At 60.9% G+C, this 57052-nt stretch carries 53 protein-coding genes and 1 pseudogene (1 of these 54 running past the window's edge); 30 read left to right on the forward strand and 24 right to left on the reverse strand.

Annotated features, from left to right (window positions below):
- The 3 genes in view from AC07OG_RS11110 to AC07OG_RS11120 are tightly spaced (at most 3 nt apart) and all read right to left on the reverse strand, a layout consistent with a single transcriptional unit that may run on beyond the window.
- Window positions 1–611, reverse strand: the 5' portion of a protein-coding gene (locus AC07OG_RS11110) for a response regulator transcription factor (RefSeq protein WP_060539862.1). 58 nt of this gene lie to the left of the window's left edge; the window shows 611 of its 669 coding nt (coding positions 1–611); its start codon is at window positions 609–611; its stop codon lies beyond the left edge, outside the window.
- A gap of 3 nt (window positions 612–614) precedes the next feature.
- Entirely contained in the window at window positions 615–935 is a 321-nt protein-coding gene (locus AC07OG_RS11115) for a PepSY domain-containing protein (protein WP_495067033.1), read from the reverse strand.
- Window positions 935–1243, reverse strand: a complete 309-nt coding sequence (locus AC07OG_RS11120) for a PepSY domain-containing protein (RefSeq protein ID WP_060539864.1) — start codon at window positions 1241–1243, stop codon at window positions 935–937. The genes AC07OG_RS11115 and AC07OG_RS11120 overlap by 1 nt, the downstream gene beginning before the upstream one ends.
- Before the next feature lie 254 nt (window positions 1244–1497).
- Here AC07OG_RS11120 and AC07OG_RS11125 point away from each other — a divergent pair, with 254 nt between their 5' ends.
- The 3 genes from AC07OG_RS11125 (at window position 1498) to codA (ending at window position 4374) form a co-directional block, all read left to right on the forward strand.
- Entirely contained in the window at window positions 1498–2577 is a 1080-nt protein-coding gene (locus AC07OG_RS11125; protein ID WP_495067034.1) for a patatin-like phospholipase family protein, read from the forward strand.
- Between the two features lie 76 nt (window positions 2578–2653).
- A complete protein-coding gene (queD, locus tag AC07OG_RS11130; RefSeq protein ID WP_047527439.1) occupies window positions 2654–3010 on the forward strand; it encodes a 6-carboxytetrahydropterin synthase QueD in 357 nt (118 codons plus the stop codon).
- Between the two features lie 119 nt (window positions 3011–3129).
- On the forward strand, window positions 3130–4374 hold the full coding sequence (codA, locus tag AC07OG_RS11135; RefSeq protein WP_495067035.1) for a cytosine deaminase: 1245 nt from the start codon (window positions 3130–3132) through the stop codon (window positions 4372–4374).
- Window positions 4375–4481: 107 nt separating this feature from the next.
- Here codA and AC07OG_RS11140 read toward each other — a convergent pair whose 3' ends face one another.
- Entirely contained in the window at window positions 4482–5474 is a 993-nt protein-coding gene (locus tag AC07OG_RS11140; RefSeq protein ID WP_495067036.1) for a diaminopimelate epimerase, read from the reverse strand.
- A 163-nt stretch (window positions 5475–5637) separates the two neighbouring features.
- Here AC07OG_RS11140 and AC07OG_RS11145 point away from each other — a divergent pair, with 163 nt between their 5' ends.
- On the forward strand, window positions 5638–6789 hold the full coding sequence (locus AC07OG_RS11145; protein WP_495067037.1) for an MFS transporter: 1152 nt from the start codon (window positions 5638–5640) through the stop codon (window positions 6787–6789).
- Between the two features lie 198 nt (window positions 6790–6987).
- Window positions 6988–9267 carry a primary-amine oxidase gene (gene tynA / locus AC07OG_RS11150; protein ID WP_495067038.1) on the forward strand — a complete coding sequence of 760 codons (2280 nt, stop codon included), beginning with the start codon at window positions 6988–6990 and terminating at the stop codon, window positions 9265–9267.
- Window positions 9268–9475: 208 nt separating this feature from the next.
- Here the strand turns inward: tynA and feaR are convergent, their stop codons facing one another.
- From feaR to paaY, 3 genes are all read right to left on the reverse strand, one after another.
- A complete protein-coding gene (gene feaR / locus AC07OG_RS11155) occupies window positions 9476–10390 on the reverse strand; it encodes a transcriptional regulator FeaR (RefSeq protein WP_495067039.1) in 915 nt (304 codons plus the stop codon).
- Window positions 10391–10492: 102 nt separating this feature from the next.
- A complete protein-coding gene (paaX, locus tag AC07OG_RS11160) occupies window positions 10493–11416 on the reverse strand; it encodes a phenylacetic acid degradation operon negative regulatory protein PaaX (RefSeq protein WP_060539871.1) in 924 nt (307 codons plus the stop codon).
- Window positions 11417–11562: 146 nt separating this feature from the next.
- The gene (gene paaY, locus AC07OG_RS11165) at window positions 11563–12159 is read right to left on the reverse strand and encodes a phenylacetic acid degradation protein PaaY (RefSeq protein WP_495067040.1); all 597 of its coding nucleotides are present in this window, start codon (window positions 12157–12159) and stop codon (window positions 11563–11565) included.
- A 348-nt stretch (window positions 12160–12507) separates the two neighbouring features.
- On the opposite strand from paaY, the gene paaF reads away from it, so the two are divergent.
- The 14 genes from paaF (at window position 12508) to paaZ (ending at window position 27557) form a co-directional block, all read left to right on the forward strand.
- Window positions 12508–13281 (forward strand): 2,3-dehydroadipyl-CoA hydratase PaaF, encoded by a 774-nt coding sequence (gene paaF, locus AC07OG_RS11170; protein ID WP_495067041.1) that lies wholly within the window; start codon window positions 12508–12510, stop codon window positions 13279–13281.
- A gap of 51 nt (window positions 13282–13332) precedes the next feature.
- A complete protein-coding gene (gene paaG, locus AC07OG_RS11175) occupies window positions 13333–14124 on the forward strand; it encodes a 2-(1,2-epoxy-1,2-dihydrophenyl)acetyl-CoA isomerase PaaG (RefSeq protein WP_495067042.1) in 792 nt (263 codons plus the stop codon).
- Between the two features lie 3 nt (window positions 14125–14127).
- Window positions 14128–15645 (forward strand): 3-hydroxyacyl-CoA dehydrogenase PaaH, encoded by a 1518-nt coding sequence (gene paaH, locus AC07OG_RS11180; protein WP_218424548.1) that lies wholly within the window; start codon window positions 14128–14130, stop codon window positions 15643–15645.
- Window positions 15638–16087: a hydroxyphenylacetyl-CoA thioesterase PaaI gene (gene paaI, locus AC07OG_RS11185; RefSeq protein ID WP_060539876.1), complete on the forward strand. Its 450-nt coding sequence runs from the start codon at window positions 15638–15640 to the stop codon at window positions 16085–16087. The genes paaH and paaI overlap by 8 nt, the downstream gene beginning before the upstream one ends.
- Entirely contained in the window at window positions 16080–17291 is a 1212-nt protein-coding gene (pcaF, locus tag AC07OG_RS11190) for a 3-oxoadipyl-CoA thiolase (protein ID WP_495067043.1), read from the forward strand. Before paaI ends, pcaF begins: the two co-directional genes overlap by 8 nt.
- 98 nt (window positions 17292–17389) lie before the next feature.
- Window positions 17390–18715 (forward strand): phenylacetate--CoA ligase PaaK, encoded by a 1326-nt coding sequence (gene paaK, locus AC07OG_RS11195; RefSeq protein ID WP_495067044.1) that lies wholly within the window; start codon window positions 17390–17392, stop codon window positions 18713–18715.
- Window positions 18716–19483: 768 nt separating this feature from the next.
- Window positions 19484–20473: a 1,2-phenylacetyl-CoA epoxidase subunit PaaA gene (gene paaA / locus AC07OG_RS11200; RefSeq protein ID WP_060539879.1), complete on the forward strand. Its 990-nt coding sequence runs from the start codon at window positions 19484–19486 to the stop codon at window positions 20471–20473.
- 28 nt (window positions 20474–20501) lie between these two features.
- Window positions 20502–20783: a 1,2-phenylacetyl-CoA epoxidase subunit PaaB gene (gene paaB / locus AC07OG_RS11205; RefSeq protein WP_007943393.1), complete on the forward strand. Its 282-nt coding sequence runs from the start codon at window positions 20502–20504 to the stop codon at window positions 20781–20783.
- Between the two features lie 8 nt (window positions 20784–20791).
- Window positions 20792–21553, forward strand: a complete 762-nt coding sequence (gene paaC / locus AC07OG_RS11210) for a 1,2-phenylacetyl-CoA epoxidase subunit PaaC (RefSeq protein ID WP_495067045.1) — start codon at window positions 20792–20794, stop codon at window positions 21551–21553.
- Window positions 21540–22073 (forward strand): 1,2-phenylacetyl-CoA epoxidase subunit PaaD, encoded by a 534-nt coding sequence (paaD, locus tag AC07OG_RS11215; protein WP_495067046.1) that lies wholly within the window; start codon window positions 21540–21542, stop codon window positions 22071–22073. The genes paaC and paaD overlap by 14 nt, the downstream gene beginning before the upstream one ends.
- A gap of 33 nt (window positions 22074–22106) precedes the next feature.
- Window positions 22107–23183 (forward strand): 1,2-phenylacetyl-CoA epoxidase subunit PaaE, encoded by a 1077-nt coding sequence (gene paaE / locus AC07OG_RS11220; RefSeq protein ID WP_060539882.1) that lies wholly within the window; start codon window positions 22107–22109, stop codon window positions 23181–23183.
- A 181-nt stretch (window positions 23184–23364) separates the two neighbouring features.
- Window positions 23365–23673, forward strand: a complete 309-nt coding sequence (locus tag AC07OG_RS11225) for a DUF485 domain-containing protein (RefSeq protein WP_060539883.1) — start codon at window positions 23365–23367, stop codon at window positions 23671–23673.
- Window positions 23670–25316 (forward strand): cation acetate symporter, encoded by a 1647-nt coding sequence (locus AC07OG_RS11230; RefSeq protein WP_495067047.1) that lies wholly within the window; start codon window positions 23670–23672, stop codon window positions 25314–25316. The genes AC07OG_RS11225 and AC07OG_RS11230 overlap by 4 nt, the downstream gene beginning before the upstream one ends.
- A gap of 171 nt (window positions 25317–25487) precedes the next feature.
- Entirely contained in the window at window positions 25488–27557 is a 2070-nt protein-coding gene (paaZ, locus tag AC07OG_RS11235) for a phenylacetic acid degradation bifunctional protein PaaZ (RefSeq protein ID WP_495067048.1), read from the forward strand.
- A 246-nt stretch (window positions 27558–27803) separates the two neighbouring features.
- Here the strand turns inward: paaZ and AC07OG_RS11240 are convergent.
- A pseudogene (locus AC07OG_RS11240) lies at window positions 27804–28046 on the reverse strand (helix-turn-helix domain-containing protein); the annotation flags it as partial.
- A gap of 286 nt (window positions 28047–28332) precedes the next feature.
- Here AC07OG_RS11240 and AC07OG_RS11245 point away from each other — a divergent pair.
- From AC07OG_RS11245 to AC07OG_RS11260, 4 genes are all read left to right on the forward strand, one after another.
- Window positions 28333–29115: an enoyl-CoA hydratase-related protein gene (locus AC07OG_RS11245; protein WP_218424552.1), complete on the forward strand. Its 783-nt coding sequence runs from the start codon at window positions 28333–28335 to the stop codon at window positions 29113–29115.
- Complete coding sequence (locus AC07OG_RS11250; RefSeq protein ID WP_495067049.1) at window positions 29112–30293, forward strand: acetyl-CoA C-acyltransferase family protein; 1182 nt, start codon at window positions 29112–29114, stop codon at window positions 30291–30293. Before AC07OG_RS11245 ends, AC07OG_RS11250 begins: the two co-directional genes overlap by 4 nt.
- 182 nt (window positions 30294–30475) lie before the next feature.
- Window positions 30476–31597, forward strand: coding sequence for an HlyD family secretion protein (locus AC07OG_RS11255; RefSeq protein WP_495067050.1), 1122 nt, complete (start codon window positions 30476–30478; stop codon window positions 31595–31597).
- A complete protein-coding gene (locus AC07OG_RS11260) occupies window positions 31594–33186 on the forward strand; it encodes a DHA2 family efflux MFS transporter permease subunit (protein WP_495067051.1) in 1593 nt (530 codons plus the stop codon). The genes AC07OG_RS11255 and AC07OG_RS11260 overlap by 4 nt, the downstream gene beginning before the upstream one ends.
- Before the next feature lie 179 nt (window positions 33187–33365).
- Here the strand turns inward: AC07OG_RS11260 and AC07OG_RS11265 are convergent, their stop codons facing one another.
- On the reverse strand, window positions 33366–34814 hold the full coding sequence (locus AC07OG_RS11265; RefSeq protein WP_495067052.1) for a mechanosensitive ion channel domain-containing protein: 1449 nt from the start codon (window positions 34812–34814) through the stop codon (window positions 33366–33368).
- A 227-nt stretch (window positions 34815–35041) separates the two neighbouring features.
- Here AC07OG_RS11265 and AC07OG_RS11270 point away from each other — a divergent pair, with 227 nt between their 5' ends.
- The gene (locus AC07OG_RS11270) at window positions 35042–35581 is read left to right on the forward strand and encodes a PaaI family thioesterase (RefSeq protein ID WP_060539917.1); all 540 of its coding nucleotides are present in this window, start codon (window positions 35042–35044) and stop codon (window positions 35579–35581) included.
- Between the two features lie 227 nt (window positions 35582–35808).
- Here AC07OG_RS11270 and AC07OG_RS11275 read toward each other — a convergent pair whose 3' ends face one another.
- From AC07OG_RS11275 to AC07OG_RS11300, 6 genes are all read right to left on the reverse strand, one after another.
- Window positions 35809–39039, reverse strand: a complete 3231-nt coding sequence (locus AC07OG_RS11275) for a transporter substrate-binding domain-containing protein (RefSeq protein WP_495067053.1) — start codon at window positions 39037–39039, stop codon at window positions 35809–35811.
- Window positions 39040–39675, reverse strand: a complete 636-nt coding sequence (locus AC07OG_RS11280; protein ID WP_060539893.1) for a response regulator transcription factor — start codon at window positions 39673–39675, stop codon at window positions 39040–39042.
- A gap of 108 nt (window positions 39676–39783) precedes the next feature.
- The gene (locus AC07OG_RS11285; protein WP_082457459.1) at window positions 39784–40197 is read right to left on the reverse strand and encodes an ANTAR domain-containing protein; all 414 of its coding nucleotides are present in this window, start codon (window positions 40195–40197) and stop codon (window positions 39784–39786) included.
- 172 nt (window positions 40198–40369) lie between these two features.
- On the reverse strand, window positions 40370–41086 hold the full coding sequence (locus AC07OG_RS11290) for an MgtC/SapB family protein (protein WP_060539895.1): 717 nt from the start codon (window positions 41084–41086) through the stop codon (window positions 40370–40372).
- A gap of 487 nt (window positions 41087–41573) precedes the next feature.
- Window positions 41574–41867, reverse strand: a complete 294-nt coding sequence (locus AC07OG_RS11295) for a hypothetical protein (RefSeq protein WP_082457457.1) — start codon at window positions 41865–41867, stop codon at window positions 41574–41576.
- Window positions 41868–41915: 48 nt separating this feature from the next.
- Window positions 41916–42410, reverse strand: a complete 495-nt coding sequence (locus tag AC07OG_RS11300; RefSeq protein ID WP_060539896.1) for a PaaI family thioesterase — start codon at window positions 42408–42410, stop codon at window positions 41916–41918.
- Window positions 42411–42557: 147 nt separating this feature from the next.
- Between AC07OG_RS11300 and AC07OG_RS11305 the strand changes: the two genes are divergently transcribed.
- Complete coding sequence (locus AC07OG_RS11305) at window positions 42558–42950, forward strand: GFA family protein (protein WP_495067054.1); 393 nt, start codon at window positions 42558–42560, stop codon at window positions 42948–42950.
- A gap of 11 nt (window positions 42951–42961) precedes the next feature.
- Here the strand turns inward: AC07OG_RS11305 and AC07OG_RS11310 are convergent, their stop codons facing one another.
- The 7 genes from AC07OG_RS11310 to AC07OG_RS11340 form a co-directional block, all read right to left on the reverse strand.
- Complete coding sequence (locus tag AC07OG_RS11310) at window positions 42962–44029, reverse strand: alpha/beta fold hydrolase (protein WP_495067055.1); 1068 nt, start codon at window positions 44027–44029, stop codon at window positions 42962–42964.
- Window positions 44030–44231: 202 nt separating this feature from the next.
- A complete protein-coding gene (locus AC07OG_RS11315) occupies window positions 44232–44669 on the reverse strand; it encodes a hypothetical protein (RefSeq protein WP_060539899.1) in 438 nt (145 codons plus the stop codon).
- 185 nt (window positions 44670–44854) lie between these two features.
- Window positions 44855–45073, reverse strand: a complete 219-nt coding sequence (locus tag AC07OG_RS11320; RefSeq protein ID WP_060539900.1) for a DUF4287 domain-containing protein — start codon at window positions 45071–45073, stop codon at window positions 44855–44857.
- A gap of 205 nt (window positions 45074–45278) precedes the next feature.
- The gene (locus tag AC07OG_RS11325) at window positions 45279–45827 is read right to left on the reverse strand and encodes an HIT family protein (protein WP_495067056.1); all 549 of its coding nucleotides are present in this window, start codon (window positions 45825–45827) and stop codon (window positions 45279–45281) included.
- Between the two features lie 179 nt (window positions 45828–46006).
- A complete protein-coding gene (locus tag AC07OG_RS11330) occupies window positions 46007–47665 on the reverse strand; it encodes a cation acetate symporter (protein WP_495067057.1) in 1659 nt (552 codons plus the stop codon).
- Window positions 47662–47973, reverse strand: coding sequence for a DUF485 domain-containing protein (locus AC07OG_RS11335; protein WP_060539902.1), 312 nt, complete (start codon window positions 47971–47973; stop codon window positions 47662–47664). Before AC07OG_RS11335 ends, AC07OG_RS11330 begins: the two co-directional genes overlap by 4 nt.
- A 250-nt stretch (window positions 47974–48223) precedes the next feature.
- On the reverse strand, window positions 48224–49075 hold the full coding sequence (locus tag AC07OG_RS11340) for a glycine betaine ABC transporter substrate-binding protein (protein ID WP_060539903.1): 852 nt from the start codon (window positions 49073–49075) through the stop codon (window positions 48224–48226).
- Window positions 49076–49362: 287 nt separating this feature from the next.
- Here AC07OG_RS11340 and AC07OG_RS11345 point away from each other — a divergent pair, with 287 nt between their 5' ends.
- The 3 genes from AC07OG_RS11345 to AC07OG_RS11355 all read left to right on the forward strand — a co-directional run bounded on the left by AC07OG_RS11345 (window position 49363) and on the right by AC07OG_RS11355 (window position 53560).
- Window positions 49363–50958 (forward strand): glycoside hydrolase family 17 protein, encoded by a 1596-nt coding sequence (locus tag AC07OG_RS11345; RefSeq protein ID WP_495067058.1) that lies wholly within the window; start codon window positions 49363–49365, stop codon window positions 50956–50958.
- A gap of 197 nt (window positions 50959–51155) precedes the next feature.
- The gene (locus tag AC07OG_RS11350; RefSeq protein WP_495067059.1) at window positions 51156–52982 is read left to right on the forward strand and encodes a glycoside hydrolase family 15 protein; all 1827 of its coding nucleotides are present in this window, start codon (window positions 51156–51158) and stop codon (window positions 52980–52982) included.
- A gap of 176 nt (window positions 52983–53158) precedes the next feature.
- Window positions 53159–53560 carry a hypothetical protein gene (locus AC07OG_RS11355; RefSeq protein WP_060539907.1) on the forward strand — a complete coding sequence of 134 codons (402 nt, stop codon included), beginning with the start codon at window positions 53159–53161 and terminating at the stop codon, window positions 53558–53560.
- 52 nt (window positions 53561–53612) lie between these two features.
- On the opposite strand, the gene AC07OG_RS11360 is transcribed toward AC07OG_RS11355, so the two are convergent.
- A complete protein-coding gene (locus AC07OG_RS11360) occupies window positions 53613–54596 on the reverse strand; it encodes a GlxA family transcriptional regulator (RefSeq protein ID WP_495067060.1) in 984 nt (327 codons plus the stop codon).
- 88 nt (window positions 54597–54684) lie between these two features.
- Here AC07OG_RS11360 and inhA point away from each other — a divergent pair, with 88 nt between their 5' ends.
- A complete protein-coding gene (gene inhA, locus AC07OG_RS11365; RefSeq protein ID WP_495067061.1) occupies window positions 54685–55371 on the forward strand; it encodes an isonitrile hydratase in 687 nt (228 codons plus the stop codon).
- A 354-nt stretch (window positions 55372–55725) separates the two neighbouring features.
- On the opposite strand, the gene AC07OG_RS11370 is transcribed toward inhA, so the two are convergent.
- Complete coding sequence (locus AC07OG_RS11370) at window positions 55726–56214, reverse strand: SRPBCC family protein (RefSeq protein ID WP_060539910.1); 489 nt, start codon at window positions 56212–56214, stop codon at window positions 55726–55728.
- Between the two features lie 211 nt (window positions 56215–56425).
- Between AC07OG_RS11370 and AC07OG_RS11375 the strand changes: the two genes are divergently transcribed.
- On the forward strand, window positions 56426–56833 hold the full coding sequence (locus AC07OG_RS11375) for a lysozyme inhibitor LprI family protein (RefSeq protein ID WP_495067062.1): 408 nt from the start codon (window positions 56426–56428) through the stop codon (window positions 56831–56833).
- The last annotated feature ends 219 nt before the right edge of the window (window positions 56834–57052 follow it).

A 57052-nucleotide genomic window follows, 5' to 3' on the forward strand; every position in this document is an offset into this window, starting at 1 on the left:
CGCCCCAATTTGCGTCGCAGGTGGTTGACGTGGACTTCCAGCACATTGGAATCGCGCTCGGTTTCACCGTCGTAGAGGTGCTCGGCCAGGTGGCTCTTGGAGAGGATCTGCTCGGGGTGCAGCATGAAATAGCGCAGCAGACGAAATTCCGCGGCGGTCAGCTGAATCTCGGCACCGTCACGGATCACGCACTGGCGACCTTCATCCAGATGCAGTCCGGCAGCCTGCAGGGTCGGCTGGTTGACCTGACCATGGGAGCGGCGCAGCAAGGCCTGAACGCGCAAATGCAGCTCTTCGGGATGAAAGGGTTTGCTCAGGTAATCGTCGGCGCCAGCCTTCAGGCCTTCGATGCGTTCAGCCCACGAATCCCGGGCGGTGAGGATCAGCACCGGCGTGGCCAGTCCACCCGAGCGCCATTGGGCCAATACGTCCAGCCCCGGCAATCCCGGCAAGCCGAGGTCGAGAATGATCAGGTCATAGGGTTCGGTGCTGCCCTGATGCACCGCATCGCGACCGTCTGCCAGCCAGTCGACGGCGTAGCCCTGGCGATTGAGGCCGGCCATCAGTTCATCAGCCAGCGGCACGTGGTCTTCCACCAGAAGCAGGCGCATCGGTCAATCTTCCTTGTCGTTGAGTAAACGGCCGGTCGTGGCGTCAATGTCCAGCTCGCGGACCACCCCTTCGGGGGTCAGCAGCTCGACTTCATAAATGTAGACGTCGTGTTTTTCTTCGAGCTCGGCTTCCAGCAGCTTCGCCCCGGGGTAACGACCCATTGCCTGCTGCAGCAATTGCTCCAGGGGCAGGATCACACCCTGCTGACGCAGGCGCAGGGCTTCATCCTGATCCAGGTCGCGGGCCATCACCACAGAGCAGAACGCCAGAAGCAGCAGCGCCACCCAGCCGGCGGTGCATCGTTTGAGTAAAAACACCTTCATTACCGATCCTGATGATCCTTGAGTACCTGCCCACTGACCGCGTCTAATTCCAGATCCCAGTCGACGCCTTGCCGATCACGCAGCTCCACCTGATAAAGATACTTGCCGTACTTCTCTTCCAGGCCGGTCTCGCTGACGGTAGAACCGGGATGCCGGGCCAGAGCAGTGGCATTGAGCTGCTCGAAAGACACAATGGTACCAGCGTCGCGCAGTTTCAGCGCTTCGTCAGGCCCCAGGTCGCGGGCGTGGGCGATGCTGGCACCCAGGCCGATGAGGCAGGCGGTGAACAGGGCAGTCAGGGTTTTCATGGGTGTCTCCAAAACTTTTTGCATGTTGCGTATGAAGCCACCTTAGCGGGATGAACTTAATTGAAACTGAATTGCCATCACTGACAACGCCGCCCTCCCCTGTAGAAGCGAGCAGGCTCGCGATGATCGTCAACGATGACGCGGGAAGCCTGACACCCCGCGATGCTCTCGGGTTCATCGCGAGCAGGCTCGCTCCTACAGGGATCGGTTACAACCCTTTATAATCCGTCCGCTTGCCAGACATAGAGACCGGTATGACCGCCATCCACATCAAGTTCCCTGCCCTCACCCTCAAGGCCGGCCCCCGGGCCATGGCGCACATTCGCGCCAATGGCCTGGATGCCGCCGATGTCGGCATCCTGCCAGGCGCTGCCGGCGGGCCCAAGGCGCTGGGGATTCAGGGTCTGGACCTGGCGCTGTTTGGCGAGTGGCTGCCGGCGGCACCACGGGAGCGCTCGCTGATCGGCGCATCGGTGGGTTCCTGGCGTTTCGCCAGCGCCTGCCTGCCGGATGCCGCCGAGGGCATCCGCCGTCTTGGCCAGTTGTACACCGAGCAGAACTTCGCCAAAGGCGTGACCATGGCGCAGATCAGCCAGAGCTCGCAGCGCATGCTCGATGACCTGCTCGACGGTCGCGACGGCTCGATCCTGAGCAACAGCGATTACCGGCTCAACATCATGGTGGTCAAGAGCCACGGCCTGCTGGCGGAAGATCATCGCGGCCGATTGGGTCTGGGACTGTCCTCAGTGATCGCCGACAACCTGCGCGGCCGCGCACGGCTGGCGCGGCACTTCGAGCGCCTGATCATCCACGACCCGCGCCTGGCGCCACCGGTCAACGCACTGAACGACTTTCCGTCGCGCTTCGTTGCCCTGAACGCCGGCAACCTGCGCCAGGCCTTGCTGGCCTCGGGCTCGATCCCGATGGTCATGGAAGGTGTGCGGGACCTGCCGGGGGCCGGCGCCGGAACCTTCCGCGATGGCGGCCTGCTGGACTACCACCTCGACCTGCCTTACAGCGGCGACGACATCGTGCTCTATCCGCACTTCACCGACCGGGTGATTCCCGGCTGGTTCGACAAAACTTTGCCGTGGCGCCGCGCCTGCCCGAAGCGCTTGCAGAACGTGCTGTTGCTGGCACCGTCGAAGCAATACCTGGCCCGCCTGCCCTACGGCAAACTGCCAGATCGAAGCGACTTCAAGCGTTTCATGGGCGACGCCCCGGCCCGGCGGAAATACTGGCGCGCGACCATCGATGAAAGCCGGCGCCTGGGTGACGAGTTCCTCGAGCTGGCCGCCAACGGTCGACTTGCCGAGCGCTTGCTGACCCTTTAGTCAGGACAAACTGCTAAACTCGCCGCCTGCCCACATCGCTGCGGCGATCGCCACCTGAACAGAGCTGAAACCAACCGTGGAAATCTTCAAAGAGTTTACCTTCGAATCCGCCCACCGCCTGCCCCACGTACCGGACGGCCACAAGTGCGGGCGCCTGCACGGTCACTCGTTCAAAGTGGCGATCCACCTGAGCGGCGACATCGATCCGCACACCGGCTGGATTCGCGACTTTTCCGAGATCAAGGCGATCTTCAAGCCGCTCTATGAGCGCCTGGACCACAACTACCTCAATGACATTCCTGGCCTTGAGAATCCGACCAGCGAAGTGCTGGCCAAATTCATCTGGGCTGAACTCAAGCCTTTGCTGCCGGAACTCAGTGCAATCCGCATCCACGAGACCTGCACCAGCGGCTGCATCTATCGCGGCGAGTAGTCCAACTCCCATATTGGCTCCCACAGTGCGCTACGGTGATCAATGCCACTGGCGGGGATTGTCACCAGCGAGCTAACGTAGGGATATCCTCTCCAGGAATCTCTATAAGGACTCTGCTCATGCACATCATCAACGCCCGTCTGCGCAACCAGGAAGGTCTGCATGAGTTGCACCTGAAAGACGGCCTGATCAGCAGCATCGCCCGCCAGACTGAAGCCCCGACCCTGGGTCCGGACGATCTGGATGCCGGCGGCAATCTGGTGGTGCCGCCCTTTGTCGAGCCGCACATCCACCTCGATGCGACCCTGACCGCGGGCGAGCCGCGCTGGAACATGAGCGGCACGCTGTTCGAAGGCATCGAGTGCTGGGGCGAGCGCAAGGCGACCATCACCCTGGAAGACACCAAGACCCGGGCGAAAAAAACCATCCAGAGCCTGGCCGCCCACGGCATCCAGCATGTGCGCACCCACGTTGACGTCACCGACCCGCAGCTGACCGCACTCAAGGCCATGCTCGAAGTGCGTGAGGAAAGCCGGCATCTGGTCGACATGCAAATCGTCGCGTTCCCCCAGGAAGGCATCGAGTCTTACCGTAATGGTCGCGAGCTCATGGAAGAAGCCATTCGCATGGGCGCGGACGTGATCGGCGGCATTCCGCATTTCGAGTACACCCGCGATCAGGGCGTCAGTTCGGTGAAGTTCCTCATGGACCTGGCCGAACGCAGCGGTTGCCTGGTGGATGTGCACTGTGACGAAACCGACGACCCGCACTCACGGTTCCTCGAAGTGCTGGCCGAGGAAGCCCGCAGCCGCGACATGGGTTCTCGGGTCACGGCCAGCCACACCACCGCCATGGGCTCCTACGACAATGCCTACTGCGCCAAGCTGTTTCGCCTGCTCGGGCATTCGGGGATCAGTTTTGTCTCCTGCCCCACCGAGAGCATCCACCTGCAGGGACGCTTCGATAACTTCCCGAAACGCCGGGGCGTGACCCGGGTCAACGAGTTGCTCGAAGCCGGCATGAACGTGTGCTTCGGCCAGGACTCGATCGTCGACCCATGGTATCCGCTGGGCAATGGCAACATCCTGCGGGTGCTCGAAGCTGGCCTGCACATTTGCCACATGCTCGGTTTTCGCAACCTGCAAAGTGCGCTGGACCTGGTCACTGACAACAGCGCCAGAGCCATGGCCCTGGGCGAGCGTTACGGGCTGGAACGGGGGCGGCCGGCGAATCTGTTGATTCTGTCGGCGGACAGTGATTATGAGGTGATTCGCAGTCAGGGGTTGCCGTTGTATTCGATCCGCGATGGCAAGGTGCTGATGAAGCGCACGATGCCGGTGGTGGAGTTTGCTGGACTGAGCTGAAGTATGCGTTGACAGGATTGGTACCATCGCGAGCAGGCTCGCTCCTACAGTGGTTTAACGTCGTTCATAAAACCTGTGGGAGCCTGCTCGCGATGGCTGTTTCAGAATCAATCGATCATTCGAGCCCTGCCAAACAGGCTGACCCGACTCAACTCCCCCAACTCTTGCTCCAGCAAGATCGGCGCCGTACCGCCCGGCATCGTCACTTTGACCTCACCGGCACTGACCCAACCGACCCGCCACGCCGCACACGCCACCGCGCTGGCGCTGGTGCCCGAGGACGCCGTGGGCCCCTCGCCGCGCTCGAACACACGCGCGGTAATGTGCCCTTCAGACTCCAGCATCGCCCATTGCAGGTTGATCCCCGCCGGGCAGGGTTTACCTGCGCCGGTCGGCATGGCATAGGCAATGCGCGTCAGCTCTTCGCCCAGCGCTGGCTCGCGCATTTGCTCATTGCTCGGCAAGGCATCGGCGCTGTCCACCAGCGTCACGCAATGCGGATTGCCGACCCGCGCGAACTGACTGCGCGACCATGCACTATTGAGTGCCGACAATTGTTTAACGTGGCTGAGTTCGCGGTCATTGAACATGACCACTTCAACCCCGTGGGCACTGACCGCCGAAGGTCCGAATCCCGGCTGGCCCAGATCGAGCCAGAAACCTTGTACCCCCTCGACCTGCGCAGCTTTCACTGAAGTCTGCCCCGGCGAAGGCGTATCAGCCTTATCGTGGTGAACCCTGAGCAGACTGGCTTCGCTCTGCGGCAACAGCCCTTGATCACTGAGGGCCTGGGAAAAAATCGTCAGCCCGTTGCCGCTGCGCTCGGCCAGGGTGCCATCGGTGTTGACGATCAACAGATCAAAGGGCGATGACGATTGAAACGGGCCCACCAGCAAACCATCGCTGCGATGCTCCTTGCTGCCGACCGGTTGTGTGCCGGGAGCCCAGCCGCAACAGGCTTCTATGGCCGCCTGCGCCCAGGCCTCACGGCTTTGCGCCGCGCGGCTGGCCTGCTCGGGCACCGCTATACCCTGCTCCCGCAACTCCTCGGGTGCCACCACTATGTAGATATTGCCCCGTGCATCGTACCGCTGCGCCATGACACCCTCCCCCAGCTGTATTGGATTGCCTCAACATATCGCGAAACAGCCCGGGGCTGTGCAACGATGTCACCCTGATTGACCGGCAAAGCATCCGGACTCTGATCGAACCCCATAGGTATTTTCCTGTCCTTTGGGAACGTGCTTTTTACCAAGGATTGAAATGACCAGCCTGAATTCCCAACGCACATTCGTGCCCGGGCGCATGGAGCAAATTTCCACTCGCATCGCCTTCTTCATCGCCGGGGTCGGTATCGCTGCCTGGGCGCCGCTGGTGCCGTATGCCAAAGCCCGGGCCGGGCTGGATGAAGGCACCCTGGGCTTGTTGCTGTTGAGCCTGGGCGTAGGTTCGATTATGGCGATGCCCGTGGCGGGGATGCTGGCGTCACGCTTTGGTTGTCGGCGGGTGGCCAGCGGCGGCACCTTGCTGATCTGCGCGGCCCTGCCACTGCTGGCAACGGTGTCGTCGATTCCCGCGTTGATCGCGGCTCTGTTCATGTTCGGCGCCGGTCTCGGCACAGTGGATTCGACAGTGAACCTGCAAGCGGTGATCGTCGAGCGCGCCAGCGGCAAAAACATGATGTCGGGCTTCCATGGCCTGTTCAGCCTCGGCGGGATTGTCGGCGCGGCGGGGGTCAGCGGTCTGCTCGGCCTGGGCGTTTCTCCGCTGGGCGCGATGCTGGTGGTGGTCGTGCTGCTGTTGATCGCACTGGCCAGGGCCGTGCCGCATATGTTGCCCTATGGCAGCGAAAGCTCGGGGCCGGCGTTTGCCGTTCCCCACGGCATCGTCCTGTTCATCGGCGGCATGTGTTTTATCGTGTTCCTGGCTGAAGGCGCGGCGCTGGACTGGAGCGCGGTATTTCTGACCCAAGAGCGCGGCATCGACACTGCTTACGCGGGGCTGGGTTATGCGGCGTTTGCCTTGACCATGACCGTGGGGCGTTTAACCGGTGACGCAATCGTGCGTCGCCTGGGCCCGACGCGAGTGATTGTATTCGGTGGGCTGACAGCGGCCGCCGGGCTGTTTCTGGCGACCTTCGCACCCAGCTGGGAGGCGGCGCTGGTGGGTTATACGTTACTGGGCGCCGGTTGCTCGAACATCGTACCGGTGCTGTACACCGCGGTGGGCAAGCAGACCGTCATGCCGCAAAGCATCGCCGTGCCGGCCATTACCACGCTGGGCTATGCGGGGATTCTCGCGGGGCCTGCGCTGATCGGCTTCATCGCCCATGCCAGCAGCCTGAGCTTTGCCTTTGCCTTGATGGCGGTGTTGCTGGTGGCGGTGGCGATTGGCGGTCGGGGGTTGAAGGTCTGAATTGCGCTTTTGATCGTTCCCACGTTCTGCGTGAGAACGATCACAAGGTGCTCCGTGCGCTTGCCAATCTGCCTTCCGTCAGGAAAGCTCGATAACGGCACACAGCCAAAGGATTCTGGCAGGAATCCCAATGCAGCCTTCAATGGGCTGTAGCAAAGTGCAGGCGTGCCTGTCACCGGCTTTCCCAGGAACTCACCCATGTTCAGCTCCAAAGCGTCCTTAAAACAAAAACCGCTCACCCGACTCGCTCTGGCCATCACCCTCGCCCTGCCATTCTGGGCGAACACTGCCCAGGCCCACGGCGGCCACGCAGAGATGGTGCCGCTGCAAGCGGGCCTTGAAGCGTTTGGCGCCACGGTCAAATGGGATGACTACGCCAATCTGTTCACCATTGCCAAAGACGGGGTCTACCTGCAGGTCAAGCCGAACAGCAAGGTGGCGATGCTCAACGGCAAGCCCATGGAGCTGACGGTGCCGGTGGTGTTCAAGGAGCATACGGCGTTCATGTCCAAGGACTTCATCAACCAGGTGTTCCAGTCCGGCCTGGACAAGACCTTTGTCGTCGAGACCCGCCCGAACCCGCTCAACCCTTTGAGCGCGGACGAGATCAACGCCGCAGTGGCCATCATCAAGAAATCGGAGCACTACCAGCCCGGTTTTCGCTTCACCGAAATCTCGGTCAAGGCGCCGCCCAAGGATCAGGTGTGGAACTTCGTCTTTACCGGGCAAAACGTCGCCCAGTCGCGCCAGGCCAATATCGTGGTACTGGACGGCAAGCATGTGATCGAAGCGCTGGTCGATCTCGACAGCAAGGCCCTGACTTCATGGCAACCGGTCGAAGGCGCCCACGGCATGGTGCTGCTGGATGACTTCGCCACCGTGCAGGCCGCCGTGGAGAACAGCCCTGAATACGCCCAGGCCCTGGCCAAGCGCGGCATCAACGACGTGAAAAAGGTCGTGGCCACCCCGCTGACGGTTGGCTATTTCGACGGTAAGGATGGCTTGGCCCAGGACAAGCGCCTGCTGAAAATCGTCAGTTACCTCAACACCGACGACGGCAACTATTGGGCGCATCCGATCGAAGGCCTGGTAGCCACGGTCGACCTGGAACAGAAAAAACTGATCAAGATCGAAGACGAGGCGATCATCCCGGTGCCGATGAAACCGACCCCCTACGACGGGCGCGGGCGCCAGGCTGTGCAGGTCAAGCCGCTGCAGATCATCGAGCCCGAGGGCAAGAACTACACCATCAGCGGCAACAGCATTCACTGGCAGAACTGGGACTTGCACGTTCGGCTCGACTCGCGGGTCGGTCCGATCCTGTCCACCGTCACCTTTGATGACAAGGGCAAGAAACGCAAGATCATGTACGAAGGCTCGCTGGGCGGCATGATCGTGCCTTATGGCGACCCGGATGTTGGCTGGTACTTCAAGGCCTACCTCGACTCGGGCGACTACGGCATGGGCACCCTGACCTCGCCGATCGCCCGGGGTAAAGACGCCCCGGAAAACGCCGTGCTGCTGGACGCCACCATCGCCGACTACACCGGCGCACCGACAGCGATTCCCCGCGCCATCGCGGTGTTCGAGCGCTATGCCGGCCCGGAATACAAACACCAGGAAATGGGCCAGCCCAACCTCAGCACCGAGCGTCGGGAACTGGTGGTGCGCTGGATCAGCACGGTCGGCAACTACGACTACATCTTCGACTGGGTCTTCCAGCAGAACGGCACCATCGGCATCGACGCCGGCGCCACCGGCATCGAGGCGGTCAAGGGCGTGAAGTCCAAAACCATGCACGAAGCCACCGCCCAGGAAGACACCCGTTACGGCACCCTGCTCGACCACAATATCGTCGGCACCACGCACCAGCACATCTACAACTTCCGCCTGGACATGGACGTGGATGGTGAAAGCAACTCACTGGTGGAAGTGAACCCGGTGATTGCCCCGAACGATCGTGGCGGGCCGCGCACCAGTACCATGCAGACCGAAACCCGCGTGGTCAGCAGCGAGCAACAGGCGGCGCAGAAATTCGACCCGTCGACCGTGCGCCTGCTGACCAACTACAGCAAGGAAAACAAGGTCGGCAACCCGGTTTCCTACCAGTTGATCCCGTATGCCGGCGGTACGCACCCGGTGGCCAAGGGCGCCAACTTCGGCAACGACGAATGGCTGTACCACCGCCTGAGTTTCATGGACAAGCAACTGTGGGTGACGCAATACAACCCTGAAGAAAAGTACCCGGAGGGCAAGTACCCGAACCGCTCGGATAAAGACTCGGGCCTGGGGCAGTTCACCGGGGATAACCAGTCCATCGAGAACACCGACGACGTGGTCTGGCTGACCACCGGCACCACCCACATTGCCCGCGCCGAAGAGTGGCCCATCATGCCGACCGAGTGGGTGCATGCGCTGCTCAAACCGTGGAACTTCTTCGATGAAACGCCGACGTTGAACCTCAATTCACCGAAATAACCAATGGCAAACACCATCCCACTGTAGGAGCGAGCATGCTCGCGATGGACGTTAACGATAACGCGGGGAGCCTGATTCCCCGCGGTGCTCTTGAGTCCATCGCGAGCATGCTCGCTCCTACAGGGAGTTCGGGGTTCAGGTGAGACCGTCATTGGGGTATTCGAGGTCCAGGTGAGACCATCATTGGGGTATTCGGTGGTCAAACGATTCAAGCATACCGCTTGCGATACTCCCCCGGCGCAATGCCGAAGCGCGACTTGAATGCCGTGGAAAAGTAGCTCGAATCGGAAAACCCCCACGAATAACCCAGCACCGACAACTTCTGCTCCTTGCCCGAGCAGCGCAGGGATTCGGCGCACAGGTCCAGGCGGCGGTTCTTGATGTAGCGCGCCACCACCAGGCCCTTCTTGGCGAACATCCGGTACAGGCCACGGGTGGACATGCCGACTTCCCGCGCCAGCCACTCCGGGCACAGCTCCTCGGAGCGAATGTTTTCGTCAACGCAGCTCAGGGTCTTGCGAAAGATACGCTCATGGGCATCCTCGCCATCGTCGGCCTGGCAGATCGCCGGCCGCAGCAGGCTGACAATCGCCTCCAGGGTCGCTTCGCTTTCTTGTCGGGTCAGGTTCTGCTGGCGGGTGGCATCGAGAATCAACCGGTGCGACAACATGGCGATGGGCGAACTCGCGGCGATGCGATGACCGCACTTGACCTGGTTGAAACGCAGGGTTTGCTCGACCAGTTGATACGGCAGGATCAGCGACAACTGCCTGGAGTTTTCGCTGTAGGTGAAGTCGCTTGGCCGCGACGCATCGATCAGCGTGATGTCGCCGGGCGCCAGCAACACCCTGCTGTCGCCCTGGGCCATTCCCGCGGTGCCATCGAGCTGGAACACCGCGAAGTACTTGCCGCCCTCGCCCACCGCGACTTCCCGGGGCGTGCGGAACAGCCGGGCCTGGCACACGTCGACGAAACTGAGTTTCAGGGCGTCGCTCTGGTGTTCGCGGATACGCCCGGCGAATTCGCAGCCCAGGGGCTGTGCGTCGAAGGCGCCACAGATCTGGTTGATCTGATGGATCCACTGATCGAACCCGTCATGGCGCTGTGCAGTAGTTGAAATCATGTCTGGCCTCACGCAGGCTTGTTTTTATTGTCTACGTCAATCCACACGACATCGGGATGCTCCGCGTCTCCTGAACCGCACCACTCCCTGAACAATGACGTGCTATTTGAGTCCGCCAAACCGCCGATAGAAGCTTTCACCCACCTCCGGTAACGGGCCGTCGGCCGTTTCCAGGGCGCTGTTGAGCCATTCCTCGGCCTTGGCATAAATCAAACGGTAAATATTGCGGCACAACTGGCGGGCGGCACGGCCTTCCCAATCGCCGGGTAACAACTCGTCCGGTAATTGCGGGTCACGCAGCAGCAGCTTGCGGTATTCGTGAATAAGCAGGATCCGCGCCAGGAAACAATCGGCCGGCTGCAGGTTCTCCTGCTCGCGCAGCGCTTGCCACAGCGGCCGAAACAACTGGATGAACTCGCTGTAATGGGTCGCCAGTTCCTCGATGTTCCAGCTTTCACGCACTTGCAGGCGCAGGGCCTTGGAAGCCAGCACGTCCTGGGCAGTGGTTTCGAAGACGATGGTGTCTTCCTGGACACCCAGGTCGAGCAGGGTCGCATTGACGTCGGTGCGCTCAATGCGCGGGCAGGCGAGCACCCCCGGCGATATCGCACCGAAACCTTGCCATTCGAGTTCTTCGCGCACTTGCTTGCGCTTTTCCTGGGTCAACTGCGACAGCATCACCAGGCACCAGGAGCCGTCCCAGGCTGGCATGGAGGTGTTGTAGACCCGCTTGAACGCCTTGTCGAAACGTCGGCGGCCGGTGCCGGTCAGGCTGTAGTAACTGCGTCGGCCGACTTTTTCGGCGGTCAGCCAGCCTTCCTTGGTCAGGCGGAAAATCGAGGTGCGGATCAGCCGTTCATTGATGCCGATAGGTTCGAGCAACTGGATCAGGCTGCCCAGCCATACCGTACCGCCGTGGGGCTCGATGGCGTCCCCGTACAGGGTGATAATCAGCGAACTGGCGCGGATCGGCGTCTGTTCCTGGAAGCGGGTGATCAGATTGTTCAAGGGTATCAGGGACGACATAGGCGTACCGAGCGGAAAAAGAAAAGGAATATACCGAAAATCCTCTTGTGGGAGCGGGCTTGCTCGCGAAGGCGGTGAGTCAGTTTATAAATCTGTCGTCTGACACTGCGCTTTCGCGAGCAAGCCCTCTCCCACTGGGACTGTATTCACATGCGATTACCTTTGGGTCGCAGGGCGCTATCGCTGATGCGTGGGCGATCGGGTTCCGGCTCGGTCAGCGGCTCGCAAACCTGCATCTGTTCCAGGCAACGCTGGGCCAGTTGCTGATACTCCCGGGTACCCGCCAGTTTCCACGCCACTTCCTGATCGCTGAGGCTGCGCTTGACGATGGCCGGCGCGCCCATCACCAGCGACTGCTCCGGGCATTCGAATCCCGCTTTGACGAACGCCGCCGCCGAGACGAATGACCGCGGGCCGATCCGTGCGTTGTCCATCACCACGGCATTCATGCCGACCAGTGCGTCGGCACCGATCCGGCAGCCGTGCAGCACTGCGCCATGCCCTATATGACCATTGCGTTCGACCACGGTGTCGCTATCGGGAAAGCCGTGCATCACGCAGGTGTCCTGCAGGTTGGCGCCCTCCTCCAGCACGATTCGCCCGAAGTCCCCACGCAGGCTCGCCAGGGGGCCGACATAACAATGCGGACCGACGATCACATCACCGATCAATACAGCCGACGGATGCACGTAAGCGCTCGGGTCAACCACCGGGGTCAGGCCATCAAGGCTGTAGCAAGTCATGGGAGCTTCCTTCGCAAAGCGATGCGGATAATGATTTGTTTTGTATCACATCACTTTTGACATCACAAAGACAAAAAACCGTATCACTTGGAAAAGCCCTTTCCGACGACCTGCATTACGCCTGGCAGATCCTCAAAAAACCCAATAAAAACGGGGATTAGATCGAAATTAAATGGATTTCAACACAATCACCTCGCATCAAATCAACCACCATTAAGACACGTTAAACCTATTTTGATATTGCTTTTGCGTATCACGTTGTAGCTATACTTGGGCATAACCGGCCCCTGCGGCCGATCCAATAACGAGCCGGCGCCACGCCGAGCCTGCACCACGAGGGCATCCGCCATGCCTCAAACCCTTGCTATCGAGCTGATCGAGCCCGGCGTTCGCCTGATTACCCTGCAGCGTCCGCAAGCCCTGAATGCCCTGACCACCGAGTTGCTGGGTGAGCTGGCCGACGAACTGAACGCCGCGCAAGCTGACCCCGCGACCCGCGCCGTGGTCCTCACCGGCAGCCGCAAGGCGTTCGCCGCCGGTGCCGACCTCAAGGAAATGGCCGAATGCAATCTGGTCGGTGTCCTCAACGACCCGCGCCAGGCCTCGTGGCAAAGCATCACCCGCTTCAGCAAACCACTGATCGCCGCCGTCAACGGCTTCGCCCTCGGCGGTGGCTGCGAACTGGCCATGCACGCTGACATCATCATTGCCGGTGAAGACGCCCGCTTCGGCCAGCCGGAAATCAACCTCGGAATCATGCCCGGCGCCGGGGGCACCCAGCGCCTGCTACGCGCTGTCGGCAAGTCCATGGCGATGCAAATGGTCCTGACCGGCGACGCAATCGACGCCCGCCAGGCCCAGCGCGCCGGCCTGGTCAGTGAAGTGACGCAACCGGAATTGACCGTCGAACGTGCCGTGCAGGTCGCCCGCAGCATTGCCGCCAAGGCTCCGCTGGCAGTGCGCCTGGCCAAGGAAGCGCTGCTCAAGGCCATGGACACCGACCTCGCCAGCGGCCTGCGTTTCGAGCGCCACGCCTTCACCTTGCTGGCGGGCACCCGCGACCGCGACGAAGGCATCCGCGCGTTCCAGGAAAAACGCCGGCCGAACTTCACCGGCGAATAAACCGGTTATCAGCCACCGAATTCGAATGACCGCCAAGAGAGCGCCCAGACCATGAACTTCGAACACATCCTGTTTTCCATCGAGGCCGGCGTCGCCCTGCTCAGCCTCAACCGCCCGGACCAGCTCAACAGTTTCAACACGCAAATGCATGGTGAAGTGAAGGAGGCGCTGAAACAGGTGCGGCAGAACCCGGACGTGCGCGTCTTGTTGCTGACCGGTGAAGGCCGAGGCTTCTGCGCCGGGCAAGACCTGAGCGATCGCAACGTCGCACCGGGCAGCGCCGTGCCGGATCTGGGTGAGTCGATCGAGAAGTTCTACAACCCGATGATCCGCCAGTTGCGCGACCTGCCGCTGCCGGTGATCTGCGCGGTCAATGGCGTGGCGGCCGGGGCTGGGGCCAACATCCCATTGGCCTGCGACCTGGTGCTGGCGGCGCGCTCGGCCAGTTTCATTCAGGCCTTCTGCAAAATCGGCCTGATTCCTGATTCCGGTGGCACCTGGACCCTGCCACGCCTGGTCGGCATGGCGCGGGCCAAGGCGCTGGCGCTGTTGGGTAACCGCCTGACCGCCGAGCAGGCCGAGCAATGGGGCCTGATCTACCGCTGCGTGGAAGACGCCGAACTGCGCGACGAAGCCTTGAAGCTGGCGCGCCACCTGGCCACTCAGCCGACCTACGGCCTGGCACTGATCAAACGCAGCCTGAACGCCAGCATGAGCAACAGCTTCGACGAACAGCTGGAGCTGGAACGCGATCTGCAACGCCTGGCCGGGCGCAGTGCGGATTATCGCGAAGGCGTCGGCGCCTTCATGGAAAAACGCAGCCCAAGCTTCAAGGGGCGCTGAGCCATGAGCGCACTGAACACTACCGCACGTATCGCCGTGATCGGCGCCGGGGCCATGGGTGCCGGCATCGCTCAGGTCGCGGCACAGGCCGGGCACCCGGTGCTGCTGCTGGACAACCGTCCCGGCGCCGCGGCTCAAGCCATCGAAGGCATCAACCGGCAATTGGGCAAGCGGGTCGACAGCGGCAAGCTGTCCGCCGAGTCGCGCAGCGCAACCATTGGTCGCCTGGTGGCTGTGGAAGCCATCGAAGCCCTGGCCGATTGCGATTTGATCATCGAAGCCATCGTCGAGAACCTTGAGGTCAAGCGCGCGCTGTTCCGCCAGCTCGAAGGCATCTGCGGCGAACACTGCATTCTGGCCAGCAACACCTCGTCGCTGTCGATCACCAGCATTGCTGCACAGCTGAGCCATCCGCAGCGCCTGCTCGGCCTGCACTTCTTCAACCCGGCGCCGGTGATGGCGCTGGTGGAAATCGTTTCCGGGCTGGCCAGCGATCCAGTCCTGGCCGAATGCCTGTACGACACCGCCAGGGCCTGGGGCAAAAAACCGGTGCATACCCGCTCTACTCCGGGCTTCATCGTCAACCGCGTGGCCCGGCCGTTTTATGCCGAAAGCCTGCGCCTGCTGCAGGAAGGCGCTGCCGATTGCCCTACCCTGGATGCACTGATGCGCGACGCCGGCGGATTTGCCATGGGTGCGTTCGAGCTGACCGACCTGATCGGCCACGACGTCAACTACGCGGTGACCTGCTCGGTGTTCAGTGCCTACTACAACGACACGCGCTTCCTGCCTTCGCTGATCCAGAAAGAACTGGTGGACGGCGGGCGCCTGGGTCGCAAGAGCGGGCAGGGTTTCTATTCTTACGCCGAAGGTGTCGAGCGCGCGTTACCTGCGCAGGTCGCCAGCACCGCGACCGTGGATGTGTGCATCGTCGAAGGTGATCTGGGCATTGCCCGGGGTTTGCTTGCGCGCCTTCGCGAGCAGGGCATCGAAGTCATCCAGCGCGATGGCCGGGGCCTGCTGCGCGTCGGCGACGCCGTACTGGCTTTGAGCGATGGACGCATGGCTTGCCAGCGCGCCAGGGAAGACGGGCTGCGCAATCTGATTCTGCTGGACCTGGCACTGGATTACGGCCAGGCCAAACGCATCGCCATCAGTTGCGCGGAGGGCATCGACCCACAAGCTCTGGAACAAGGAATCGCGCTACTGCACCAGGCCGGCTTCAAAGTCAGCCAACTCAGCGACAGCCCCGCCCTCGCGGTGCTGCGTACCGTGGCCATGCTCGCCAACGAAGCCGCCGATGCCCTGCTGCAAGGCGTGGCTTCGGCCGCCGACATCGATCTGGCCATGCGCGCCGGGGTCAATTACCCGCAAGGCCCGCTGGCCTGGGCGGATGCGATCGGGCTGCGGCACATCCTCAGCGTACTGGAAAACCTGCAAGCCGTTTACGGCGAAGAACGCTATCGCCCTTCGCTGCTGTTGCGTCGTCGGGTCGCTGAAGGGAGAACATTCCATGACTAACCATGAAGCGATGAACCTGGCCAGCACCTGCGCCCAGGCCTTGTTCCAGCGCGACACCGCCAGCCAGGCCATGGGCATGCGCCTGCTGTCCGCAGGTCCCGGTTGCGCCCGGGTGGGCATGACCGTACGCGCCGACATGCTCCAGGGCCATGGCACCTGCCACGGCGGCTACCTGTTCGCCCTCGCCGACTCGGCGTTCGCGTTCGCTTGCAACAGCTACAACGAAGCCACCGTGGCCATCGGCTGCAGCATCGACTACATCGCCCCGGCACGACTGGGCGATACGTTGAACGCCGACTGCATCGAGCAAAGCCGTTCCGGGCGCACCGGCAACTATGACGTACGCATTGAAAACCAGCAGGGTCAGTTGATCGCCCTGTTCCACGGCAAATCCTACAAAGTGCGCGGCCCCGTGCTGGCGCAGGAGACCCCTGATGAATGACGCCCTGATCATCGACGCGGTACGCACCCCGATCGGCCGCTATGCCGGAGTGCTGAGCGGCGTGCGCGCCGACGACCTCGGCGCGGTGCCCCTGCGCGAACTGCTGCGCCGCCACCCGCAAGTCGACTGGAACTCGGTCGACGACGTGATCTACGGCTGCGCCAACCAGGCCGGTGAAGACAACCGCAACGTCGCACGCATGTCGGCGCTGCTGGCTGGCCTGCCGGTCAGCGTGCCCGGCACCACTCTCAATCGCCTGTGCGGTTCCGGGCTGGATGCGGTCGGCAGCGCAGCCCGGGCTATTCGCAGTGGCGAAGTCGGCCTGATGCTGGTCGGCGGCGTCGAATCGATGTCCCGCGCACCGCTGGTGATGGGCAAGGCCGAGCAGGCATTTTCCCGCCAGGCCGAGATCTTCGATACCACCATCGGCTGGCGCTTCGTCAATCCACTGATGAAAAAGGCCTACGGCATCGACTCCATGCCGGAAACCGCGGAAAACGTCGCCGCACAGTTCAACATCTCCCGGGCCGACCAGGACGCTTTCGCCCTGCGCAGCCAGCAACGCGCCGCTGCGGCCCAAGCTAACGGGCGCTTGGCCAAGGAGATCGTTGCAGTAGAAATTCCCCAGCGCAAAGGCCCGGCCAAAGTGGTCGAGCACGATGAGCACCCGCGCGGCGATACCACCCTGGAACAGCTTGCCAAACTCGGCACACCGTTCCGCGAAGGCGGCAGCATCACCGCCGGCAACGCCTCCGGAGTCAATGACGGTGCCTGCGCCCTGTTGCTGGCCAGCCCCGAAGTCGCCAAACGTCACGGCCTGACCGCACGCGGTCGGGTGGTGGCGATGGCCACCGCGGGCGTCGAACCGCGAATCATGGGCATCGGCCCGGTACCGGCAACGCGCAAGGTGCTGGAAGTGGCCAACCTGAGCCTGGCGGACATGGACGTGATCGAGCTCAACGAAGCTTTTGCCGCACAAGGCCTGGCGGTATTGCGCGAACTGGGCCTGAGCGACACCGATCCACGGGTCAACCCCAACGGCGGCGCCATTGCCCTCGGTCATCCGCTGGGCATGAGTGGCGCGCGCCTGGTCACCACCGCCCTGCATGAGCTTGAGGAACGCAACGGTCGCTACGCCCTGTGCACCATGTGCATCGGCGTCGGCCAAGGCATCGCGCTGATCATCGAGCGCTTGTCCGACTAAAGAACCGCGATTCCCGGGGAGCCGAGAGGTATCCTTGGGGCATGCACTCAAAGCCCCTGTGCAAAGGGCTGGAACACAAAAATAATTCGAGTGAAGTTATGAACATGCCAATAGCCCGATCCACGCTTGATCCTGTGCTGGACCCGCTGGAAACCGCCAGCATCGACGAGTTGCGCCAGCATCAGCTGGAGCGCCTGCGCTGGAGCCTGAACCACGCCTACAACAACGTGCCGCTGTACCGTCAGCGCTTCGATGCCCTGGGCGTACACCCGGACGACATCAAGTCCCTGGATGACCTGGCGAAGTTCCCCTTCACCACCAAGTCCGACCTGCGCGACAACTACCCCTACGGCATGTTTGCCGTGCCGATGCACGACATCGTGCGCCTGCATGCGTCCAGTGGCACCACCGGCAAACCGACCGTGGTCGGCTACACCCAGAACGACATAGACACCTGGGCCAACGTGGTCGCACGCTCGATCCGCGCAGCCGGTGGCCGGCGTGGCGACAAGGTACACATCTCCTATGGCTACGGCCTGTTCACCGGCGGCCTCGGCGCGCATTACGGTGCCGAACGCCTGGGCTGCACGGTGATTCCGATGTCCGGCGGCCAGACCGAGAAACAAGTGCAACTGATCAAGGATTTCCAGCCGGACATCATCATGGTCACGCCGTCCTACATGCTCAACATCGCCGATGAAATCGAGCGCCAGGGCATCGACCCGCACAAACTGGCCCTGCGCCTGGGCATCTTCGGCGCCGAGCCATGGACCGCCGAACTGCGCAGCGCCATTGAAGCGCGCATGGGCATCACGGCCCTGGACATCTACGGTCTTTCGGAAATCATGGGCCCGGGCGTGGCCATGGAATGTGCCGAAACCAAGGATGGCCCGACTATCTGGGAAGACCATTTCTACCCGGAAATCATCGACCCGGTCACTGGCGAAGTGCTGCCGGACGGTCAGATGGGTGAGCTGGTGTTCACCTCCCTGAGCAAAGAAGCCCTGCCGATGATCCGCTACCGCACCCGGGATCTGACGCGCCTGCTGCCGGGCACCGCACGACCGATGCGGCGCATCGACAAGATCACCGGGCGCAGCGATGACATGCTGATCATTCGTGGGGTCAACGTATTCCCGACCCAGATCGAGGAGCAGGTACTGAAAGTCAAACAACTTTCCGAGTGCTACGAAATTCATCTGTATCGCAATGGCAACTTGGACAGCGTCGATGTGCATGTTGAGCTGCGGGCTGAACATCAGCACATGAGCGATGAACAGCAGAAGGCGGTTTGTGGCGAGTTGAGCAAGCATATCAAGACGTATATCGGGATCAGTTCGCGGATCGTTTTGCAGCCGCTCCACGCGATCAAGCGGTCGGAGGGCAAGGCTTGCCACGTGGTGGATAAGCGTCCCAAGGCGTGATGGTTTAAAGAATGACTGCTGCACCTCTTATGGCCCTGCTTTTGCGGGGCTTTTTTTGCGCGAGTGGAAAGTTCAAGTTATGCGTAGCGGCTGAGATCCAACCCCCTCACCCCAGCCCTCTCCCCCAAGGGGGCGAGGGGAAAGGGAGCAGATCTTTGTAGATTTCAAAACCTGAGTTCGACTCGAAATTTTCCGGTCGATGCACCTCGAAAGAACCCACCGTCGGCTCCCCCCTCTCCAAACCTGAGTCCAACCCGATTTTTTCAGGTCGATGCACCTCGAAAGAACCCACCGTCGGCTCCCCCCTCTCCAAACCTGAGTCCAACCCAATTTTTTCAGGTCGATGCACCTCGAAAGAACCCACCGTCGGCTCCCCCCCTCTCCAAACCTGAGTCCAACCCGATTTTTTCAGGTCGATGCACTTCGAAAGACCCCACCGTCGGCTCCCCCCTCTCCAAACCTGAGTCCAACCCGTTTTTCAGGTCGATGCACCTCGAAAGAACCCACCGTCGGCTCCCCCCCCCTCTCCAAACCTGAGTCCAACCCGTTTTTTCAGGTCGATGCACCTCGAAAGAACCCCTCCGTCGGCTCCCTCTCCCTCCGGGAGAGGGCTGGGGTGAGGGTGGCTTTTTGGATCTTGGCAAAGACCGTCCATCCCAAAGCGATACAAAAACACATACGACACGATATTTACTGTTTGATATTAAATTCTGTATCGCTTATAAAGTTCTCCATGCCTTCAACAGATTCACGGCGGGAGACACCCGAATGTACGCACAGCTTGTAGAAACCGGCGTAAAGCGCATCAAAGACCTGTCGGAGATGTCCGAACAGGAACGCGCCTTCCAGGAAAAAATCGATTCAGAAATCAAGATCGAAGCAAAAAACTGGATGCCCGATGCCTATCGCCAGACCCTCATCCGGCAGATCTCGCAGCACGCTCACTCGGAAATCGTCGGCATGCTGCCGGAAGGCAACTGGGTCACCCGCGCGCCAAGCCTCAAGCGCAAACTGCAACTGATGGCCAAAATCCAGGACGAAGCCGGCCACGGTCTCTACCTGTACAGCGCCATGGAAACCCTCGGCGCCGATCGCGATGAAGAGATCGACAAGCTGCACAGCGGCAAGGCCAAGTACTCGAGCATTTTCAATTACCCGACGCTGAACTGGGCCGACATGGGCGCAGTAGGCTGGCTGGTCGATGGGGCGGCGATCGTCAACCAGGTGGTGCTGCAGCGCACCTCCTACGGCCCGTACTCGCGGGCGATGATCCGCATCTGCAAGGAAGAGAGCTTCCACCAGCGCCAGGGCTACGAAATCCTGCTGACCATGATGCGCCACGGTACTCAGGCGCAAAAAGACATGGTCCAGGACGCGATCAATCGCCTCTGGTGGCCGTCGCTGATGATGTTTGGCCCAAGCGACGAACACTCGCCGAACAGTGCGCAATCGATGGCCTGGAAAATCAAGCGCCAGAGCAACGACGAACTGCGCCAGCGCTTCATCGACCAGACCATCCCGCAGCTTGAGCTTTTGGGCTGCACCTGCCCCGACCCGGACTTGAAGTGGAACGCCGAACGTGGCCACTACGACTTCGGCGAAATCCAGTGGAGCGAATTCTACGAAGTGCTCAAGGGCAACGGCCCGTGCAATCAGGAGCGCGTCGACACCCGCCGCAAGGCGATTGAAGACGGTGCCTGGGTTCGTGAAGCCGCCGTCGCCCACGCCCGCAAAAAACAAAACAAGAACGCCGCCTGATTCGGCCACCTGATCTGGAGACACCGCCATGTCCGAATGGACCCTCTTCGAAGTCTTCGTGCGCAGCAAGCACGGCCTCAACCACAAGCACGTCGGCAGCGTACATGCCGCCGACACCACCATGGCCATCGAGAATGCGCGCGAGCTCTACACCCGTCGCAGCGAAGGCGTGAGCCTGTGGGTGGTGCCTTCGGCCCTGATCACCGCCTCCTCCCCCGATGAAAAAGACCCGCTGTTCGACCCATCGGACGACAAGGTTTACCGCCACGCCAGCTTCTACGAGCTGCCGGCCGAAGTCGGGCACATGTGAGGTCAACCATGAACAACAAGACCGATCTGATCGAATACCTGCTGCGCCTCGGCGACAGCGCCCTGATCCAGGGCCAGCGCCTGTGCCAATGGTGCGGCAAGGCACCAGCCCTGGAAGAAGAGCTGGCGCTGATGAACGTCGGCCTCGACCTGGTGGGTCAGGCACGCAACTGGCTGGACTACGCAGCCGAACTGCTGGATGACGGCCGCGACGCCGATCACCTGGCGTTTCGCCGTGACGAGCGCGCCTATCGCAACCTGCTGCTGGTGGAGCAACCCAACGGCGACTTCGCGGTGACCATGCTCAAGCAGTTTCTCTATGACGCCTGGCATCTGCCGGTGCTGCAGGGCCTGAGCCAGTCCAGCGACGAACGCATTGCCGGCATCGCCGCCAAGGCGGTGAAGGAAGTGACCTATCACCTGCGTCGTTCCGGCGAATGGATCGAGCGCATGGGTGACGGCACCGAGGAAAGCCACCAGCGCATGCTCGCGGCGATCCCCGAAGTCTGGCGCTTCACTGTCGAGCTGATCGCCGCCGACGACAGCGAACAACGCCTATACGACGCCGGTATCACGCCGGACATCTCCAGCGTCGCCGCCCAGTGGCAAGCCAGGGTCAACGGGATTTTCACCAGCGCCACCCTGCCCGTGCCCGCTGCGCCAAGCTATTTCTACCTGAATGCACGCAAGGGCCTGCACACCGAACACCTGGGCATCCTGCTGGCGGAAATGCAGTTCCTGCCCCGAGCGTACCCCGATGCAACCTGGTGATCTGATCGCCAGCGACCTCGGCGCCCGGCCGGCTCAACCGACCGACCTGGCTGCCGCGTGGGCGATCCTGTCCGAGGTCATGGACCCGGAAGTGCCAGTGGTCAGCGTCGTTGACCTGGGCATCGTTCGCGATCTCGACTGGCAGGCCGGTCACCTTCACGTGGTGGTCACGCCGACCTACTCCGGCTGCCCGGCCACCGAGGTGATCGAGAGCGACATCCGCCAAGCCCTGGAACTCGCCGGATTCAAGTCGCCGCAACTCGAGCGCAAATTGACCCCGGCCTGGACCACCGACTGGATCAGCGACATCGGCCGCGAACGCCTGCGCGCTTACGGCATCGCGCCACCCGAAGGCAGTACCAGCAAGCGCAGCCTGCTCGGCGAGAGCCCGGTGGTCGTCTGCCCGCAATGCGGCAGCGCCCACACCGAAGTGCTCAGCGAGTTTGGTTCCACCGCGTGCAAGGCGCTGTATCGCTGCATCGAGTGCCGGGAACCGTTCGACTATTTCAAGTGCATCTGAGCGGCGATCGGCCGTCCCAGCTGGAGAACAACAATGAGTAAATTTCACAGCCTGACCATCAAGGACGTGCGTGCCGAGACCCGTGACGCGGTATCCATCGCCTTCGAGATTCCGCAGCACTTGCAGGACAGTTTCCACTTCACCCAGGGCCAGCACCTGGTGATGCGCACCCAGTTGGACGGCGAAGAAGTGCGCCGCTCCTATTCGATCTGCACCGGCGTCAACGACGGTGAACTGCGCGTTGCCATCAAGCGTGTGGCGGGCGGGCGTTTCTCTGCCTTTGCCAACGAGCAACTGCAAGCCGGGCATAGCCTGGAAGTGATGCCGCCGGCGGGACATTTTTGCGTCGAACTCGACCCGGCGCGCCACGGCAATTACCTTGCGGTCGCGGCAGGCAGCGGCATCACGCCGATTCTGTCGATCATCAAGACCACGTTGCAAACCGAGCCCCACAGCCGCGTCACCCTGCTGTACGGCAACCGTTCCAGCTCCGGCGCGCTGTTTCGCGAACAGCTCGAAGACCTGAAAAACCGCTACCTGCAACGCCTGAACCTGATCTTCGTGTTCAGCCGCGAACAGCAGGATGTCGACCTGTACAACGGCCGGATCAACGCCGAGAAATGCGAGCAACTGTTCAGCCGCTGGCTCGACGTCAAAACGCTCGACGCCGCCTTCATCTGCGGCCCACAGGAAATGACCGAAACCGTGCGCGACAGCCTCAAGGCCAAGGGCATGCAGCCCGAGCGCATTCATTTCGAACTGTTCGCTGCCGCCGGCAGCGAGCACAAACGTGCCGCCCGTGAAGCCGCGCGACAGGTGGATGCGGCAGTCAGCCAGATCACCGTGATCAGCGACGGCCGTGCCCTGGCCTTCGACCTGCCACGCAACAGCCAGAGCATCCTCGACGCCGGTAACGAGCAAGGCGCGGAACTGCCCTATTCGTGCAAGGCCGGCGTGTGCTCGACCTGCAAGTGCAAGGTCATCGAAGGCGAGGTGGAAATGGACAGCAACCACGCCCTGGAAGACTACGAAGTGGCCGCCGGTTACGTGCTGTCGTGCCAGGCGTTCCCGATCAGCGACAAGGTCGTGCTGGATTTCGACCAACTCTGATGCCCTGTTTTGTCGGATAACACAAACCCTGTGGGAGCGGGCTTGCTCGCGAAGACGGAATATCAGGCGCCATCCATGTTGAATGTGACGGCCTCTTCGCGAGCAAGCCCGCTCCCACATTGATCCGGTTCCAACCCGAAACTGTTTCACCCAAAACAAAAACAACAAAGGAGAGCGCGTCATGACACCCCAAGACATAGAACTCATCCGCCAGCACCCGGATTTCATCCAGTTGGTGCGGCGCAAACAAAAGCTGTACTGGTCCTTGAGCCTGGCCATGCTGGTGATCTATTACGGCTTCGTGCTGCTGGTGGCTTTCTCCCCTTCTACCCTGGGCCAATCCCTGAGCGGTGGCGTGACCACCGTGGGCATGCTGGTGGGCGTCGTGATCGTGGTGCTGGCCTTTGCCTTGACCGGTTTCTATGTCTATCGCGCCAACAACGTGATCGACCCGCTCAATGAAAAACTCAAGCAGGAGTGCGCCCGATGAGCCGCCTTCTCGCGTTGCTCCTGCTGCCGCTGGCGACTGTCACTGATGTTGCGATGGCCGCCGACGGCGCCACTCGCCCACTGAACTGGAATGCCATCGGCATGTTCCTGGTGTTCGTGCTGTTCACCCTCGGCGTGACGCGCTGGGCGGCACTTCGCACCCGTTCCACCGCCGACTTCTACACCGCCGGCGGTGGCATGACCGGCTTTCAGAACGGCCTGGCGATTGCCGGCGACATGATTTCGGCAGCCTCGTTCCTCGGCATCTCCGCGATGATGTTCCTCAATGGCTATGACGGCTTGCTCTACGCGCTGGGCGTATTGGCCGGCTGGCCGATCATTCTGTTCTTGATTGCCGAACGCCTGCGCAACCTGGGCAAATACACCTTCGCAGATGTCGTCTCCTATCGCCTTGAGCAAACGCCGGTGCGCCTGACTTCGGCGTTCGGCACCCTGACCGTGGCCCTGATGTACCTGGTGGCGCAGATGGTCGGCGCCGGCAAGCTGATCGAGTTGCTGTTCGGCATCGACTACCTCTACGCAGTCATGTTGGTCGGCGTGTTGATGGTGTTCTACGTGACCTTCGGCGGCATGCTCGCCACCACTTGGGTGCAGATCATCAAGGCGGTGATGCTGTTGTTCGGCACCACTTTCATGGCGTTCATGGTACTCAAGCATTTCGGTTTCAGCACCGAGGCGATGTTTGCCGGCGCCACCGCCGTGCATGCCAAGGGCAACGCGATCATGGCGCCTGGCGGCTTGCTCTCCAACCCGATCGACGCGATCTCCCTGGGGCTGGGCATGATGTTCGGCACTGCCGGCCTGCCGCACATCCTGATGCGTTTCTTCACCGTCAGCGATGCCAAGGAAGCGCGTAAAAGCGTGTTCTACGCCACCGGTTTCATTGGCTACTTCTACTTGCTGCTGATCATCGTCGGCTTCGGCGCAATCGTCATGGTCGGTACCGATCCGGCGTTCCGTGACGCCAGCGGCGCAATCATCGGCGGCGGTAACATGGTCGCCGTGCACCTGGCCCACGCGGTGGGCGGCAATCTGTTCCTGGGGTTCATTTCCGCAGTCGCCTTCGCCACCATTCTGGCAGTGGTCGCCGGGCTCGCGCTGTCCGGCGCCTCGGCGGTATCCCATGACTTGTATGCCTGCGTGATGCGCAAGGGTAAGGCCAGCGAGCAACAGGAAATGCGCGTGTCGCGAATCGCCACCCTGTGCATCGGCGTGCTGGCGATCATCCTCGGCCTGCTGTTCGAGTCGCAGAACATTGCCTTCCTGTCCGGCCTGGTGCTGGCCATCGCCGCCTCGGTGAATTTCCCGGTGCTGTTCCTTTCGATGTACTGGAAAGGCCTGACCACCCGCGGCGCGGTCACCGGCAGCCTGATGGGACTGGTCTCGGCGATTGTCCTGCTGGTCCTGAGCCCTGCGGTGTGGGTCAACGTGATGCATCACGACAAGGCGATCTTCCCGTACTCCAACCCTGCGCTGTTTTCCATGAGTCTGGCGTTCTTCAGCGCCTGGCTGTTTTCCGTTACCGACACCTCCCCCCGTGCAGCCCTTGAGCGTGGCCGTTATCTGGCGCAGTTCATCCGCTCGATGACCGGCATTGGCGCCTCCGGTGCCAGCAAACACTAAATGAAGAGCGCTCAGTGGGCAGGGAAAAAATAATGAGACCCGCACGCAAAGATTTGAATACCGCCATTGATGAGAACCGATTGATCGTCGGTTACACCCTGGCGCTTTGGTAATCCTGCAAAGGCGCGGTTGCGGCCGCGCCCACATCTTTCACTACCAGGAGCAATCGTGATGTCCTCTTCACCTGCACTGCATGCCCCCACCCTGCAAAGTTTCATCGCCGGTCGCTGGATCGGCCAACATGGCGCTCAAGTACTGCGCAGCGCCATCGACGGCCATGAAATCGCCCGTACTCATGAGGAGCGTCCGGACTTCGCCGAAGCCATCGAGCACGGCCGTCGCCAGGGCATCAGTGGCTTGATGGCTCTGGATTTCCAGCAACGCGCTCAACGTCTCAAGGCTCTGGCCCTGTACCTGAGCGAGCGCAAGGAACAGCTCTACGCGATTTCCCACCACAGTGGCGCCACCCGTGCCGACAGCTGGATCGACATCGAAGGCGGCAACAGCACGCTGTTCACCTACGCCAGCCTCGGCTCCCGTGAACTGCCGTCGGGCAACGTCGTCCACGAAGGCCCGGCCATGCAGCTGAGCAAAATGGGTACGTTCGCCGGCACCCACATCCTGGTGCCTCGCGGTGGCCTGGCGGTGCACATCAATGCGTTCAATTTCCCGATCTGGGGCATGCTGGAAAAGTTCGCCCCGAGCTTCCTCGCCGGCATGCCATGCATTGTCAAACCAGCCAGCGCCACCAGCTATCTGACCGAAGCCGTGGTACGCATGATGGACGAATCCGGCCTGCTCCCAGCGGGTAGCCTGCAATTGATCATCGGCGGCACAGGTGATTTGCTCGACCGCCTGCAAGGCCAGGACGTGGTGACCTTCACCGGTTCCGCCGACACTGCGGCCAAGCTGCGGGTCAACCCGAACCTGATTCGCAACTCGGTGCCGTTCAATGCCGAAGCCGACTCGCTGAACTGCGCGATCCTCGCCCCGGACGTCACTCCGGATGATGAAGAGTTCGAGCTGTTCATCAAGGAAGTCGCCCGGGAGATGACCACCAAGGCCGGGCAGAAATGCACCGCCATCCGCCGCGCCATCGTGCCGGCCAAACACATCGATGCCGTGGCCACGCGCCTGCGTGATCGCCTGGCCAAAGTGGTGGTTGGCGATCCGTCAGTGGAAGGCGTGCGCATGGGTGCACTGGCTTCCCACGACCAGCAAAAAGACGTGGCCGAGCGCCTGGAAAGCCTGTTGCAGAGCAGCGACATGCTGTTTGGCGCTCGCGACGGTTTCGAGCCGCGTGGTGTCAACGTCGACAACGGCGCGTTCTTCGCCCCTACCCTGTTGCAGGCCCGCGACCCGCATGCCGAAGGCGGCGCCCACGATATCGAAGCGTTCGGTCCGGTCAGCACGTTGATGGCTTACGACGACCTCGATGAAGCGCTGGCTCTGGCGGCACGCGGCAAAGGCAGCCTGGTGGCCAGTTTGATCACCAAAGATCCGCAAATCGCCGCCAAAGCCATTCCGGTGGCGGCTGCGTTGCATGGTCGTTTGTTGGTGCTGGACCGTGAATCCGCTGGCGAATCCACCGGCCACGGCTCGCCGCTGCCGCAACTCAAGCACGGCGGTCCGGGTCGTGCCGGCGGCGGTGAAGAACTCGGCGGTCTGCGTGCCGTGAAACACTACCTGCAACGCGCGGCAGTGCAAGGTTCGCCGACTATGCTGGCGGCGGTTACCGGCGAGTACGTGCGTGGTGCCAAGGTTATCGAGACCGAGGTGCATCCGTTCCGTCGCTACTTCCAGGACCTGCAGATCGGCGAGTCGCTGCTGACTCACCGTCGCACCGTCACCGAGGCCGATCTGGTGAACTTCGGCTGCCTGTCGGGTGATCACTTCTACATGCACTTCGACGACATCGCCGCCAAGGAATCGCAGTTCGGCAAGCGCATCGCCCACGGCTACTTCGTGCTGTCGGCAGCGGCCGGTCTGTTCGTATCCCCTGGCGTCGGCCCGGTGCTGGCCAACTACGGCCTCGATACCCTGCGCTTCATCAACCCGGTGGGCATCGGCGACACCATCCAGGCGCGCCTGACCTGCAAGCGCAAGATCGACCAGGGCAAGAAGAGCCCGCAAGGCATCCCGCAAGGGGTGGTGGCGTGGGATGTGGAAGTGACCAACCAGCTGGGTGAGCTGGTGGCGAGCTACGACATTCTGACCCTGGTCGTAAAACGCGAAGACTGACTACGTCCCTTAGGAGCCGGCTTGCTGGCGATGGCGATCAACCGGCAAAGATGATGCCGACTGACCCACCGCCATCGCCGACAAGCCAGCTCCTAAAAGTCCGCGTGCGCCCTGCTGTACACGAGACCTGTAGGAGCGAGCATGCTCCGGGCGGCGTTCCGACGATGGTCATGAACGATGGCACTGGCTGCCTGACACCCCGTGGCGATCTCCGGTTTTTCGCGAGCATGCTCGCTCCTACAGAGGTCAGTGCCTGCGCAAGCACTCGATAGACAACGCAAACAACTTCGACTGCGAACCCACCTCCAGTTTCCGGTACAGGTTCTTGCGGTACATGCGCACGGTTTCCGGGGAGATGTTCATCTGGCTGGCCGTGGACTTCACCGAGTGTCCGCGCAAGACCATCTGCGCTACTTCCCGCTCGCGCTCGATGAGCACATCACAGCCCAATTGCTCGAAGGCCGACTGCACCCGCTGCTTGAGGTCATCGTCGGCCGCCACTTCGAGGATGCACACCCTCACAGACTGGAAATCACCTTAAGCAGTGTCTTGCCCATAGCAAATGCACCGTATCAAGCGAGTTCGGCTCTGGATGCGCGGATGCCTTTACTATCGGACGATTCACCAGGCCGCACCATACCCCGAATGGGTGTGTACCGCTTTTCGCTCGCAGGCATGGCAAAAAACAGCAGCGCAGTTGACCCGTTTTGCCATGGATCAGGGGGTGTCCGGCGCTTAAAGTGGCACCCTGAACCGACCACCCCAGGTACAAGTGATGACTGACTTGATCAAACGCGAACAACGTGAAGGCGTACTGACGCTGACACTTGACCGTCCCGACAAGCTCAACGCACTGAACAACAGCCTGTACACGCAACTGGCCGACCTCTTGCTGGCCGCCGACGAAGACGAGCAGACTGGCGTCATCATCCTGACCGGCGGCCCGACCTGCTTCACCAGCGGCAATGATCTGGTGGACTTTCTACAGCACCCACCGACGCATCTGGACAGCCCGGCATTCCGCCTGATGAAGGTCGTGACCCGCCTGCAAAAGCCGTTGATTGCGGCGGTATGCGGGGCGGCCATCGGCATTGGCACCACCTTGCTGCTGCATTGCGATCAGGTATTGGTCACGCGCAATGCCAAGCTGCGCATGCCGTTTGTCAATCTGGGCCTGTGCCCCGAGTTCGGCGCCAGCCTGTTGTTGCCACGCCGCCTCGGCCACGCCCGCGCCGCGCGCTTGCTCCTGCTGGGCGACAGCCTGGATGGGAGCGAGGCCGTCGCCTGGGGCCTGGCCAACGAAGCCTTCGCTGACGGCGCCCAATGCCTGGCGGCGGCGACAAAGATCGCCCAGCGCTTTCTCGCATTGCCGCAGGAGGCCTTGCGCCAATCCCGGCAACTGATGAAACAGGCCAGCCTGGCAGAACTTGAAGCCACTTTGCGCGAAGAAAACCTGCTGTTCATCCAGCGACTTAACAGCGACGAGGCGAAAACCGCCTTGAACGCCCTGCTCAATCGCAGTACCGAAAAGCATTCACCGAAAGGAACCCAGCCATGAACACCCCCGAAATCTACGTCGTCAGCGCCGCCCGCACCGCCATTGGTACCTTCGGTGGTTCACTCAAGGACGTGCCGCCGGCCGACCTCGCGACCACCGCCGTGAAAGCCGCCCTGCAACGGGCCGGCGTCGATCCGGCCCAGGTTGGCCATCTGGTGATGGGCAACGTGATCCCGACCGACACCCGCGACGCCTACATCTCCCGCGTTGCCGCGATCAATGCCGGCATCCCGAAAGAAACCCCGGCCTACAACGTCAACCGCCTGTGCGGTTCGGGCCTGCAAGCCATCATCAATGCTGCACAGACGCTGATGCTCGGCGATGCCGACATCGCCATCGGTGCCGGCGCCGAATCCATGAGCCGCGGCCCGTACCTGATGCCTACCGCCCGTTGGGGTTCGCGCATGGGTAACGTGCAAGCGATCGACTACATGCTCGGCATCCTGCATGACCCGTTCCACGGCATCCACATGGGCATCACCGCGGAAAACGTTGCCGCGCGCAACGGCATCACCCGCGAAATGCAGGACGCCCTGGCCCTGGAAGACCAGAAGCGTGCAGCCCACGCCATTGCCAACGGCTACTTCAGCGAGCAGATCGCTGGCGTGGAAATCCGTGATCGCAAAGAAACCAAACTGTTCACCCTCGACGAGCATCCACGTGCCACGACCATGGAACAGCTGGCAGCCATGAAGCCGGCGTTCAAGAAAGACGGCTCGGTCACCGCCGGTAACGCTTCGGGCCTCAACGACGGCGCCGCTGCGCTGGTCATGGCCACCGGTGCTGCGGTTCAGGGCAGCAACCTGCGCCCTCTGGCCCGTCTGGTCAGCTACGCCCACGCCGGTGTCGAGCCGGAACTGATGGGCCTGGGCCCGATCCCGGCCACCCGCCTGGCACTCAAGCGTGCCGGCCTGACCGTTGCCGACCTGGACGTAATCGAAGCCAACATCGCCTTCGCCGCCCAAGCCTGTGCCGTCAGCCAGGAACTGGACCTCGACCCAGCCAAGGTCAACCCGAACGGTTCGGGTATCGCCCTGGGTCACCCGGTTGGCGCGACCGGCGCGATCATCGCCACCAAGGCCATCCATGAACTGCACCGCGTCAACGGCCGTTATGCGCTGGTGACCATGTGCATCGGTGGTGGTCAGGGGATTGCGGCGATTTTCGAACGCGCCTAAATAACAGCCACACAAAAAGGCCGGCGATCGTGAGATCACCGGCCTTTGTTTTTTCTGTGCATTCAATTCCTTCCTACCGCACACATCACCTGACGACCGGCCACAAAAACCGCTTGCGATAAAATATTACACGCATCATATTACGATCGTAATCAAAAGCCGCTTCCGACAGGTATTTTTCCATGACCAGCATGCCCACCGTTGCGCCCGACCTGGCTGTCCCGGTGCACACCGTTAAACCTCGCCTGCTCAAGCGCCTGCTCCTGTCGACACTGAGCATCGCGGCGCTGGTGCTGGCTGGACTGTTCGCAACGCACTGGTGGACCGCCGGGCGCTTCATCGAGGAAACCGACGACGCCTACATCGGCGCCAATGTGACGGTGATAGGACCGAAGGTGGCAGGCTACATCGACGAAGTGCTGGTGACCGACAACCAGCAGGTCAAGGCTGGCGACTTGTTGATTCGTCTCGATTCGCGCGACTACCGCGCCCACCTGGCCAAGGCCGAAGGCGCGGTCGCCGCGCAAGAGGCCTTGCTGGCCAACCTCGACGCCACCGAACAACTGCAACAGGCGGTCATCGCCCAGGCCCACGCCGGCATCGATGCTGCCGGTGCGGAAACCGCCCGCTCCCGGGACGACGATGCGCGCTATAAAAAACTGGTCAGCACCAGTGCCGTCTCGGTAGAAAGCGCGCAACGGGCCAATGCCACCTTCAAGACCGCCCAGGCGCAAAGCAACCGCGCCCAGGCAGAGCTGCTAGCGGCGCAGCGCCAGTTGAACGTGATTGCCACCCAGAAACAGCAGGCCCGCGCCGCGTTGATCCAGGCCAGGGCCGAACGCGACCTGGCGCAATTGAATGTCGGCTACACCGAGCTGCGCGCTCCGGTCGACGGCGTGATCGGCAATCGCCGGGCCCAGGTCGGGGCCTATGCACAGGCGGGTTCGCAGTTACTCTCAGTAGTACCCTCCAGCGGGCTGTGGGTCGATGCCAACTTCAAGGAAGACCAACTGGCGCGTATGCTCCCGGGGCAGCGAGTGGTGATTCATGCCGATGTGCTCTCGGGCCAGGCATTCCACGGGTACCTGGACAGCCTCGCGCCGGCCAGCGGTTCGCAGTTCAGTGTGTTGCCACCGGAAAACGCCACCGGCAACTTCACCAAAATCGTCCAGCGGGTACCGGTACGCATCCACCTCGACCCGGCCGACAGCCTGCTCGGCCACCTGCGTCCCGGTCTGTCGGTGACCGCTGAAGTCGACACGCGCAAGGAACCTGAAGCACCCGCCGTGGCCAGCGCACCATGAGCCGCGCCCTCGCCGCGCCCGCGCAACCGTTCAATGCCGCAAGCATGGCGACGGCGACCAAAGTCTTCGCCTTCGCCAGCATGTGCGTCGGCATGTTCATTGCCCTGCTGGATATCCAGATTGTCTCGGCCTCGCTGCGGGACATCGGCGGCGGGCTGTCCGCCGGAACTGACGAAACCGCGTGGATACAGACCAGCTACCTGATCGCCGAAATCATCGTGATCCCGTTGTCCGGCTGGTTGTCGCGGGTGTTTTCCACACGCTGGCTGTTTTGCGCGTCGGCCGTGGGGTTCACCCTCACCAGCCTGCTCTGCGGCGCGGCCTGGAACATCCAGAGCATGATCGCTTTCCGTGCCCTGCAAGGCTTTCTCGGCGGTTCGATGATCCCTCTGGTGTTCACCACGGCCTTCGTTTTCTTCACGGGCAAGCAACGGGTGATCGCTGCCGCAACCATCGGCGCGGTGGCATCGCTGGCGCCGACCCTGGGCCCGGTGATCGGTGGCTGGATCACCGATATTTCGTCCTGGCACTGGTTGTTCTATATCAATCTGGTGCCCGGTGTATTCGTAGCCGTAGCGGTGCCGATGCTGGTGAAAATCGACCAGCCTGAATTGTCGCTGCTCAAAGGCGCGGATTACCTGAGCATGGTGTTTCTGGCGCTGTTCCTCGGCTGCCTGGAGTACACCCTGGAGGAAGGACCGCGCTGGAACTGGTTCAGCGACCACACGATCCTGACCACGGCATGGGTCAGCGGGTTGGCCGGGCTGGCGTTCATCGGCCGGACCTTGCACGTGGCCAACCCGATCGTCGATTTGCGCGCCTTGAAGGACCGCAACTTCGCCCTCGGCTGCTTCTTTTCATTCGTCACCGGAATCGGCCTGTTCGCCACCATTTACCTGACGCCGCTGTTTCTCGGGCGGGTGCGCGGCTACGGTGCGCTGGACATTGGCCTGGCAGTTTTCTCCACCGGGGTGTTCCAGATCCTGGCCATTCCTCTGTATGCCTTTCTGGCCAACCGCGTCGACCTGCGCTGGATCATGATGACGGGCCTTGGCCTGTTCGCGCTGTCGATGTGGGATTTCAGCCCGATCACCCATGACTGGGGGGCCAGGGAGTTGATGCTGCCCCAAGCCTTGCGCGGGATTGCCCAGCAACTGGCGGTACCGCCGGCCGTAACCTTGACCCTCGGGGGGTTGGCACCGGCGCGGCTCAAACATGCTTCGGGGTTGTTCAACCTGATGCGCAACCTGGGCGGGGCCATCGGCATTGCCGCGTGCGCGACCATCCTCAACGATCGCACCAACCTGCACTTCACCCGGTTGGCGGAGAACCTCAACAGCACTAACGAAGCGCTGAATCAATGGCTGTCCCAGGTCGGCAACAACTTCGCCGCCCTCGGCCAGAGCGGTGACGCCGCAGTCACCGCCAGCCTGCACCAGTTATGGCTTTTGACCTACCGCGAAGCCCAGACGCAAACCTATGGCGACGCGTTTCTGATGATCATGGTCTGCTTCATCATCGCCACGGCGATGGTGCCCCTAATGCGCAAGGTGCAACCGCCGGCCGCGCCCAGTGCCGATGGGCATTGAGGCTCAGACTTTTGCGCGCCTGGCACTGACACCGAACAGCCGGCGTGGGGTTTCACCCATCTTGATGGCGTCGGCGGAAGTGGGTGTGGCACCAAGTCAGTCCCCCTGGTGCTCAGCACAAATAGCCAATCTTTCAGAAGTCGAGGACGCCACTGGGTCCTGACAACGCGTTTTTTGGGCTAAACATGACTGCGATCACGCAACCACTGCAAAAACCCCCGTTTCTGCGCCACAACCGGCACATCCTGGGTCAGCGATTGCGCCTTGTGCAACCGGTAATCCAGCAAGGCTTTCATCGCATCATTGATCTCGTGCCGGGCGTCCAGGCACGGTTTGAGGTATTGCTTCTCGATGCGGTACAGGGCGCAGGCGGTTTTTGCGGTAAAGGTGGCGGGCAGCGCGGAATCGGACAGGATGCCGGCCTCGCCGATCACCTCCCCCGGGCCCATGCGACCGGATTCCAACGGCACACCCTGGCGGGTCAGCGTCACTGTGACCACCCCGGATTCAATGATGAACAAATGATCGCTGACCTCCCCCGCCTGCAGAATCGTCTCCCCGGCGCGAAAGGCTTGCAGGGTCATGTTCTGGCTGAAAGTGTCTTTCTCCTCCTGACGCAAGGTGGAGAAAATCGGCGAACTGTCGAGCAGCGCCCGTTGCCGTGACAGCCCGGCCGAAGGAGCGAATTCCTCGCTGGACAACAAACTGACCCCACAAGCCTGCAAGTGCCGATAGGCCAGATCGAACAGTTGGTTACGCACCGAACGTTTCTCGCTCATCGACGCGACGAAGCCGCTGATTTCATACTCGACCCCGGTACTGCCGGAGCTTTTCAGTGCCACACTCGGTGCCGGCTCGTTGAGCAGAAAGCGACAGCCCTGCATGGCCCGCTCCAGGGCGTCGATCACTGTATTGGGCCGTGCATGGGGGCTAAGTACCAGGGAAATGGAAACGCCGAACATATTGCTCGGCCTGCTGAAGTTGATGATCTTGGCCTTGGCCGCCAGGGAGTTGGGGATCACCGCCATGCTGCCCTTGGCGGTTTGCAGGCGCGTGGCGCGCCAGTCGATATCGGTGACCCGGCCTTCAGTGCCGTCTATGGAGATCCAGTCATCGAGTTGATAGGGTTTGGTGGTGTTGAGGACTATCCCGGAGAACACGTCGCTGAGGGTGCTTTGCAAAGCCAGGCCGACGATGATCGCCAAGGCACCGGAGGTCGCCAGCACGCCTTTGACCGGCAGCTCGAGCACGTAGGCCAGGGCCGCGATGACCGCAATCAGGAAGATCACTGCCCCGAGCAGATCCTGCAGCAGCCGCCCGGTGTGCCCTACCCGTTGCATCATGCCCGCGCCAATCAACACCGTCAGGGTTCGCGCAGCAAACAGCCACCAAGCGATCTGCAAGCCAGTGGCCGCCAGGTGCAGGGGCACGTTATCGGGCCAGGGCGCGGGTTCCAGTGGATTGAGACCTTCATTGAACAGCAGCACGCTGAACAGGGCGAAAATCACCACCCGTACGAGCAGTCGCCAGGCGCTGCCCATGGAACTGAGCAAGCGCCACAAGCCCAGATCGATGACGATCAACGTCATGGCGCAGACCAGCGGGTGTTCGGTAAGCAGTGACAGCATCAAGCAACTCCAGCAAGGCCAATACCGCGATGATTGGCCATAGTGTAGGAGCAATTGATTTCGCTGGATGAATACTGCCTGCAAAACACCATGAGCTCCTACAGGGGGACGGGTCAGCCAGCAGGTTTTTAGCGGCAAGCTGATTGGGGGTAGCGGAGATTTTATTTCAGACATAATATCGCAAATAATTACAGCCATAATATCTTCTGCTCTCCGAGGACATGAACATGCAAAGCCCCACCCGTGACGCCACCCTCGCCCAATGGCTCGCACAGGAACAGGCCATGCGCGAACGCCTTGCCGGGCCTGGCAGTTTGTCCATGGCCCAAGTCAGCGCCCTGTCCCCCGCCGAGTTTTTCGAAGGTATAGGCGAAGGCAAACTGCCCTCTCCACCCATCGGCGCGCTGATGGATTTCATCCCCATCGAATGGTCCGCCGGGTTGTTCATCTTTCAGGGCACCCCGGACTCGCGGCATTACAACCCGTTGGGCAGCGTGCATGGCGGGTATGCCGCAACCTTGCTGGATTCGTGCATGGGTTGCGCGATTCATACACAACTGAAAAAGGGCCAGGGTTACACCACCCTGGATCTGCGCATCAGTTATGTCCGGGCATTGACCGGTGCCAGCGGGCCGGTGCGGGCCGAGGGCAAGATTGTCCATCTGGGGCGCTCGACGGCGCTGGCCGAGGGGCGGATTTATGATGTGGATGGGCGGCTGTATGCGACCGGGTCGACGACCTGCATGATTCTTGAGGCTCGCGGGTAAGGGTTCAGACCGAGTCGCCGCCATCGCCGGCAGGCCAGCTCCCACAGGGGATGGTTGCAGGCCATTAACTTAGTGTTCACTGAAGATCAAACTGTAGGAGCGAGCCTGCTCGCGATGAGGCCGGCACATCCAGCGTCACTGGTGACTGACATTCTGCGATCGGCGGTCTTGATCGCGGCCTGCGGCTGACCAGCCCCAAAGGCATTGCGCCGCGCCGGGATTGAACGTCAGTCTTGCTGGAGTCGTTGATCCAGCCGCGTCATGGCTTGCTGCATCTGATCAACGGCGGCGTTGATCAGTGACGCGCTGCCGTCACTGCATGCCCGCTCCAGCTGCTCGCAACAGGCCACCAAGGCGTCCGCGCGGACCATCAGTGCGCCACCCTTGACCCGGTGCGCCAGCTCACGCAATCCAGGGCGGTTACCGCTGGCATGCAAGGCCAACAGGTAAACGCGGTCGTCGCGGTTGGCCAGGGAGATATCGAGCAGCAACTGATCGACCAATTCAGGGTCCGAACCGATGTATCGATCCAGGCCACTCAAATCGAATTCGGCCGGTTCGCTTGAGATGATCTGCCCTGCCCGCTCACCGCTGAAGCGCGTTGCCAACCATGTCTGCAGATCCGTCAGGCGGATAGGTTTGAACAGGCAATCGTCCATGCCAGCCTCCTGACAGCGGACTTTCTCGGCGGCCTGCGCATTGGCGGTAAAGCCCAGAATCAAGGTCGACGGCAGTCTCTGTCGGCGTTCTTCGTCACGTATGGCGCCGGCCAGTTCATAGCCACTGAGCAACGGCATGTTGCAATCGGTGATGACCAGATCGAAATCATGCTCACGCCATTGCGCAAGGCCCTGCACCCCATCCTGCGCGGTTAGAACGCTATGCCCCAGGTAACTCAATTGCCGTGAGAGCAGCAGAAGATTGGCCGGATAATCGTCAACGGCCAGTATGGTCAACGCGCGCGTCGGTCGCGGTGCTGCGTCCTGACAGGACTCGCTGGCGGACAACGGTTGCAGCGCGACCAGATCGAGCCTGATAGCAACTTGAGTACCACGCCCCAGTGTACTTTCGAGCTGCAACTGGCCGCCCATCATCTCGCAGAGCGTGCGGCTGATCACCAGGCCCAGTCCCGAACCCTGCCGACCGGACTGCTGAGTGTTGCCCGCTTGAACAAACGGACTGAACAGACGTTTGCGGTCAAATTCACTGATGCCGATGCCACTGTCTTCGATAATGACGCTGACCGCCAGGTGCGCCGTGGGCCGGGGCTCGACCTGCAGCTTCAGACTCACCTGGCCGGCATTGGTGAACTTGATCGCGTTGTTCAGCAGATTGGACAGAACCTGTTTGAAGCGCGTGGGGTCAAGCATCACATCGCGATCACTGTGCTCGTCAAGTTCAACCCGCCAGCGCAGGTTTTTCTCCAGCGCCAGGCCTTCAAAAACCCGACACACCGACGCCACCAGCGCTCGCAGGTTGACCCGCTCCGGCGCCAGGGACAGATGGCCGGATTCGATGCGGGCGATATCCAGTATGTCGCCGATCAACGCCAGCAACTGTTGCCCTGCATTGGAGGCCACCTCGATGGCGCAACGGTCAGTCACGCCTTCATCGGCGCGTTTCAATGCCAGTTCGAGCATACCGATCAGCGCGTTCATCGGCGTGCGTATTTCATGGCTCATGGTCGCCAGAAATGTGGTCTTGGCACGGTTGGCGTCATCCGCTGCATCCTTGGCTTGCTGCAATTGACCCAGCAATTGCTGGCGCAGACGGATCTGGCGGCGCTGCCAGAGGATCCCGGCCAACGCGAGAAACAGCAGGGTGCCGGCAAAGGCGAACGCCTGGAAAATGGTTTTGCGGTGGCGCAACCAATAGCTCTGCTCCACCATCGAGTCGTAGCGCCAGGGTTGGGTCAGCTTGTCGATTTCTTCGGGAGGAATACTCAGCAGCGCCTTGTCCAGGATCGAATGCAACTCGACGGCCTCGCGACTGGTCGCCAGGGCGCTGCGCGCCGGGTCGGTGCCTACTGTGCTGGTCACTTGCAGCAGATCACGGTATTGGCGCGAAATCAGATAGCGGGCACTGATCAGCGAATTGATGCCACCTTGAGCCTCGCCCCGGGCGACCATTTCCATGGCATCAGACGACAGGGGCGCATCCTTGCACCGAATCAGCGGGAAGTGGTGCCGAATGTACTCACCGGCGATGTTGCCCCGGGTCAACGCCAGGGTTTTTCTTGCCATGTCATCCAGGGTCCTGGGGCTGTCCGGCCCTATGCGGGTGACCAGCACCGACGGGCTGCTGAGGAACGCCCGGGTAAACGACAGCTCGTCTTCACGCTGGGAGCTGAGGCCGATTCCCGCCAGTACGTCGACCTCACCGCTCTTGATGGCGTTGACCATCGCTGTCACCGATTTCATGGCCTGGATGTCAAATTGCAAGCCGGTACGCAGGCTGATTTTCGCCAGCACATCGACGCTGATCCCGCGGTATCTGCCCTCGCCATCGATGAACGAAATCGGTGGGATATCCTCGTTGATCGCCACCCTCACACGCGGGTGATGATCGAGCCAGCGCTGTTCGGCCACGCTCAACTGTAATGAATGAGTTCCCGGGATAGACACTCCGCTAGCCCCCCAACGCAACAGGATGTTCATCTGTTCATTGGCTGAGACGGCTGCCAGCGCCTTGTTGACGATACGCAACAGCGGCTGATTCTCGCGGGCCATTGCGAAGGCAAAGCGGCCGGACTCCAGCGGTGAGAAGTCGGCAAACTGGACGTTATTCAGGTAATTCATGCTGATCAGGTAATGAGCACTGATCGCATCGCCCAGATAAACGTCCGCCTGGCCGAACGCTACCGCGCCCATTGCCGCCAATGTCGAGGGATAAGGCTGTACCTGAGCGTCGGGATAGAACTGTTGCACGCTTCGTTCAGGCAGATAGTGATAGAGGGTCGCCAACTGTTTGCCGGCCAGTGTCGGCTGCGGTACTTCGGATGCATCGGCGCGGATGACCAGCACGGGTTGATCAACCGCATAGGCACTGGACATCTGCAGTTGCGGATCTTCGGCTTCGTAGCGGTTGGCGGTTCCCAGCAGGTCTGCCTCGCCCTCCTTGATTGCCCGCACCGCTTCAGCGCGTGATGGATAGCGATGAACGTCGATCTCCACGTTCAACAGCTGCTGCAGTATTCCAGCGTAATCCCCCGTCACCCCTTCGAACACCTTGCCCGCGGAGTTGAACTCGAACGGTGGATAATCCGGAGCGGAGACAGCCAGCACCAACCGTTGTTTCTGGTGCAGCCAGCGCGATTCGGCTTCCGACAGCCTGATGGCCACGCCTTCGACGTCCGAGCGACCCAGCAACGTCAATGTTTGCGGCTGTGCCCAGGCAGTCGACGTGCAGAAAAGAAAGCCCGACAACACCGGGCCCGACAGGCCTCGAAAAATTTTCATTCAGATCAGATGATTGCGCAGGGCGAAATCGCGCAAAAGCACCAGCGATCGCACATTGAGCTTGTCAATCAACCGGGATTTGTAGGTGCTGACCGTTTTGTAACTCAGGTGCATGATCTCGGCGATTTCATTGTTTTTTGATCCCCGGGCCAGATGCTGCAGAATGGCCAGTTCGCGGTTGGAGAGGCTGTCGATCAGTTCCTTTTCGCTGCGTTGCAATGACCCCATCGACACGGAGATCGAATCCAGCTGGGCAAAATAGGTGTAACCGGCCATCACGGATTTCACCGCGGCTTCCAGATCTTCCAGACTCCTGCTTTTGGACACATAAGCGGCAGCACCGGCACGCATGCACCGCTCCTGATAATGATCAGGCGGCATGGAAGTGAACACCACCACCCGGCAACGCGCTTGTTCCGCCTTGAGGCGCGCCAATATATCCAGCCCGGCCATATTCGGCAGGTCCAGATCCAGCAGCATGATGTCCGGTCGATGTTCACGAATCATCGCCAGTGCTTCATCGCCGCGGGTTGCTTCATATATCCGATCGAATCCCGCGCCCCTGAGGACGAGTTTGATCATCCTGCAAACCACCGGATGATCTTCCACAATCACCGCTGTCTTCGTGGAACTCATGGAAATTTCCTGTGCAAAACTCCACGACTGAGCAGAAAAACGCCCGGGGCATGGCCGTAAATCGTTGCCACGGCTGCGCGGGACTCTTGCATGGAAGGGTGGATAAAACTACCTGTCAGAAATGACAGTTCCGACGAATGGTAGCCTGGGATCAACAGCTGCCATCAGCTTCTGAACGCAAGACAAATCAGGCAGTTCGGCATGACTTATCCAGACCGTCTGCCCAATACAGTCCGGGACTGCAGCCAGTTGTGCCTGGCGGCCATCAAAGATGAAGGCATGCCGAACCTGATGGTTATCGATGAAAAAATCCGGCAGATTCAACGACCCGTCTGCCATCGAGCTATTGATGAGCACCAGATCGAAAGGCTGGCTGCCGTATTCCGTCAGCCGCAGAAGCTCTTCGAGGCTTTGAACCGGGGCCACAGCAAAATAACCGAGCTGGTTGAACAGCCGTTCGATTCTCATGCAGTTAAAGTGCTGCACGTCGGCGATCAGGATTCGTAGCGCGTGATTCGGCAACGGGACCTCCATTGGAATGTCGGAACTCAACAAGGCGCAAAGGCTACGCAAGCCCGTTACAATTTTCTGTAGGACTATTCCTAAATGCCAACCGGTTAGTCTGATGCCAGCCCGTCAAGGGCAAGCGCGTCTCACGCCGGCCATTGGCGGTCCACACGATTGCCGAGTCCCATTATTCGGTGGTGCTCGGACTCCAGAATGCCTGCACCACCAGCGTCGACATCGAGATCCTTGTCACCAGCGCATCGAGTTCATCGCCATCCACCGAAGTGGTTGCCAGCGTGGCCTGGATCTGGATTTCGTCTGCACCGAAGGCATGCACATCGACATCACGGGCCGGGTAATTGCTGCGTTCCAGTTCGGCTTCGAGCAAGACCAGAACGGCTTTGTGCTGCGAGCGCCGGGCGATCACATAGACGATGTTGGTGACCTCGGCTGAAATCACATCCAGCGGCTGACGGTTGATGTTGTTGACGATCGGGCGCAACAAGGTGTTTGCCGCCAGTACGAACAGCGTGCCCAGCAGCGCCTCGGCCAGCAGGTCGGCACCGGCACAGGCACCCACCGCGGCCGACGTCCAGAGGGTAGCGGCAGTGTTGAGGCCGCGCACATTGCCCTCTTCGCGCATGATGACCCCGGCACCGAGAAAGCCGATGCCCGACACCACATAGGCCACCACTCGCACCGCGCTTTCGGCACCGCCAAGACGATTGGCCATATCGACGAATATCGCCGCGCCCACCGCCACCAGTACGTTGGTGCGCAGGCCGGCAGTGCGCTGCCGGTACTGGCGTTCGAATCCGATCAGGCCGCCGAGGATGAAGGCCGCACTGAGGCTGACCAGGGTGTCGAGCAGTGAGGTCAGGTTGATGTTGTTGATGGCTTGCATGAATACGGCTCCTGGAGTGTCGGAAAACCGTCGAGCAGGTACGTCCACGCCGCTGCCGCCGCAACTGCCGGCAAGGCAAGGCCTGGCGCGCCGGTCACGAATGACAGGCGTGTCGACAGGTGTGAGAGCGACCGGAAAAGTCGAAACCACACGCTGATCAGCGTCGATGAGAAGGACGTTGGAACACGACCAGGATTGGCCGCGATCGGGATGCCGCTGCTCGCTTGTCGGCGAGACAACGGCACAGGAGACTGCGCGTTATCTTGCCGAGAATGCGCCGGTTACCGGGACCGGCCGACAACTGTCACTCGAACAAGTACCCACTGTGGGTCTCCGTGATTGATGAAAACGCGCGAAGCTTACGCCCCGATGTTTGGAGAGTAAACCCGTTGGAAATGCCTGCTGGGGGAATTGCGGGGTTCTTCAGGAAGGGTTCAGGTAAATCAAAAAATAGTCCGAACGGCGGTGCCCGCGATGCCGACGCTACTCAGTTCCTGCACTCTGACAACACCACCTGACAGGTTCTCGGCGTACCACCGGAGCGCCCGGCATAACGTATGCAGTTATTCAGGGATTTCTGCCTCGCGATGCTCAAGGTAGAGCCCCACGCCAGACCACCCTCGCCAGCAGTCGGTAGCGCCTTGGCATAGCAACTTGAGCCGATGCTCGAGGACGCATGGCGAGCAGTTTTGCCTGCACAGCCTGCGGTCAGCGCCAGGCTGATCGCGAGCAGTGAAGACAGGCCCCATGACGAGCATTGCCATGCTGTTTTTCCGCTCATCCCGTTTTCCCTGAAGCTGGAGGCTGGAGGCGTACCAGTGCCTGTGCGCTAGCGACTGTGCGCGGCATCCGCCAGTTGCCCGGTGTCTACCCTTACAAAAATCGAGTCGCCAACGGCCGTAAGTACGTCCCCTGCGTAGACCTCGCAGATGACGCGGGTTTTGCGGCCGACTTCACCTTCCACTTTCGCCCGCAACGTCAGTGGTACGCCCATGGGCGTCGGCTTGATGAACTTGATGCCAAGGTTGCCGGTGACACAATTGATACGCGGCAGGCTGGCGACTTCACGCTGTTCCATGCGGTAGTGCCAGGCCATCGCCGCCCAGTTCGAATGACAATCGACCAGCATCGCGATCAGTCCGCCGTAGACCAGATCCGGCCAGCCGCAATACTTGGCATCCGGCAAGTATTGCGCCACGACATGCTCGCCGTCCTCATGCCAATAGCTTTTGATGTGAAGCCCGTGGGGATTGCTGCTGCCACAGCCGTAACAAACGCCGTCGGGCGCCGCGCTGTCTTGCAGGGAGGTGTCGAGCCTGGACATACCTTGATCATCCTTAATAATGTGAACCAATGCCTTCGGATTCTAACGCTGAATCGATTGCCGCGAGCGCTCGAATTCCAACCCGCCCCATCACGCTCGATCAGCGGCTACGTTTAACCGAACGTGTGATCGCAGAGGAGACGCAGCATGGACCGATACACCGGTGGTTGCCTGTGCGGCAATGTCAGGATCGAGGCGACAGGACAGCCCTACCGGGTCGGCCTGTGTCACTGTCTCGACTGCCGCAAGCATCACGGCGCGCTGTTTCACGCCTCGGCGATATTCCCTCAGGAGGCGGTGACGATCGAGGGCGAAACCCGCGACTACGCCGGACGCTTTTTTTGTCCGCGCTGCGGCTCGTCGGTTTTCGCCCGCAGCAACGATGAAGTCGAAGTGAACCTGGGATCCCTCGATACCCCTGACCAGCTCAAACCTACTTACGAAAGCTGGATCATCCGCCGCGAGTCCTGGTTGCCGCCCTTCCCGCTGACTCGACACTACGAGCGCGATCGTGAGGGCACAGGACGCCTTGAGGAGTAGTCCGCCTGGCCTCAGAGGTGGTCCGCATCAATCACCGCCTTGGCGAACGCCTGCGGATCCTCCTGGGGCAGGTTGTGACCGATGCCGCCATTGATCAGCCGGAACTCGTATTTGCCGGTGAAACGCTTGGCGTAGTCCTCGGGAGCCGGGTGCGGGGCGCCGTTGGCATCCCCTTCCAGGGTGATGGTCGGCACGCTGATGGACGGCGCGGTGGCCAGTTTCTGTTCCAGCGCTTCGTACTGGCTCTCGCCCTGCACCAGGCCCAGGCGCCAGCGGTAGTTGAACACGGTGATATCGACATGGTCGGGATTGGCCAGCGCCTTGGCACTGCGGTCGAAGGTGGCGTCATCGAATACCCATTTGGGTGACGCCAGCTGCCAGATCAATTTGGCGAAGTCATGGGTGTTCTTCTCGTAACCGGCGCGACCGCGGTCGGTGGCAAAGTAAAACTGATACCACCACTGCAATTCAGCCTTGGGCGGTAACGGGTTCTGGCCCGCCGCCTGATTGCCGATCAAATAACCGCTGACCGAGACCAGCGCCTTGACCCGTTCCGGCCACAGCGCAGAAACGATGTCGGCCGAACGTGCGCCCCAGTCATAGCCACCGAGCACAGCCTGCTTGATCTTCAGTGCATCCATGAAGTCGATGACGTCGCTGGCCAGCGCGGCCGGCTGGCCATTGCGCAGGGTTTTCGCCGAAAGAAAGTGCGTATCGCCGTAACCACGGGCATACGGCATCAACACTCGATAGCCCTTGGCTGCCAGCAAGGGCGCGACCTCATCATAGCTGTGAATGTCATACGGCCAGCCATGCAGAAGGATGACCACCGGGCCATCGGCCGGACCTGTCTCGGCGTATGCCACGTCCAGCAGCCCGGCGTTGACATGCTTGAGCGGGCCAAAGGGAGACGCAGCGGCACTGGTGCTGCCGGCGCTGCTCTGGGCTGGCTGTGCGGTTGCAGCCGCTTGCACATGGGCCATGCCAAGAGCGCCGAACAGACTGAACGCGAGCATCGTGTAGCCGACCAGACGGCGGCGGGGTTTAGCGGTTTTGTCGTGCTGCAGTGCCATCTTCATGCTGAAGTCTCCGTTGCAAGCCGTCGGCCAGGGGCTCCGATTGATCCCTGTAAACCTTGCCGACATTTGAACGCGGCGACGTATCCGGCGTGTGTCGCAGCGCGGGCCGGGTGCAAGCGGGTGTATCGAGTGCTGGTGCAGACACAGTGTGATACACGGCAAATAATCTGCGGGGCCGCTGTTGCCGGCACTACTTCACCGACTAGCCCTGGATATCCCCACAGAAAATATCGATGTTGCCGTCTGGTGCCGACGTTCGCACGAGGATGTAGTAACCACCGGAAAGCAGGGCGGGCAACGCGATCGGTGCGCTTCTTGAAAACGTCCAGCCACGTATTGGCTGGCGCTCTGTGTTGACTTGTTCATTCATCGCAAAGGCGACTGGCCCCGGTTGCTGACAACTGCCTTTGTTGATGAAGGAATAGAGGCGCAAGGGCAATGTACCGCCGCCAGGAACACCACTGATAAAGAAGCTGAGCCCGGTTTTATTGTCATAGGAAGACAAGGCTACATTGCCGATCTGGCCGCTGTTCTGCCGGGTGGCAACCAGGGGAATGGTCACGCTCTGGCTTGATGATGTGGCACAGCCGAACAGACAGGTCGTGAGCATGAGTGCTGCGAGCGGGTTGCTGAATTTCATCGCCAATCTCCTCGGTTGAAGAACTGCAATGGAAGATTGGGTATAGCTCACTATTAACTTGCAGGCCGTGAGCACTATCCGGAGCAGCGGGCCTGCATGTGTTTGCACTCATCCACGTGACACCGAATCGACAAGCCATTCCTGCAGTTGTGGCGAGTAACAATTGGCGGATTGCAGACACCTCGTCAGGTGTTTTTGGCAGAGGCCAGATAATAGGCAACCAAAGCATTAGCGTGACCATGCCCCATACCGTGCTCGGTCTTGAGCCAGGCAACCATTTCCATATGCTTCTTGCCACTGACTGTATTGAGCAGCGCGAGCCAGTAGCTAATCGGGTGTCCATATTTCTTTTCGATTGACGGGAAATATGAAGCGGGTCCTTTGGTTTTGGTGTCTTCGGTCACGATACAAACTCCCTTTCTGCTTAACCAGACGCCATGTCATGGCGCGTTTATTGGTCACTGGCAAGCGCCCAATCGCGCTTCTGGTCGACATTTTAGTCTAAGTGCACCCACGTCTCCTGGCGTAGTTGGCTCCGTTGCGTGCCAGTTCTACACGTTGCGAGATCAGGGACATGCTTAGGCCTTTACTGTTGTGCCTACAGGGGTGTCAGTCAGGCTTTTGGTGATCTGTTCCGTCAGTTGCCAGAGCATTCACGCAGAGGGTGTTCGGTGCCCGACAGTACGCACCGCGTAAATCCTCAATGACCTGGTTGATCGAAGGCCCTTGAATGGCTGGAGGTTGCGGACGTTCCCCGAACTCGCGCCAAATGAACAGTGTCAGCTCCGCGCCATCAGTGATTGACGCGGCATTCTCGATCGAGGCGAAGGTCTCCAGCAGCCGGTATCTGTGATCCTTCCAGAACAGTTCTTCAACCCAGTGATAGACAGGAATGAAGTGGAAATGGATGGGGTAGCCAGGGTCATGACCGAATCGACTGATATAGAGCCATTTCGGTTTCAGCCGGGTTTCGAGGGTTTTCTGAATTGTCGCGAACAGGCCACCCAGTTCAGCCAGGGCATCGGCCGGCAGGTCGGCCAATGAGCTGACATGCTCCCTTGCCCCCAACATCAGATAGCCAGGAAGCGCGGATGACATGTGGTGATTGAGTATCCAGTGGGCAGTCTGGTGGATGATGAATTTTGGTGCCACTTCCATGGTGATGTCCGTGATCGATCGATCCCGCAGAGTACCAAGGCATCGCTGCAGAGTTTGTTAAACGTTGTCCCACAGCACGCGTGCAAGCAAGCGGCACCCGTCACCCACTGATTGCCAAAAAAAATGCCCCGATCTCTCGACCGGGGCATTTGCTTGTAGCTTGTAGCTAGCAGCTGCTTTTAGTGCGATACCGCCCCACTCGCGCCTAGACCGGTCTGCGAGCGAACGAATTGCGGGAAGAACAGCGCCCGCTCGTTATCAGCCGCGGTCGACTTGTCGGTAATCGAGAAGAACCAGATCCCGACAAAGGCAATGATCATCGAGAACAGCGCCGGGTACTCGTACGGGAAGATCGCCTTCTCGTGATGCAGGATCTGCACCCAGATGGTTGGGCCAAGGATCATCAAGCCCACAGCGCTTACCAGGCCCAGCCAGCCGCCGATCATCGCACCGCGAGTGGTCAGCTTCTTCCAGTACATGGAAAGCAGCAGGACCGGGAAGTTGCAGCTCGCCGCGATGGAGAACGCCAGGCCGACCATGAACGCGATGTTCTGGCTTTCGAACAGGATGCCCAGGCCGATCGCCAGTACCGCCAAGGCGATGGTGGTGATTTTCGAGACGCGGATCTCATCTTTCTCGTTGGCCTTGCCCTTCTTGATCACGCTGGCGTACAGGTCGTGGGACACCGCTGAAGCACCGGCCAGGGTCAGACCGGCAACCACTGCCAGGATGGTCGCGAACGCTACCGCCGAGATGAAGCCCAGGAAGATGCTGCCACCGACCGCGTTGGCCAGGTGCACCGCCGCCATGTTGTTGCCGCCCAACAGCGCGCCAGCCGCATCCTTGAACGCAGGGTTGGTGCTGACCAGCAGGATCGCGCCGAAGCCGATGATGAAGGTCAGGATGTAGAAGTAGCCAATGAAACCGGTTGCGTAAAGTACGCTCTTGCGAGCTTCCTTCGCGTCACTCACGGTGAAGAAGCGCATCAGGATGTGTGGCAGGCCAGCGGTACCGAACATCAGCGCAAGCCCTAAGGAGAACGCCGAGATCGGATCTTTCACCAGACCGCCCGGGCTCATGATCGCTTCACCTTTAGGGTGAACCTTGATCGCCTCGGAGAACAGAGCGTTGAAGTCGAAGTTGACGTGCTTCATCACCATCAGCGCCATGAAGGAAGCGCCGGACAGCAGCAGGACAGCCTTGATGATCTGCACCCAGGTGGTCGCCAGCATGCCGCCGAACAGTACGTACATGCACATCAGGATACCGACCAGGATCACCGCAACATGGTAGTCAAGACCGAATAGCAACTGGATCAGCTTGCCGGCACCAACCATTTGCGCGATCAGGTAGAACGCCACCACCACCAGCGAACCGCAAGCGGACAGCGAGCGGATCTGGGCTTGCCCAAGGCGGTAGGACGCCACGTCGGCAAAGGTGTATTTACCCAGGTTACGCAGGCGCTCGGCGATCAGGAAGAGGATGATCGGCCAGCCCACCAGGAAGCCGATCGAGTAGATCAGGCCGTCGTAGCCGGAGGTGAACACCAGCGCGGAAATACCCAGGAAAGACGCTGCGGACATGTAGTCACCGGCAATCGCCAGACCGTTCTGGAAACCGGTGATCTTGCCGCCCGCCGCGTAATAGTCGGAGGCCGACTTGTTTTTCTTGGACGCCCAGTAAGTGATGCACAGGGTCGCGCCAACGAATGCGACGAACATCAGAATTGCGGAAATGTTGAGCGGCTGCTTCTGCACGGCGCCGGTCAGGGCGTCAGCCGCCCAGGCGCCCGGTGCGAAGGCTGCGATGCTCAATAGAGCCATTAGACGACGGATCATTGCTGAGCCTCCTTGAGAATCGCATTGTTCAGGTCGTCGAATTCGCCGTTGGCGCGTCGCACGTAGATACCGGTCAGTATGAAAGCCGAAACAATCAGCCCGACACCGATCGGTATGCCCCAGGTAATCGATGACTCAGGGCTGAGCTTCGCCCCCAGTACATGCGGCCCGTAGGCAATCAATAGGATGAATCCGGAGTAAAGCCCTAGCATGATCGCCGAAAGAATCCAGGCGAATCGTTCCCTCTTGCTAACCAGCTCCTTGAAGCGCGGGCTGTTTTGAATCGAGAGGTAAATGCTGTCGTTCATTGTTTTTATCCTCGCAGCACAGATTAAGTTGGAACGATATCCACTGTATGCGGCTGCGAGCCAGGTTCCAGACGACCTTAGTAGTAGAACGACATGACGTACTCGCCAATTTCAAGCATGTCCCCAAACAACTGTGGGAGCGGGCTTGCTCGCGAAAGCGGTGTGTCAGTCAATACCGGGTCAACTGACACATCGTATTCGCGAGCAAGCCCGCTCCCACAGGGTGAAGCGAGCAGGTGTTGGTTGAGGGTTATTTGATCCAGTCAGCCACACGCTCAGGGTGTTTGGCCACCCAGTCTTTCGCTGCGGCATCAGGCTTGGCACCGTCCTGGATCGCCAGCATGACTTCGCCGATTTCATCCTTGGACGCCCACTGGAAGCTCTTCAGGAACTTGGCGACTTCCGGTGCTTTGGTTGCCAGTTCCTTGCTGCCGATGCTGTTGACGGTTTCAGCCGCGCCATAGACGCCTTTCGGGTCGTCGAGGAAGCGCAGCTTCCATTTGGCGAACATCCAGTGCGGTACCCAGCCGGTGACGGCGATGGATTCGTTTTTCTTCTCGGCACGGGTCAGTTCGGCAATCATGCCGGCGCCGGAACTGGCCTTGAGTTGATAACCGGTCAGTTCGTAATCCTTGATGGCCTGCTCGGTCTTGAGCATCACCCCTGAACCGGCGTCGATACCGACGATGCGATTCTTGAAGCTGTCATCGGTTTTCAGATCGGCGACAGACTTGGCCTTGACGTACTCCGGCACGATCAGGCCGATTTTTGCGTCCTTGAAGTTCGGCCCGTAATCGACGACCTGGTCCTTGTTCTTGGTCCAGTATTCGCCGTGGGTCACCGGCAGCCACGCCGACAGCATGGCGTCGAGTTTGCCCGTGGCCACGCCCTGCCACATGATCCCGGTGGCGACCGCCTGAAGTTTCACGTCGTAACCAAGCTTCTGCTTGATCACCTCGGCCGCGACATGGGTGGTCGCAACGCTGTCGGACCAACCATCAACGTAACCGATGGTCAGGGTCTTGCTCTCGGCATTGGCGAATGTGGAGCCAATCGCAAGTACCAGAGCGGCACCTGCGCCTAAAAGTCGTCGCATCTTCATCGTTACTTCCCCGAAAGTGCTGCGCTCGACGGGTGCCGAGTCGCTTCAAAGCCTTGTTGTGGTGCACAGCGCCCCCATCACGCCCCATTGCAAACTCGACCGGACATCAGCGGAGTACTGACACTGCGATCATCAACCTCAGGCCCTTGGGGACCTGCTCTGCCAGCGACCTCAAGGCATCGAGAAGCGACATCAGAAAGCCATTAACCTGAAAGCCGCCACACACCCCGGGCAATCCGCCCGAACTTTGCATGTCAAAATCGTGCGAGCCACCAGCCGGGCGGAAATTGCAGGTAACATGCGCCGCTTTGCTCCCACACGGCCTGACCATGTCCGCGAAATCCCGTTTCCCTTTTTTTGCTTATCTATTCGCCTGCGCACTGGGGCTGTTTGCCCTCGGTGGCTTCTGGTACGGCCTCGGTAAACCGCTGGTCCTGCCGGACGTCGCCAGCGCGTCGCACAAGCTGCAATGCGCGTCCTATACGCCGTTCGACAAGGACCAGTCGCCGTTCGATCAGCCGTTCAAGTTGCGACCCGAGCGCATGGATGCCGACCTCGCCTTGCTGGCGACCCGCTTCGCATGCATCCGCACCTACTCCATGACCGGCCTCGAAGCCCTGCCCGACCTGGCGCGAAAGCATGGCTTGAAGCTGATGATCGGCGCTTGGGTCAACAGCAATCCGGTGGACACCGGCAAAGAGGTCGACCTGCTGATCGCTTCGGCCAACGCCAACGCCGATGTGGTGACTTCGGTGATCGTCGGCAACGAGACCCTGTTGCGCAAGGAAGTGACCGGCGCGCAATTGGCCGCGCTGATCAACAAGGTCAAGAGTCAGGTCAAACAGCCTGTCACGTATGCCGATGTCTGGGAGTTCTGGCTCAGGCACCCGGAAATCGCCTCGGCCGTGGACTTCCTGACCATCCATTTGCTGCCGTACTGGGAAGATGACCCTTCGAACATCGACGCCGCCCTGCACCATGTGGCTGAAGTGCGTCAGGTGTTCGGCAACAAGTTCGCGCCCAAAGACGTGATGATTGGTGAAACCGGCTGGCCCAGCGAGGGTCGTCAGCGCGAAACCGCAGTGCCGAGCCGGGTCAATGAAGCGAAGTTCATTCGTGGTTTTGTCGCCATGGCCGAGCAGCAGGGCTGGCACTACAACCTGATCGAAGCCTTCGACCAGCCATGGAAACGCGCCAGCGAAGGTGCGGTCGGTGGTTATTGGGGGCTATACGATGCAGACCGCCAGGACAAGGGCGTGCTGGCCGGGCCGGTATCGAATGTGCCGTACTGGTCGCAGTGGCTGGTGGTGGGCAGTGTGATCTTCCTTGCAACGCTGGTCCTCGGCGGCCGCGTGCGCACGACCCGTGCCGCTCTGATTCTGCCCCTGCTCGGCGCATTGGCGGCGTGCTCGATTGGCGTCTGGGGCGACCTGGCACAGGTGACCACCCGGTTCACCAGTGAATGGATGTGGGTCGGGTTGCTGACGGGGTTGAACCTGCTGGTGCTGGCTCACGCTGCGTTGGCGCTGAGCCCTCGCAGCGGTTGGCGCGAGCGTGGGTTCAATACCCTGGAGCGTCGAGCCGGCTGGCTGGTGGCAGCGGCAGGCTTCGCCGCCGCGGTGCTGATGCTCGAACTGGTGTTCGACCCACGCTACCGCAGCTTCCCGAGCGCCGCATTCATCGTCCCGGCGCTGGTCTACCTGTGCCGACCGGTGAGCGTGCCGCGCCGGGAGATCGCCCTGCTGACTTTCATCATTGGGGCCGGCATTGCGCCGCAACTGTTCCAGGAAGGTTTAAACAACCAGCAGGCCTGGGGCTGGGCACTGGTGAGCGGGTTGATGGTTGCCGCATTGTGGCGCTGCTTGCGGGTTCGCAAGGTTTAACCTTCAACATTCGCCAATTTTTTGTAGCGGGCTCGCAACCATAGGGGTCTTGCAGATCCCTGTGGCGCGGGCCTGCTGCGGATGACACTGCGGGCATGAGCCCGCCCGAAAGCCTCGCGCCCTACTGCGCCAAATGAACTCTCGAGCGCCCCGGCCAGTCAGCTGATTAGGCACTCGGCTCCCGGAGTTTCGCGGCAATGGCTGATCATCATCCCGAACGACAAAGCCCCATCGACGCCCACGGCATCATCGGCGACATGCGCAGCGCGGCGCTGGTCAACGACAAGGGCAGCGTAGACTTTTTCTGCTGGCCGGAATTCGACAGCCCATCGATCTTCTGCTCGCTGCTAGACAGCCCCGACGCGGGTATCTTCCAGCTCTCGCCGGATTTGCCCGACGCCCGCCGCGAACAGATCTACCTGCCTGACACCAACGTACTGCAAACCCGCTGGCTCAGTGACCAGGCAGTGGTCGAAGTCACCGACCTGCTGCCCATCGGCGACACCGAGGATAATTTGCCGCTACTGATGCGCCGCATCCGCGTGGTCAGCGGTCGCGCCACCTTCCACGTGCGTTGCGCGGTGCGCCATGACTATGCCCGTGCCCATACCCTTGCGCGCATAGATAACAAAGATGTGATCTTCGAGGCTGCCGGCCAGCCGTCCCTGCGGCTGTGGTCGGATCAGGCGTTGAGCCTCGACGAAAACGTTGCGCTCGGCCAGTTCACCCTCGAACAAAACCAGACGAGTGAATTCCTGCTCGGCGCCATCGACGATCCACGCGTCAAGGAAGGCGCTGCCGAACTGTGCCTTGCGCGCACGCTGAAGTTTTGGCGCGACTGGATCGGCCAGTCCAGCTATCGCGGCCGCTGGCGGGAAATGGTCAACCGTTCGGCGTTGGCCTTGAAGCTGCTGACCTCGCGCAAACACGGGGCCATCCTCGCCGCCGCCACCTTCGGCCTGCCGGAATCCCCCGGTGGAGAGCGCAACTGGGACTACCGCTTCACCTGGATCCGCGACGCATCCTTCACCGTGTACGCCTTCATGCGCCTGGGCTTCGTCGAAGAGGCCAACGCATACATGCGCTGGCTGCGTGGGCGGGTCAGCGATTGCCAGGGCAGGACGAAGAAACTCAACATTTTGTATGCCATCGATGGTCGTCAGGAGCTGCCGGAGATCGAACTCGCGCATCTGTCCGGCCACGGCGGGGCAAAACCGGTGCGCATCGGCAATCAGGCCTACGAACAGGTCCAGCTCGACATCTTTGGCGAATTGATGGACGCGATTTACCTGGTCAACAAATACGGCGAAGCCATCTCCCACGAAGGCTGGAAACATACCATGGAGGTCATCGATCAAGTCTGCGAAAGCTGGGAGCAGAAGGACGTCGGCATCTGGGAGATGCGCGGCGAACAGTACCATTTCCTGCATTCGCGGCTGATGTGCTGGGTGGCACTGGACCGGGCCATTCGTCTGGCATCCAAACGCTCGTTGCCCGCGCCGTTCGCTCGTTGGGACCAGACCCGCCAGGCGATCCACGCCGACATCTGGGAAAACTTCTGGGACGAAGAACGCGGGCATTTCGTCCAGCATATCGGTGGCGCCGGTCTGGATGGCTCGATGCTGCTGATGCCGCTGGTGCGTTTCGTCAGCGCCCGCGACCCGCGCTGGCTGGCGACCCTCGATGCCATCGAAAAAAGCCTGGTGCGTGACGGCATGATCTATCGCTACCGCAACGACGACAGCCAGATCGACGGCCTGCCCGGCACCGAAGGCGCCTTCGCCGCCTGTTCATTCTGGTACGTCGAATGCCTGGCCCGCGCCGGCCAGATCGACAAGGCCCATCTGGAGTTCGAACAACTGCTGCGCTACGCCAACCCGCTGGGGTTGTACGCCGAAGAATTCGACAGCCACGCCCGGCACATGGGCAACACACCGCAAGCCCTGACGCATCTGGCGTTGATCAGCGCGGCGTGTTTTCTGGATCGCAAGTTGAGCGGCGAGAAAAGCTTCTGGCAGCCGTGAGCGCGTAGTCAATCCGGGTACCACCAATCCACAGATTACAGCCCTGCCCATTTTAAACAAAACCGTCGCTGAATAGCCGTAAATACCCGGTTGTCAGTCGCAGGTTCCCCACCTAACATCAAAGCTCAACGGGTACAGCGGAGCTGTCCAACAACACCCGAATTCAAGGAACCAGAATGACCCAACGAATCCATCGCAGCATCGACACCCCGCTTCGCTCCGGTTTAAACCGCGAGCAACTGTGGGACGACCACGACAAGGGCCTGATCAAATGCTGGGAAGTCGGCCGCCAGCGCGCCGCCCGCTTCCCGGATCTAGCCCGCCAATGCCTCGCCGGCGAACTGCCGGTGCTGGGCTGGAAAGGTGGCGTCAGCCGCAGCCTGAAGAAACTCGAAAAGTACGGTTCCCTCAAGTACCTCGCCCAATGGCAAGGCTTGCGCGGGGAAGATCTGGATGTTGACCTGAGCCAGGAACGGGCACTGACCTGTTCGCGCACGGGGATGGTGGTGACGTTTACACCGGATCGGGCGAAGTACTTCAATCAGGTGGCCGAAGTCGAGGTAACTGCATCGGTCTGAGGCCGCCGTTCCGAGCGGTCCAGTAACAGTCCCAGCCGGACTGATGCGAAGCTCACAGCATTACTGGATCTACTGCAGCGCTGACGGAAAACCGCTCGCGATAGGCCTGCGGTGTCACGCCCATGGCGCGCAGGAAACTGCGGCGCAGGGTTTCTTCGCTGCCGAAACCGCATTGCAGGGCCAGGCGTTTGATCGGCACGCCAGTGTCGCTGAGCAAACGCCGCGCGGTTTCGACGCGAATCAGTTCGATGGCCCGGGCCGGGGTCTGGCCGGTATCGGCGCGGTAGTGGCGCACGAAGCTGCGTTCGCTCATTCCGGCCTGCTGGGCCAGGGTTGCAATGCCCAGGTCTTTGTTGAGATTTTCACTGATCCAGAGATGAAGTTCGTCGAAACGCTTGCCTTTTTGCTGCAACGACAGGGTGACGCTGAATTGCGATTGCCCGCCCGGGCGCTTCAGAAACACCACCAGTTGCCGGGCGACTTCCAGGGCCATATTGCGCCCAAGGTCTTCTTCGACCATGGCCAGTGCCAGGTCGATACCCGCCGTAACTCCGGCGGAGGTCCAGACCGGGCCGTCGTTGATGAAAATGGGATTGGGCTCGACCTGCAATCGCGGGTGCTGCTGTGCCAGTTGCTCGCAGCGGGTCCAGTGGGTCACGACGCGCCGGCCATCGAGCCAGCCGCTGGCTGCCAGCAGAAACGCCCCGGTGCACACGGAGGCTACTCGTCGGCAATAACCGGCATGTTTACGCACCCACGCCACCAGCGACGCATCGTCCGCTGCTGCGTAGACACCCCAGCCTCCGGCGATGATCAGAGTATCGCTGCCATGTTCGGGCAACGGCTGCGCCAGCATTCCCAGGCCCGCCGACGACAGCACCGCCCCGCCGCCACTGGCAATTACCGATGGCACATAGGGCTGCGGCAGCCCTTGCTGGCGGGCAATGTCGTTGGCCGAGGCAAATACCTGCAATGGCCCCGTGACGTCGAGTAACTGCACATTGGCGAAGGCGAGTACGTGAATGTTCTTGGGCATTTGGCGTAATTCGTGGGGATATTGGCGTATACGCCAAAGCCTACGAGCCTAAAGTCAAACCGTCCACCCACTTCAAGAGAAAAGAGCCATGACCTTGCAGATCGGTTTTCTGTTGTTCCCCCAAGTTCAGCAACTGGACCTGACCGGCCCTTACGATGTGCTGGCTTCGCTACCGGATGTGAAGGTGCACCTGATCTGGAAGGATCTGCTGCCGGTCACCGCCAGCACCGGCCTGCTGCTGAAACCGACGACCACCTATGACCAATGCCCGGCGCTGGACGTGATCTGCATCCCCGGTGGCAGCGGTGTCGGGCCATTGATGGAAGATGACGAAACCCTGGATTTCATCAGGGCCCAAGCCGCCCACGCCCGCTACATCACCTCGGTTTGCACCGGCTCGCTAGTACTCGGCGCCGCGGGGTTGCTCAAGGGCAAGCGCGCCACCACCCACTGGGCCTATCACCAACTACTCGCGCCGTTGGGGGCGATCGCGGTGCAGGATCGGGTGGTGCGCGACGGCAATCTGTTGACCGGTGGCGGCATTACTGCCGGCATCGATTTTGCCCTGACCCTGGCGGCGGAATTGTTCGACCAGCACACTGCCGAACTGATCCAGCTTCAACTGGAATACGCCCCGGCTCCACCGTTTGCGGCGGGTAGCCCGGAAACGGCGCCCGTCGGCGTGCTGGAGGAAGCGCGTCAGCGGGCCGCCAGTTCATTGAAATTGCGTACGGAAATTACCGAACGTGCAGCGGCGAAACTCGATCGACAATGAGTCAATCATGACTTGCAGGCTCGCTCCCCCAAGGGCATGTTTCGACAGAACAAAAAAACCCGCCGAAGCGGGTTTTTCCAAGACCATGACGACTCCTTGTCGTGGCATTCCTTGCCTATGGCCGATCCTCCATGATCCTGAGCACATCCTGTGCTTCAGTGGGTGAGGCCAGAATACGCATAGGATCCAATCTACAACAGACGAAATCGCTACCACTGCGTGTAAGACATTCGCTATAAGCCACCTTCCGAAAACCCTTAGATGCCACAGGCAACCAACCTGAAAGCCACGAATTCAGCGACAGGGCAGGCGGCCTTGTGCTCGCGCCCCAACACAGGGGTGAACAGGTCGCCATCAGCCACCTTGATGCTCGTGGGATTTGGCGAATTCGAGCAAAAACTGCTCGATATTGTTCATCTGCTCTTCCCAACCACGGCTGTCCATGCGGAACGCTTTCAGACGACGATGTTGGGGAATGTGGTCGAAACCCGATTCGGTCACCTTGAGCAAGGTGCCTTCATCCATGTCTTCGAGCTCAAACTTCACCAGGGTCGTGGGCTCCTGGGAATAATCGACTTCCGGCTCTACCGCATAGGGATGCCAGCGAAACGAAAACAGCCGCTCTGGCTCGACCCGCTCCACCAGTACGTTCCAGCGTAAATGCTCATAACCGGGATAGGTGATCTGCCCCTGGGTCCATTCACCCGCAACAAAGCGCTTGCCCTCCAGAGCGACACCAAACCATTGCCCGAACACTTCGGCATTGGCCAGTACACGCCAGACCTGAGAACGCTTGGCGTTGAGCAGGATTTTCCTTTCGATGCGATCAGATGCTGGGTTCATAAGTCACCTCCTGTACTGAACAGTAGGTCAGTAAGACCATAAGACCAACCCTGACGTTGTAACAGTCGGGATTGGCAATCAACCATGCCTGAAATATTCGGCCGATTTTCCGGCGATAAGTTCGGGTGATGGACGAGTCTGTCGACACTGCAATCTGTTCGCCCTTCGCTACACTGCCCTCAACTTTACCTGTCACAGCGAGCCAATCCCCATGTACTCACGCTTTTTTGCGGTAGTGGCGCCCCTGTTGTTCAGCCCCATGGCCTTTGCCTTTGCCTTGGACTGCGACAACGCCAGCGACCAGGCGACGATGAACCAGTGCGCGGCGCAGCAGCATGCGGCGGCCGACAAGGAGTTGAATGCGCTGTATCAGCAGATCACTGCGCGACTCAAAGGCAACCCCGACAGCAAGCAACTGCTGGTGGGGGCGCAGCGGGCGTGGGTTGCGATGCGCGATGCCGAGTGCAAGTTCGCGGCGTCGGGTGTGGAGGGAGGGAGTGTGTATCCGCTGATCTACAGCAACTGCATTACGGAGTTGACCAAGGCGCGGGTGCAGACTTTCAAGAACTACCTCAAGTGCCAGGAAGGCGATATGAGTTGCCCGGTGCCGGGGGGGTGATATGGGGTAACCATAGATGTAGGAGCGAGCAGTCTCCGGGCGGCGTTCCGACGAAGAACGTCAACGATGACGCAGTCTGTCTGGCCCCCCGTGGTGTCCTGGCGCTCTTCGCGAGCGTGCTCGCTCCTACAGGGAAAAGCACCACAAAAACAAAACCCCTACCTGCATACGCAGATAGGGGTTTCGGAATTTAATCTTGACGATGACCTACTCTCACAT

Source organism: Pseudomonas sp. GW821-FHT09H03 (genome assembly GCF_059415945.1).

Excerpts from the sequence above, each read along its gene's own strand:
- AC07OG_RS11115 (WP_495067033.1), bottom strand. The coding sequence starts at position 935 with ATGAAGGTGTTTTTACTCAAACGATGCACCGCCGGCTGGGTGGCGCTG.
- AC07OG_RS11120 (WP_060539864.1), bottom strand. The coding sequence starts at position 1,243 with ATGAAAACCCTGACTGCCCTGTTCACCGCCTGCCTCATCGGCCTGGGT.
- AC07OG_RS11125 (WP_495067034.1), top strand. The coding sequence starts at position 1,498 with ATGACCGCCATCCACATCAAGTTCCCTGCCCTCACCCTCAAGGCCGGC.
- codA (WP_495067035.1), top strand. The coding sequence starts at position 3,130 with ATGCACATCATCAACGCCCGTCTGCGCAACCAGGAAGGTCTGCATGAG.
- AC07OG_RS11140 (WP_495067036.1), bottom strand. The coding sequence starts at position 5,474 with ATGGCGCAGCGGTACGATGCACGGGGCAATATCTACATAGTGGTGGCA.
- AC07OG_RS11145 (WP_495067037.1), top strand. The coding sequence starts at position 5,638 with ATGACCAGCCTGAATTCCCAACGCACATTCGTGCCCGGGCGCATGGAG.
- tynA (WP_495067038.1), top strand. The coding sequence starts at position 6,988 with ATGTTCAGCTCCAAAGCGTCCTTAAAACAAAAACCGCTCACCCGACTC.
- feaR (WP_495067039.1), bottom strand. The coding sequence starts at position 10,390 with ATGATTTCAACTACTGCACAGCGCCATGACGGGTTCGATCAGTGGATC.
- paaX (WP_060539871.1), bottom strand. The coding sequence starts at position 11,416 with ATGTCGTCCCTGATACCCTTGAACAATCTGATCACCCGCTTCCAGGAA.
- paaY (WP_495067040.1), bottom strand. The coding sequence starts at position 12,159 with ATGACTTGCTACAGCCTTGATGGCCTGACCCCGGTGGTTGACCCGAGC.
- paaF (WP_495067041.1), top strand. The coding sequence starts at position 12,508 with ATGCCTCAAACCCTTGCTATCGAGCTGATCGAGCCCGGCGTTCGCCTG.
- paaG (WP_495067042.1), top strand. The coding sequence starts at position 13,333 with ATGAACTTCGAACACATCCTGTTTTCCATCGAGGCCGGCGTCGCCCTG.
- paaH (WP_218424548.1), top strand. The coding sequence starts at position 14,128 with ATGAGCGCACTGAACACTACCGCACGTATCGCCGTGATCGGCGCCGGG.
- paaI (WP_060539876.1), top strand. The coding sequence starts at position 15,638 with ATGACTAACCATGAAGCGATGAACCTGGCCAGCACCTGCGCCCAGGCC.
- pcaF (WP_495067043.1), top strand. The coding sequence starts at position 16,080 with ATGAATGACGCCCTGATCATCGACGCGGTACGCACCCCGATCGGCCGC.
- paaK (WP_495067044.1), top strand. The coding sequence starts at position 17,390 with ATGAACATGCCAATAGCCCGATCCACGCTTGATCCTGTGCTGGACCCG.
- paaA (WP_060539879.1), top strand. The coding sequence starts at position 19,484 with ATGTACGCACAGCTTGTAGAAACCGGCGTAAAGCGCATCAAAGACCTG.
- paaB (WP_007943393.1), top strand. The coding sequence starts at position 20,502 with ATGTCCGAATGGACCCTCTTCGAAGTCTTCGTGCGCAGCAAGCACGGC.
- paaC (WP_495067045.1), top strand. The coding sequence starts at position 20,792 with ATGAACAACAAGACCGATCTGATCGAATACCTGCTGCGCCTCGGCGAC.
- paaD (WP_495067046.1), top strand. The coding sequence starts at position 21,540 with ATGCAACCTGGTGATCTGATCGCCAGCGACCTCGGCGCCCGGCCGGCT.
- paaE (WP_060539882.1), top strand. The coding sequence starts at position 22,107 with ATGAGTAAATTTCACAGCCTGACCATCAAGGACGTGCGTGCCGAGACC.
- AC07OG_RS11225 (WP_060539883.1), top strand. The coding sequence starts at position 23,365 with ATGACACCCCAAGACATAGAACTCATCCGCCAGCACCCGGATTTCATC.
- AC07OG_RS11230 (WP_495067047.1), top strand. The coding sequence starts at position 23,670 with ATGAGCCGCCTTCTCGCGTTGCTCCTGCTGCCGCTGGCGACTGTCACT.
- paaZ (WP_495067048.1), top strand. The coding sequence starts at position 25,488 with ATGTCCTCTTCACCTGCACTGCATGCCCCCACCCTGCAAAGTTTCATC.
- AC07OG_RS11245 (WP_218424552.1), top strand. The coding sequence starts at position 28,333 with ATGACTGACTTGATCAAACGCGAACAACGTGAAGGCGTACTGACGCTG.
- AC07OG_RS11250 (WP_495067049.1), top strand. The coding sequence starts at position 29,112 with ATGAACACCCCCGAAATCTACGTCGTCAGCGCCGCCCGCACCGCCATT.
- AC07OG_RS11255 (WP_495067050.1), top strand. The coding sequence starts at position 30,476 with ATGACCAGCATGCCCACCGTTGCGCCCGACCTGGCTGTCCCGGTGCAC.
- AC07OG_RS11260 (WP_495067051.1), top strand. The coding sequence starts at position 31,594 with ATGAGCCGCGCCCTCGCCGCGCCCGCGCAACCGTTCAATGCCGCAAGC.
- AC07OG_RS11265 (WP_495067052.1), bottom strand. The coding sequence starts at position 34,814 with ATGCTGTCACTGCTTACCGAACACCCGCTGGTCTGCGCCATGACGTTG.
- AC07OG_RS11270 (WP_060539917.1), top strand. The coding sequence starts at position 35,042 with ATGCAAAGCCCCACCCGTGACGCCACCCTCGCCCAATGGCTCGCACAG.
- AC07OG_RS11275 (WP_495067053.1), bottom strand. The coding sequence starts at position 39,039 with ATGAAAATTTTTCGAGGCCTGTCGGGCCCGGTGTTGTCGGGCTTTCTT.
- AC07OG_RS11280 (WP_060539893.1), bottom strand. The coding sequence starts at position 39,675 with ATGAGTTCCACGAAGACAGCGGTGATTGTGGAAGATCATCCGGTGGTT.
- AC07OG_RS11290 (WP_060539895.1), bottom strand. The coding sequence starts at position 41,086 with ATGCAAGCCATCAACAACATCAACCTGACCTCACTGCTCGACACCCTG.
- AC07OG_RS11295 (WP_082457457.1), bottom strand. The coding sequence starts at position 41,867 with ATGAGCGGAAAAACAGCATGGCAATGCTCGTCATGGGGCCTGTCTTCA.
- AC07OG_RS11300 (WP_060539896.1), bottom strand. The coding sequence starts at position 42,410 with ATGTCCAGGCTCGACACCTCCCTGCAAGACAGCGCGGCGCCCGACGGC.
- AC07OG_RS11305 (WP_495067054.1), top strand. The coding sequence starts at position 42,558 with ATGGACCGATACACCGGTGGTTGCCTGTGCGGCAATGTCAGGATCGAG.
- AC07OG_RS11310 (WP_495067055.1), bottom strand. The coding sequence starts at position 44,029 with ATGAAGATGGCACTGCAGCACGACAAAACCGCTAAACCCCGCCGCCGT.
- AC07OG_RS11315 (WP_060539899.1), bottom strand. The coding sequence starts at position 44,669 with ATGAAATTCAGCAACCCGCTCGCAGCACTCATGCTCACGACCTGTCTG.
- AC07OG_RS11325 (WP_495067056.1), bottom strand. The coding sequence starts at position 45,827 with ATGGAAGTGGCACCAAAATTCATCATCCACCAGACTGCCCACTGGATA.
- AC07OG_RS11330 (WP_495067057.1), bottom strand. The coding sequence starts at position 47,665 with ATGATCCGTCGTCTAATGGCTCTATTGAGCATCGCAGCCTTCGCACCG.
- AC07OG_RS11335 (WP_060539902.1), bottom strand. The coding sequence starts at position 47,973 with ATGAACGACAGCATTTACCTCTCGATTCAAAACAGCCCGCGCTTCAAG.
- AC07OG_RS11340 (WP_060539903.1), bottom strand. The coding sequence starts at position 49,075 with ATGAAGATGCGACGACTTTTAGGCGCAGGTGCCGCTCTGGTACTTGCG.
- AC07OG_RS11350 (WP_495067059.1), top strand. The coding sequence starts at position 51,156 with ATGGCTGATCATCATCCCGAACGACAAAGCCCCATCGACGCCCACGGC.
- AC07OG_RS11355 (WP_060539907.1), top strand. The coding sequence starts at position 53,159 with ATGACCCAACGAATCCATCGCAGCATCGACACCCCGCTTCGCTCCGGT.
- AC07OG_RS11360 (WP_495067060.1), bottom strand. The coding sequence starts at position 54,596 with ATGCCCAAGAACATTCACGTACTCGCCTTCGCCAATGTGCAGTTACTC.
- inhA (WP_495067061.1), top strand. The coding sequence starts at position 54,685 with ATGACCTTGCAGATCGGTTTTCTGTTGTTCCCCCAAGTTCAGCAACTG.
- AC07OG_RS11370 (WP_060539910.1), bottom strand. The coding sequence starts at position 56,214 with ATGAACCCAGCATCTGATCGCATCGAAAGGAAAATCCTGCTCAACGCC.
- AC07OG_RS11375 (WP_495067062.1), top strand. The coding sequence starts at position 56,426 with ATGTACTCACGCTTTTTTGCGGTAGTGGCGCCCCTGTTGTTCAGCCCC.